The sequence below is a fragment of the Amycolatopsis heterodermiae genome (assembly GCF_034929455.1).
GTDB lineage: Bacteria > Actinomycetota > Actinomycetes > Mycobacteriales > Pseudonocardiaceae > Amycolatopsis > Amycolatopsis heterodermiae.
The window spans coordinates 225,395-283,065 of the sequence record NZ_JAYFSI010000009.1; the positions used below are offsets into that span (position 1 = coordinate 225,395).

Annotated in this window: 52 protein-coding genes, 1 tRNA gene and 1 pseudogene (2 of these 54 running past the window's edge); 29 read left to right on the forward strand and 25 right to left on the reverse strand. The window is 69.1% G+C overall.

Going from position 1 to position 57,671, the window contains the following annotated elements; translation table 11 throughout:
• Positions 1-410: the beginning of a cytochrome P450 gene (locus VA596_RS33305; protein WP_323332241.1), read on the reverse strand. It extends 817 nt beyond the left edge of the window; only the first 410 of its 1,227 coding nucleotides appear in the window; it begins with the start codon at positions 408-410; its stop codon lies off the left edge, out of view.
• Positions 411-491: 81 nt separating this feature from the next.
• The gene (locus VA596_RS33310; RefSeq protein WP_323332242.1) at positions 492-1,928 is read right to left on the reverse strand and encodes an MFS transporter; all 1,437 of its coding nucleotides are present in this window, start codon (positions 1,926-1,928) and stop codon (positions 492-494) included.
• Positions 1,929-1,977: 49 nt separating this feature from the next.
• Between VA596_RS33310 and VA596_RS33315 the strand changes: the two genes are divergently transcribed.
• Entirely contained in the window at positions 1,978-2,601 is a 624-nt protein-coding gene (locus tag VA596_RS33315; protein ID WP_323332244.1) for a TetR/AcrR family transcriptional regulator, read from the forward strand.
• Between the two features lie 21 nt (positions 2,602-2,622).
• Here the strand turns inward: VA596_RS33315 and VA596_RS33320 are convergent, their stop codons facing one another.
• The 6 genes from VA596_RS33320 to VA596_RS33345 all read right to left on the reverse strand — a co-directional run bounded on the left by VA596_RS33320 (position 2,623) and on the right by VA596_RS33345 (position 8,326).
• Positions 2,623-3,516, reverse strand: coding sequence for a TIGR03619 family F420-dependent LLM class oxidoreductase (locus VA596_RS33320; protein ID WP_323332245.1), 894 nt, complete (start codon positions 3,514-3,516; stop codon positions 2,623-2,625).
• Positions 3,517-3,660: 144 nt separating this feature from the next.
• On the reverse strand, positions 3,661-4,347 hold the full coding sequence (locus VA596_RS33325) for an SDR family NAD(P)-dependent oxidoreductase (RefSeq protein ID WP_323332247.1): 687 nt from the start codon (positions 4,345-4,347) through the stop codon (positions 3,661-3,663).
• Positions 4,344-4,748 carry an ester cyclase gene (locus tag VA596_RS33330; RefSeq protein WP_323332249.1) on the reverse strand — a complete coding sequence of 135 codons (405 nt, stop codon included), beginning with the start codon at positions 4,746-4,748 and terminating at the stop codon, positions 4,344-4,346. The genes VA596_RS33325 and VA596_RS33330 overlap by 4 nt, the downstream gene beginning before the upstream one ends.
• Before the next feature lie 72 nt (positions 4,749-4,820).
• Positions 4,821-5,432 (reverse strand): TetR/AcrR family transcriptional regulator, encoded by a 612-nt coding sequence (locus VA596_RS33335; RefSeq protein ID WP_323332251.1) that lies wholly within the window; start codon positions 5,430-5,432, stop codon positions 4,821-4,823.
• A gap of 59 nt (positions 5,433-5,491) precedes the next feature.
• Positions 5,492-7,150 carry a methyltransferase gene (locus VA596_RS33340; protein WP_323332252.1) on the reverse strand — a complete coding sequence of 553 codons (1,659 nt, stop codon included), beginning with the start codon at positions 7,148-7,150 and terminating at the stop codon, positions 5,492-5,494.
• Between the two features lie 15 nt (positions 7,151-7,165).
• Complete coding sequence (locus tag VA596_RS33345) at positions 7,166-8,326, reverse strand: 4-hydroxybenzoate 3-monooxygenase (protein WP_323332254.1); 1,161 nt, start codon at positions 8,324-8,326, stop codon at positions 7,166-7,168.
• Positions 8,327-8,561: 235 nt separating this feature from the next.
• Here VA596_RS33345 and VA596_RS33350 point away from each other — a divergent pair, with 235 nt between their 5' ends.
• Entirely contained in the window at positions 8,562-9,482 is a 921-nt protein-coding gene (locus VA596_RS33350; RefSeq protein WP_323332256.1) for a hypothetical protein, read from the forward strand.
• A 766-nt stretch (positions 9,483-10,248) separates the two neighbouring features.
• On the opposite strand, the gene VA596_RS33355 is transcribed toward VA596_RS33350, so the two are convergent.
• The gene (locus VA596_RS33355) at positions 10,249-11,466 is read right to left on the reverse strand and encodes an RNA polymerase sigma factor (protein WP_323332258.1); all 1,218 of its coding nucleotides are present in this window, start codon (positions 11,464-11,466) and stop codon (positions 10,249-10,251) included.
• Positions 11,466-11,831 carry a YciI family protein gene (locus VA596_RS33360; protein WP_323332260.1) on the reverse strand — a complete coding sequence of 122 codons (366 nt, stop codon included), beginning with the start codon at positions 11,829-11,831 and terminating at the stop codon, positions 11,466-11,468. The genes VA596_RS33355 and VA596_RS33360 overlap by 1 nt, the downstream gene beginning before the upstream one ends.
• Before the next feature lie 175 nt (positions 11,832-12,006).
• Here VA596_RS33360 and VA596_RS33365 point away from each other — a divergent pair, with 175 nt between their 5' ends.
• Complete coding sequence (locus VA596_RS33365; protein ID WP_323332262.1) at positions 12,007-12,855, forward strand: SCO6745 family protein; 849 nt, start codon at positions 12,007-12,009, stop codon at positions 12,853-12,855.
• Positions 12,856-12,995: 140 nt separating this feature from the next.
• Positions 12,996-14,501 carry an alpha/beta fold hydrolase gene (locus VA596_RS33370; protein WP_323332504.1) on the forward strand — a complete coding sequence of 502 codons (1,506 nt, stop codon included), beginning with the start codon at positions 12,996-12,998 and terminating at the stop codon, positions 14,499-14,501.
• A gap of 21 nt (positions 14,502-14,522) precedes the next feature.
• Here the strand turns inward: VA596_RS33370 and VA596_RS33375 are convergent, their stop codons facing one another.
• Positions 14,523-15,155: a TetR/AcrR family transcriptional regulator C-terminal domain-containing protein gene (locus VA596_RS33375; protein ID WP_323332264.1), complete on the reverse strand. Its 633-nt coding sequence runs from the start codon at positions 15,153-15,155 to the stop codon at positions 14,523-14,525.
• Between the two features lie 72 nt (positions 15,156-15,227).
• On the opposite strand from VA596_RS33375, the gene VA596_RS33380 reads away from it, so the two are divergent.
• Positions 15,228-15,425, forward strand: coding sequence for a hypothetical protein (locus VA596_RS33380; RefSeq protein WP_323332266.1), 198 nt, complete (start codon positions 15,228-15,230; stop codon positions 15,423-15,425).
• Positions 15,422-16,381, forward strand: a complete 960-nt coding sequence (locus tag VA596_RS33385; protein ID WP_323332268.1) for a quinone oxidoreductase family protein — start codon at positions 15,422-15,424, stop codon at positions 16,379-16,381. Before VA596_RS33380 ends, VA596_RS33385 begins: the two co-directional genes overlap by 4 nt.
• A 5-nt stretch (positions 16,382-16,386) precedes the next feature.
• On the opposite strand, the gene VA596_RS33390 is transcribed toward VA596_RS33385, so the two are convergent.
• The 3 genes from VA596_RS33390 to VA596_RS33400 are packed head-to-tail and all read right to left on the reverse strand — an operon-like array spanning position 16,387 to position 19,083.
• Complete coding sequence (locus VA596_RS33390; protein WP_323332269.1) at positions 16,387-17,418, reverse strand: hypothetical protein; 1,032 nt, start codon at positions 17,416-17,418, stop codon at positions 16,387-16,389.
• Positions 17,419-17,474: 56 nt separating this feature from the next.
• Entirely contained in the window at positions 17,475-17,621 is a 147-nt protein-coding gene (locus VA596_RS33395) for a hypothetical protein (protein WP_323332270.1), read from the reverse strand.
• Positions 17,622-17,661: 40 nt separating this feature from the next.
• Positions 17,662-19,083: a M1 family metallopeptidase gene (locus tag VA596_RS33400; protein ID WP_323332272.1), complete on the reverse strand. Its 1,422-nt coding sequence runs from the start codon at positions 19,081-19,083 to the stop codon at positions 17,662-17,664.
• Positions 19,084-19,256: 173 nt separating this feature from the next.
• Between VA596_RS33400 and VA596_RS33405 the strand changes: the two genes are divergently transcribed.
• The 4 genes from VA596_RS33405 to VA596_RS33420 all read left to right on the forward strand — a co-directional run bounded on the left by VA596_RS33405 (position 19,257) and on the right by VA596_RS33420 (position 22,749).
• A complete protein-coding gene (locus VA596_RS33405; RefSeq protein WP_323332274.1) occupies positions 19,257-20,294 on the forward strand; it encodes an EcsC family protein in 1,038 nt (345 codons plus the stop codon).
• A 25-nt stretch (positions 20,295-20,319) separates the two neighbouring features.
• Positions 20,320-21,033 (forward strand): VOC family protein, encoded by a 714-nt coding sequence (locus VA596_RS33410; RefSeq protein ID WP_323332276.1) that lies wholly within the window; start codon positions 20,320-20,322, stop codon positions 21,031-21,033.
• 103 nt (positions 21,034-21,136) lie between these two features.
• Positions 21,137-21,691: an RNA polymerase sigma factor gene (locus VA596_RS33415; protein ID WP_323332278.1), complete on the forward strand. Its 555-nt coding sequence runs from the start codon at positions 21,137-21,139 to the stop codon at positions 21,689-21,691.
• Between the two features lie 29 nt (positions 21,692-21,720).
• Positions 21,721-22,749: a hypothetical protein gene (locus tag VA596_RS33420; protein WP_323332280.1), complete on the forward strand. Its 1,029-nt coding sequence runs from the start codon at positions 21,721-21,723 to the stop codon at positions 22,747-22,749.
• A gap of 106 nt (positions 22,750-22,855) precedes the next feature.
• Here the strand turns inward: VA596_RS33420 and VA596_RS33425 are convergent, their stop codons facing one another.
• Positions 22,856-23,308 (reverse strand): YybH family protein, encoded by a 453-nt coding sequence (locus VA596_RS33425; RefSeq protein WP_323332281.1) that lies wholly within the window; start codon positions 23,306-23,308, stop codon positions 22,856-22,858.
• 110 nt (positions 23,309-23,418) lie between these two features.
• Between VA596_RS33425 and VA596_RS33430 the strand changes: the two genes are divergently transcribed.
• On the forward strand, positions 23,419-24,078 hold the full coding sequence (locus tag VA596_RS33430) for a TetR/AcrR family transcriptional regulator (protein ID WP_323332283.1): 660 nt from the start codon (positions 23,419-23,421) through the stop codon (positions 24,076-24,078).
• A gap of 759 nt (positions 24,079-24,837) precedes the next feature.
• Here the strand turns inward: VA596_RS33430 and VA596_RS33435 are convergent.
• The 6 genes from VA596_RS33435 to VA596_RS33460 all read right to left on the reverse strand — a co-directional run bounded on the left by VA596_RS33435 (position 24,838) and on the right by VA596_RS33460 (position 33,099).
• Positions 24,838-25,296, reverse strand: a complete 459-nt coding sequence (locus VA596_RS33435; protein WP_323332286.1) for a pentapeptide repeat-containing protein — start codon at positions 25,294-25,296, stop codon at positions 24,838-24,840.
• A gap of 1,047 nt (positions 25,297-26,343) precedes the next feature.
• Complete coding sequence (locus VA596_RS33440) at positions 26,344-27,675, reverse strand: hypothetical protein (RefSeq protein ID WP_323332288.1); 1,332 nt, start codon at positions 27,673-27,675, stop codon at positions 26,344-26,346.
• 8 nt (positions 27,676-27,683) lie between these two features.
• Entirely contained in the window at positions 27,684-28,913 is a 1,230-nt protein-coding gene (locus VA596_RS33445) for an OmpA family protein (RefSeq protein WP_323332289.1), read from the reverse strand.
• Entirely contained in the window at positions 28,914-29,660 is a 747-nt protein-coding gene (locus tag VA596_RS33450) for a hypothetical protein (protein WP_323332290.1), read from the reverse strand.
• Between the two features lie 104 nt (positions 29,661-29,764).
• Positions 29,765-32,059, reverse strand: a complete 2,295-nt coding sequence (locus VA596_RS33455) for a hypothetical protein (protein WP_323332291.1) — start codon at positions 32,057-32,059, stop codon at positions 29,765-29,767.
• A 17-nt stretch (positions 32,060-32,076) separates the two neighbouring features.
• On the reverse strand, positions 32,077-33,099 hold the full coding sequence (locus VA596_RS33460; protein WP_323332293.1) for an AfsR/SARP family transcriptional regulator: 1,023 nt from the start codon (positions 33,097-33,099) through the stop codon (positions 32,077-32,079).
• 151 nt (positions 33,100-33,250) lie between these two features.
• On the opposite strand from VA596_RS33460, the gene VA596_RS33465 reads away from it, so the two are divergent.
• A complete protein-coding gene (locus VA596_RS33465) occupies positions 33,251-33,475 on the forward strand; it encodes a DUF397 domain-containing protein (RefSeq protein WP_323332295.1) in 225 nt (74 codons plus the stop codon).
• Positions 33,476-33,594: 119 nt separating this feature from the next.
• On the opposite strand, the gene VA596_RS33470 is transcribed toward VA596_RS33465, so the two are convergent.
• Both VA596_RS33470 and VA596_RS33475 read right to left on the reverse strand, forming a co-directional pair.
• Positions 33,595-34,443 (reverse strand): helix-turn-helix domain-containing protein, encoded by an 849-nt coding sequence (locus VA596_RS33470; protein WP_323332297.1) that lies wholly within the window; start codon positions 34,441-34,443, stop codon positions 33,595-33,597.
• Between the two features lie 205 nt (positions 34,444-34,648).
• On the reverse strand, positions 34,649-37,396 hold the full coding sequence (locus VA596_RS33475; protein WP_323332299.1) for an ATP-binding protein: 2,748 nt from the start codon (positions 37,394-37,396) through the stop codon (positions 34,649-34,651).
• 207 nt (positions 37,397-37,603) lie between these two features.
• On the opposite strand from VA596_RS33475, the gene VA596_RS33480 reads away from it, so the two are divergent.
• The 5 genes and pseudogenes from VA596_RS33480 (at position 37,604) to VA596_RS33495 (ending at position 41,114) form a co-directional block, all read left to right on the forward strand.
• Positions 37,604-37,726, forward strand: a complete 123-nt coding sequence (locus tag VA596_RS33480; RefSeq protein ID WP_323332300.1) for a hypothetical protein — start codon at positions 37,604-37,606, stop codon at positions 37,724-37,726.
• Between the two features lie 189 nt (positions 37,727-37,915).
• Positions 37,916-38,089 (forward strand): annotated as a pseudogene (locus VA596_RS33485) (mini-circle protein); the annotation flags it as partial.
• 427 nt (positions 38,090-38,516) lie between these two features.
• Complete coding sequence (locus VA596_RS33490; protein WP_323332301.1) at positions 38,517-39,320, forward strand: IS110 family transposase; 804 nt, start codon at positions 38,517-38,519, stop codon at positions 39,318-39,320.
• Entirely contained in the window at positions 39,238-39,648 is a 411-nt protein-coding gene (locus VA596_RS50735; protein ID WP_410171947.1) for a transposase, read from the forward strand. The genes VA596_RS33490 and VA596_RS50735 overlap by 83 nt, the downstream gene beginning before the upstream one ends.
• 335 nt (positions 39,649-39,983) lie before the next feature.
• Entirely contained in the window at positions 39,984-41,114 is a 1,131-nt protein-coding gene (locus tag VA596_RS33495; protein WP_323332303.1) for a tyrosine-type recombinase/integrase, read from the forward strand.
• 128 nt (positions 41,115-41,242) lie between these two features.
• On the opposite strand, the gene VA596_RS33500 is transcribed toward VA596_RS33495, so the two are convergent.
• Positions 41,243-41,315: transfer RNA gene (locus tag VA596_RS33500), tRNA-Ala, on the reverse strand.
• A 287-nt stretch (positions 41,316-41,602) separates the two neighbouring features.
• On the opposite strand from VA596_RS33500, the gene VA596_RS33505 reads away from it, so the two are divergent.
• From VA596_RS33505 to VA596_RS33540, 8 genes are all read left to right on the forward strand, one after another.
• On the forward strand, positions 41,603-43,804 hold the full coding sequence (locus tag VA596_RS33505) for an RICIN domain-containing protein (protein ID WP_323332305.1): 2,202 nt from the start codon (positions 41,603-41,605) through the stop codon (positions 43,802-43,804).
• Positions 43,805-44,031: 227 nt separating this feature from the next.
• Complete coding sequence (locus tag VA596_RS33510) at positions 44,032-45,165, forward strand: ABC transporter substrate-binding protein (RefSeq protein WP_323332307.1); 1,134 nt, start codon at positions 44,032-44,034, stop codon at positions 45,163-45,165.
• Between the two features lies 1 nt (position 45,166).
• Complete coding sequence (locus VA596_RS33515) at positions 45,167-46,096, forward strand: ABC transporter permease (protein ID WP_323332308.1); 930 nt, start codon at positions 45,167-45,169, stop codon at positions 46,094-46,096.
• Entirely contained in the window at positions 46,093-46,863 is a 771-nt protein-coding gene (locus VA596_RS33520; RefSeq protein WP_323332310.1) for an ABC transporter permease, read from the forward strand. The genes VA596_RS33515 and VA596_RS33520 overlap by 4 nt, the downstream gene beginning before the upstream one ends.
• Positions 46,863-47,921, forward strand: a complete 1,059-nt coding sequence (locus VA596_RS33525) for an ABC transporter ATP-binding protein (RefSeq protein WP_323332312.1) — start codon at positions 46,863-46,865, stop codon at positions 47,919-47,921. The genes VA596_RS33520 and VA596_RS33525 overlap by 1 nt, the downstream gene beginning before the upstream one ends.
• Positions 47,922-48,024: 103 nt before the next feature.
• Positions 48,025-48,588, forward strand: coding sequence for an HdeD family acid-resistance protein (locus tag VA596_RS33530; protein WP_323332313.1), 564 nt, complete (start codon positions 48,025-48,027; stop codon positions 48,586-48,588).
• 15 nt (positions 48,589-48,603) lie between these two features.
• Positions 48,604-49,530 carry a ribonuclease Z gene (locus VA596_RS33535; protein ID WP_323332315.1) on the forward strand — a complete coding sequence of 309 codons (927 nt, stop codon included), beginning with the start codon at positions 48,604-48,606 and terminating at the stop codon, positions 49,528-49,530.
• A gap of 10 nt (positions 49,531-49,540) precedes the next feature.
• Entirely contained in the window at positions 49,541-51,193 is a 1,653-nt protein-coding gene (locus VA596_RS33540; RefSeq protein ID WP_323332316.1) for an FAD-dependent oxidoreductase, read from the forward strand.
• 14 nt (positions 51,194-51,207) lie between these two features.
• Here VA596_RS33540 and VA596_RS33545 read toward each other — a convergent pair whose 3' ends face one another.
• Positions 51,208-52,425 (reverse strand): RNA-guided endonuclease InsQ/TnpB family protein, encoded by a 1,218-nt coding sequence (locus VA596_RS33545; RefSeq protein ID WP_323332317.1) that lies wholly within the window; start codon positions 52,423-52,425, stop codon positions 51,208-51,210.
• 44 nt (positions 52,426-52,469) lie between these two features.
• On the opposite strand from VA596_RS33545, the gene VA596_RS33550 reads away from it, so the two are divergent.
• The 4 genes from VA596_RS33550 to VA596_RS33565 form a co-directional block, all read left to right on the forward strand.
• The gene (locus tag VA596_RS33550) at positions 52,470-53,891 is read left to right on the forward strand and encodes an ATP-binding protein (protein WP_323332318.1); all 1,422 of its coding nucleotides are present in this window, start codon (positions 52,470-52,472) and stop codon (positions 53,889-53,891) included.
• A complete protein-coding gene (locus tag VA596_RS33555) occupies positions 53,891-55,384 on the forward strand; it encodes a carboxylesterase/lipase family protein (RefSeq protein ID WP_323332319.1) in 1,494 nt (497 codons plus the stop codon). Before VA596_RS33550 ends, VA596_RS33555 begins: the two co-directional genes overlap by 1 nt.
• 93 nt (positions 55,385-55,477) lie before the next feature.
• The gene (locus tag VA596_RS33560) at positions 55,478-56,557 is read left to right on the forward strand and encodes a hypothetical protein (RefSeq protein ID WP_323332321.1); all 1,080 of its coding nucleotides are present in this window, start codon (positions 55,478-55,480) and stop codon (positions 56,555-56,557) included.
• A gap of 1 nt (position 56,558) precedes the next feature.
• Positions 56,559-57,671: the 5' portion of a toxic anion resistance protein gene (locus VA596_RS33565; RefSeq protein WP_323332323.1), read on the forward strand. Its footprint extends 21 nt past the window's final position; 1,113 of the gene's 1,134 nt are visible here — the first part of the coding sequence; it begins with the start codon at positions 56,559-56,561; its stop codon lies beyond the right edge, outside the window.

A 57,671-nucleotide genomic window follows, 5' to 3' on the forward strand; every position in this document is an offset into this window, starting at 1 on the left:
GCGTCCAGCTGCCGCTCGACGACGTCGACGATGTGCGCCTCGAGCTGCTTCATCCGCTTGACGGTGAAGGCGCCGGTGAGGCGCTTGCGCAGCCGGCCGTGGTCCGGCGGGTCCATGGCGATGAACAGGCCCGGCAGCTGCGGGGACGGCTCGGTGGCGGCGGGCATGCCGGGCGTCTCGTACGGCACGTGCAGCACGCCGATGTCCTGGCGGGAGCTGAACCGGGTGTCGGCCATGAGCTGCCGGACGGCGTCGTAGCCGGTGACGAGCCAGCCCTCGTGCCCGTCGGGGAAGACCATCGGGCTGACCGGGCGGGCTTCGCGCAGCCGGGTGATCTCACGGGGCGGGTCGAACGGGCCGGCGTCGCGGTCCATCGGCAGGCCCTGCGGAACGGGAACGGTCTGGGTCATCGGAGGTCCTTTCGCGGTGGCTGTCACCACGATCGGGGGCCGACCTGACACGCACCTGACACGGCCCTGACACGCCGGACCTCACGCGGCGCGTCGGGTCCGGACGATCCCGAAGGCGACGAGAGCCGCGGCCACGACGGTGAGCGTGACGCCCGCGATCGTGACGGCGTCCCGGAACTGCGCGGTCTGCGCGGCGGTCCAGTTCGCCGTCGCGATGCTGCCGGTGAACAGGGCGGCGAGGATGGTGCCGGCGGCGGCGATGCCGGCCCCGGAGGTCATCTCGGACGCGGTGTCGACGAGCGCCGCGCCGATCGTCGTGCGGTTCTCCGGCAGGCCGCGGAGCACGTTGACCCCGGCGACGACGCCGACCACGCGCAGCCCGGCGGCCACGAGCGCCAGGGCGAGCGCGACCCAGACGTAGCCGAGCCGGCCCAGCACGGCGTAGACGGCGAGCCCGGACACGACGGCCGCGGAGCTGAGCCACGCGGCCCGGTCGAGGCCGACCCGGCGGACGAACGGGCTGACGAGCGAACCGCCCGCGACGAGGACGACGACCTGCGGCAGCATCCCGACGGCGGCGAGCGCGGGCGGCCAGCCCCAGTCGAGCTGCAGCTGCAGCGTCACCAGGTAACCGAGGCCGGCGGTCGCCAGCCCGGCCGCGGCCTTGTAGGCGAGACCGCTGGAGACGAGCGGACGGGCGAGGAGCTTGAGGTCGAGCAGCGGGTAGGTGGCCGAGCGCTCGCGCAGGACGAAGGCGATCGCCGCCACGACGGCCGCGGCGGTGGCCGCCCAGGGCGTCCAGGAGCCGGTGCCTTCGTGCACGAACAGCGTCGGCGCGACGAGGGCGAGCACGATCGTCGCCGTGCCGAGCACCGCGCCGAGGACGTCGACGGGGTCGCGGTGCAGGTCGGCCGGGTCGTCGGCGGCGATGCCGGCCCGCACCCCGGCGAAGGCGAGCGCGGCGATCGGCACGTTCACCAGCAGCAGGATCTGCCACGGCGCGACCGCGAGCACCAACCCGCCGGCGGTCGGGCCGACCGCGAGCCCGACCAGGCCGACCGTCGAGATGAGTGTCGTCGCCCGGACGCGCAGGCCGTCGTCGTCGAAGAGCCGGAAGGCCAGGGCCATCGAGCCGGGGGTGGTCATCGCGGCCGCGACGCCCATCGCGACCCGGACGGCGATGAGCTCGGTCGCGGTGCCGACGAAGGCGGTGGCCAGGCTCGCGGCGCCGAGCAGGACCAGCCCCACGAGCATGACGCGCCGGCGGCCGAACCGGTCGGCGATGGCGCCGAACGCCAGCATCAGGCCGCCGAACACGACGGCGTACGCGCCGGTGACCCACTGCAGGGCGGTCGTCGAGGCGTGGAGTTCGCGGCCGATCGTGGGCAGCGCGACGTTGAGGATCGAGTTGTCGAGCATCTCGAAGAGGAACACGGCGGACAGGCCGGCGAGGGCGACCCACGCCTCCCGCAGCGATCGGGGAGACCGGACAATGGGGCTGGTCTGAGTGAGGGGCATGGGACTAGATTAACTGACTAAGTTTAGTTAGACAAGGAAGTGAGGGTGGATGCCCAGGACGAGTGAGCGCGGCGGGCCGCAGACGCGGGCGCGGATCGCCGAGGTCGCGGGCGGGCTGTTCCTCGAGCGCGGGTTCGAGAACGTCACGGTCGCCGAGATCGCGCGGGAGGCGGGGGTCTCGAGCGTGACGGTCTTCAAGCACTTCCCGCGCAAGGAGGACCTCTTCCTGGACCGCGCGGACGACGCCGCCGAGCTGCTGCGCTCGTCGGTGCGTGATCGCGCCGCCGGTGTCCACGTGCTGACGTCGCTGAGGGAGGCGATGTGCGGTCTCGTCGAGGTCCGGCACCCGCTCTCCGGCGTCGAAGACCGGTCGGTCCCGTTCTTCCGGACCGTCGCCGGCTCACCCGCGCTGATCGCGCGCGCCCGGGAGATCGCTTCGGAGCTGCAGGGTGTGCTCGTCGAAGAGCTGGACCGCGACCCGGCCTTCGAGGGGGACGCGACGTTGCTGGCCGCGTTCTTCATCGCGGGTTATACGACGGTGCTGGTGGAGACCGCGCGCCGGCTCATCGCCGAAGATGCGCGTGATGGTGTGGTGGCGGACCACAGCGCGCGGCTTGAGCGGCTGTTCGACGCCTTGCGCGGCGGCGTGGGGAAACCGGGCGCCCGGCCGTGAGGCCAGGCGCCCGGGTGAGGCTCAGCCCTTGGCGGTCAGCTCGAGCACCTGGCCGGTGAGGTCGAGGAGCTCGTCCACGCTGTCGGCGAGGTAACTGAGGTCCACGAACGTGTGGTCCGGCTCCAGCGTCGCGACGATCTTCACGACCGACTCCGCCACGACGTCCACCTTGGTGCCCGGGTTCGCGTTCACCCGCAGGGCCACGCCCAGCGCCTGCGGGTCGCGGCCGGCCTTCTCGGCGTCGGCGCGGATCTTGGCGAGGGTCGTGGTGAGGACGTCCGCCGGGAACGCCTCGGGGACCGACCAGGCCGGCAGCCAGCCGTCGGCGCGCTCGGCCACCCGGCGCTGGGACTTCTCGCCGAAGCCGGCCAGGTACACCGGCGGCCGGCGGACCGGCTTGAGCTCGACGTGGGACTCCGCGATCGTGTAGCCGACGCCCTCGTGCGCCACGATGTCCTTGCCCCACCAGGTGTCCAGCAGGTCGAGCAGGTCGTCGAGGCGCTTGCCGCGCTCGGACATCGGGATGCCGACCGCCGCGTACTCCTCCGGCGACCAGCCGATGCCGAAGCCCGGCAGCAGCCGGCCGTTGCTCGCGACGTCGATGCTGGTCAGCAGCCGGGCGAGGTTGGCGGGCTGGTACTGGGACGCGTTGATGGTGCTGGAGCCGAGGACCGCGGTCTCGGTCACCGCGGCGGCGATGGCCAGCGCGGCGAACGGGTCGTGGACGGTCCAGAACTCCTCGGGCATGGTTTCGTAACCCGGGTAGGGCACGACGGGGGCGATCGGCGAGAGCAGCCGGTCGCCGACCCACAGACCGGCTGCCCCGGCCCGTTCGGCCTCGCGCGCGAACCGCGCGATCCCGCCTGGTGTGGCCGCCGCCTTGCCGAACACCGGAAGGCTGAAACCAAGACGCATGAAGTACTCCCCTGAGAGTGGACGGACCGTGCCGGTCCTGTCACCACTAGTACCCGCATCTGGTTGTGCGTTCAAGCAACTCGGGAAAGCGCTGTCGGCTCGTCGTCCGCGGGCGCCGCGCCTCGGCTACGGCGATCGCCGCGGTCACCAGGGCAGTTCGCCGGTTTCGTCGCGGAAGGTGCCGGTCGGGCCGTCCGCGCCGAGGGTGGCCAGCTCCACCACGGTCCGCGCGCTCTCCTCCGGTGAGCGCCCGATCCCGAAGGCCGCCGTCATGTCGGTGGCGGTCGTGCCAGGCTCGACGGCGTTGAACTTGATGCCCGGCTGGGCCTTGGCGTACTGGACCGTCAGCATGGTGGCCGCGGCCTTGGACGCGGAGTAGAGCGCGAGCGGCAGCTGGAACTCCGGCCGGTCGGGGTTGGTCACCGCCCAGAACGAGCCGGCGCTGCTGGACACCGTGACGACAGTGGGGTTCGAAGACTTGTGCAGCAACGGAAGCGCCGCCTCCGTGACGCGCACGATTCCCACCGCGTTGGTGTCGAAGACCCGCAGGGCCGTCGGCCCGTCGAGCGCTTCGCTGCCGAGGACGCCCGCGTTGTGCACCAGTACGTCGAGCCGTCCTTCGGCCGAATCGATCGTGGCCAGCGCGTCGCGCACCGAGGCGTCGTCGGTCACGTCGAGCCGCACGAACCGCGCGCCGAGGTCCGCGGCGGCCTTCTCGCCCCGCTCGACGTCACGCGCTCCGATGTAGACGGTGTGCCCCTGCGCGAGGAGTTGTTTCGCGGTCTCGAATCCGATGCCCTTGTTGGCGCCGGTGACGAGGGTGACGGTCATGAGTTTCCCTTCGAAGTCAGCTGCCGGAGCAGTTCCCCGGCGTCGTGCAGCGCGGTCATGTGGACAAACCGTCCATTGTGGACCTGGTAGATGGCGAACTCGACGATCTCGAACGACGCGCCGGTCGGCGCCACGCCGAGCCACTCCTTCGCCGGGGTGCCGGTGTTGACCAGGCGCGCGGCCAGGCGGTCACCGTCGAAGAGCAGTTCCTTGAGCTCCCAGTGCAGATCGGGCACCGCGTCGACGTCGGCCTTCTGGACGGCGAGGAGGTCGTCCCGGGTGGCCGGCTCCCCGTTCAGGGTGGTCCGGTCGTGGATGAACTCGTCCATCCGGTCGAACCGGTGGGCGTTGAGCTCCTCGAGGTAGCGCCGGTAGAACTCGCGCAGATCCCTGTCGGACACCGGATCCCCTTTCTGAAGTGATCGATGCAGAATTCGACTGTAGCACGTTCTGCATCGATCACTTCAGAAGTGTCAGACGGGCGGCCAGGCGCGCAGGGCGGCGTCGGCCATGTCCTGCAGCTCGTCGCGCCCGACACCGCTGGCGGCCTGCACGGCGATGCCGTAGCCCAGGGCGGTGACGTACCGGGCGACGAGCGTCGGGTCGGCGTCCGGGGGCAGGTCGCCCTCGTCGACGGCCCGCTCGAACCGGGCCCGGATGGTGGTGTAACCGTCGTCGCGCCACGCGACGAGCAGGTCGCGGGCTTCCGAGCTGGCATCGCCGGTGGCCAGGGCGCCTTGGACGCCCAGGCACCCGTTCGGGCCCGTCGGGCGGGTGGTGGTCCGGATGGTGCCGGCCAGGATCGCGGTGGCGACGCCGAGGGCGGTCGGCTCGTCCAGGGCGCGGGCCAGGTACGCGCTCGGGCCCTCGGTGTAGCGCTCGAGGGCCTTGCGGAACAGTGCTTCCTTGTTGCCGAAGGTGGCGTACATGCTGGCCGTGGAGATGCCCATCGCGCCGGTCAGGGTGGCCAGGCTGGCGCCTTCGTAACCCTGCTCCCAGAACACCAGCAGGGCGCGCTCGAGCGCCTCGTCGACGTCGAACCCCCGCGGCCGCCCGGCCGGACGGCGCTGCTGCTCGGTCTTCATCTGCGCACTGTACCTCTTCTGCATCGATCGATGCAGAAACCCGCTCGGCTGGAGCCGGGTCAGCGCTGCCCGGTCCGGACCGCCCTCAGCACGAAGGCGTCCAGCGCCAGCGGGCGCACGTCGGTCAGCTCGAACCCCGCGCCGGCCAGTAGCGCGCGGTAGTGGGACTCGGTGCGTTCGCGGCCGCCGACGTTGCACAGCATGTGGATGTCCCACGGCACGGCCAGCGACGCGGTCCCGCTCTCCTCGGGCAGCAGGCGCTCGATGATCAGGAGCTCCGCGCCGCCGGGCATGCCGGACGCACAGGTCGTGAGAATGGTGTGGCACCGCGCGTCGTCCCAGTCGTGCAGGACGCGGGACAGCAGGTAGACGTCGCCGTCGCCGGGAACGGCGTCCGTGAAGTCACCGGGCACGAGGGTGCAGCGCGCCGCGTGCTTCGCCAGCGCCGGCCCGGCGACCGCCAGGGCTTCCGGGCGATCCATCAGCACCCCGGTGACCGCCGGGTGCGCGTCGAGCACGCGCGACAGCAGCGCGCCGTTGCCGCCGGCGACGTCGACGACGACCCGGGCGCCCGAGAGGTCCGTGACGCGGGTGAGCTCGGCGAACATCGCGTTGCTGGCCGCCATCGAGCGGTGGAACAGGTCCGCCAGCTCGGGATTCGCGGCCAGGTGGGCGAAGTGGTGCGCGCCGAAGACCTTGGCGAACGACTCCTCGCCCGTTCGGACGGCCTCGGTGAGCGCGGAAAACGAGCGGTAGAACGGGCCGCCGTACATCAGGGCGAGCGCGCCCATGGCGCCTTCGACGTCCGAGCGCAGCAGTGCACCCACCTCGGTGAGCACGTGCCCCGCGGCCGTCGCGCGGACGACGCCGAGGGTGTCCAGGTAGCGCAGGAGCCGGCCCAGGCTCTCGCGGTCGGTGCCGGTCGCCGCGGCCAGCGCGCCGAGGTCGGCGGTCGTGGCCAGGTGGTCCGGCAGCCGCAGCTTGACGGCCGTGGCGACGGCCTGCGTGGCCCACGCGCCGGTCAGCAGCCCGAGCAGCTCCGTGCCGGGCTCGGACGCGCGCTGGTGCGCGGCGAGCACCGTGGGGAACTCGCCCGCGCAGAGCAGTTCCAGCCGTCGGTAGGCCGGGGCGGCGTGCGCGTCGCGGAAGTACAGCACGGTGGCGTTTTCGTGGTTGTTGTAGCCGCCGCCGTCCGGGCGCAGCCGCCCGGCGACCGCCCCGCGCAGTCCATTGAGGACGATCGGGTCGGCCCGGGGCACCGCGAGCGCGAAGTGGTCCTCCCGGCCGTGCTCGCGTTCGTCGGCGGCGATGTGGGCCAGCTCCGGCGGGGTGAGGAGGACGAAGATCTCCAGCGCGCACGGACGCCCGGCGCGGTCGGTCACCGGGGCGCGCAGGATGCCGGCCGTCAGGTCCTCGGCGGGCACGCCGTACCGGCGGGCGAGCCGCCCCCGGACGACCACGCTGGTGCTCATCAGCCCGGTTTCGAGGCCGTGGCGGGAAAGTTCCTCGGCGAGCCCCTCGAGGGTGCTCGGGAAGATGAGCAGAGCGAAGTGCGCGAACGGCGCGTGCGCCGCCAGCGCCGCGCGTTCGGCGGCGGGCAGTGACGGCAGGGCCGCCGCGAGCACCGACGCGGTGTCGTTGCTGCGGACGAGATCCCTCGCCGTGGTGAGACGGTCGAGATCCTCCGGCGCGAGCGCGGGGGCGATCGTCGCGGTCATGAGCACTCCAGCTGATCAGATGCCGACGTAGTTTTCGGCGAAGAAGTCTTGGTGCGCGCGGGATTCGCGCAGGTTGCCGAGCCGGGTGCGCCGCAGCGCGGAACCGAACGGCTCGGCGCCGCCCTGGTCGTGGAGCAGGCCGATCATCCAGTGGGAGAACTCCTGCGCCCGCCAGATGCGGGGCAGGCAGGTGCGGGAGTACGCGGCGAGACCGCGCTCGTCGTCCCGCTTGAGCGCGTCGACGAGCGCCGCGGCCAGCACCTCGGCCGCCATGATCGCCAGGTTGGCCCCCTTGGCGGCCGACGGGCTGATCAGGCTGGCGGCGTCACCGACCAGGAACAACCGCCCGTGCCGCAGGGTATCGACGACGTCCGAGCGCAGGCGCACGATCCGGCGTTCGGTGACCGGACCCTGGCGCAGCGCACCGAACTCCCCGGTGCGCATCCGGACGGCCAGCTCCGTCCAGATCCGCTCGTCGGACCAGGACTTGGCCTCGTCGCCGGGCGGGACCTGGAGGTAGTAGCGGGTCACCTGCGGACTGCGCGCCATGTGGCCGGCGAACCCGCGCTCGTGCAGGGCGTAGGTGACCGCAGGCATGCTCGGCGGCGCCTCGGCGAGCACGGCCAGCCAGGAGATGCCGTGGTCGCGGGCGCAGCGGGCCGGCGCGGGGACGGCCTGGCGGGTGACGCCGTTGCTGCCGTCGCACCCCGCGAGGAACCGGGCGTCCACCTGGCCGGTGCGGCCCTGGTCCTCGCGGTAGCGGACGGACGCCGTGTCGGCGTCGACGTCCGTGATCGTCACCCCGAACCGCAGTTCCCCGCCGCGGGCCAAGTATTCGGCGACGAGATCGCTTACGAGCCGCTGCTGCGGGTAGACGGTGTGCTGCTCACCGCGGCCCAGGCGGTCGTAGCGCAGGGTGAATTCGCCGTCCTCGTCGCGGAAGGCGCAGGTGCCGTGGGTGCTGCCGTCACGCAGCATCCCGGCGCCGAGGCCGTACTCGGTCAGCACCCGCGCGCTGTTCGCGCCGAGGAACCCCGCCCGCGCGCGGGCCTGCACCTGTTCCCGGGTGCCGCGTTCAAGGATGAGTGTCTCGATCCCGGCGGCGCGCAGCAGGTTGCCCAGCACCAGCCCCGCGGGCCCCGCGCCGGCGATGAGCACCGATGTCCGATCGGCCATGAGTTTCGCGGCCCGTTCCCTTCCCGGCGAAGGGCGGCCCACCCGGGCCGCCCAAGGGCCAGACCTAACCAGTCGCGGGTCCGCGCGGCCCGCATGTCGGCGTCGTGGCGCGACGGGATCACCCATACGGGGATCGGCCGTCCGAAGTGGACCGCCGGTCGTCGCTGTCGCTGGATTGTCGACGGCCCGTGCCACGGTGAGCCTCCTGTCCCGGCAGCTGGTGAGGAGCACGAGAATGGGAACTGCACGGATGAGCGGGTTCGGCTCGCGGAGCCTGCGGGTGGTCATGAGCGTGGCGGTGGCCGCCGGAGCGTGTGTGGGACTGCAGGTCGCGACGGCGGCGCCCGCGGCGGCGGTGGGCACGGTCCAGGTGGTCGTCGGGCCGCTGTCGGTGAGCAACTCGCAGTCGCCGAAGTTCGCGCCGTCGGCGGTGTGCCCGGCCGGCACCAAGGTGCTCGGCGGCGGTGGCTGGGCCCAGGTCCAGGCGAGAACCCCGGAGTCGGAACGGGTGGTGCTGTCCGAGCTGCGGCCGGCCCCCTCGACGACCGGTGGCCGCGACAGCTACGAGGCGGGCGCGTTCGAGCTGTCACCGGGAACGACCGCCGACTGGTCGGTGCAGGCGTTCGCGATCTGCGCGCCGCCGATCCCGGGCATGCACCTCGTTTCGGGACACTCGATTTCGTCGAACTCGACGCAGATAGCCCGAGCCGACTGCGGGTCGGACAACGAGGCGGTGCTCGGCCTCGGCGCCCAGATCCTGGGCGCCGACGGGCAGGCCACGCTCGTCTACGAGTTCGCCGAGACCTTCCGGGTGGCCCAGGTGAAGGCTCTGGAGGACGCGGACGGGTTCAACGGAACCTGGGAGCTCGACGCGTTCGCGGTCTGCGCGCCCTTCCCGAGGAACTACGGGACCAGCTTCGGGCTCTCGTCACCCACGACCCCGAACTCGGACGCGGTCCAGGTAGCGTTTTCCCGCTGCGGCAACGGAGCCGGCAGCAAGACGCTGGGCGTGGGTGCGGCGATCAACAGCCCCCTCCCCGGCACGGGCTTGCAGGTGGTCTTCCCGGGCAGCCAACTGGAGTCGGCAGCGGTCGAGGCAACGCCGACCAACGCCACCTGGGGCCCGACCGCGGTGCAGGGTATTTGTGGTGACTGAGGCCGGCGGGCCGGCGTCCCTGCGACGCCAGCCCGCTCCGGTTTGCTCGGCTGAGTCAGGTCAGCGCGGTCGCTTGCTTCGGTTTGCTTGGCGGGGTCGCCTCGGCGCGGCCGCTCCGGTTTGTTCGGTCGGGGTCACCCCGGCGCGCCCGCCCGCTCTGGTCTGCTCGGCTGAGTCACCCGGCGTGGTCGCCTGCTCCGGTTTGCTGGCTGGGTCGCCCCGACCTGGTCGCGGGCTTCGGTTTGCTTGTTTGGTCGCCTCGGTGCGGTGGCCCGTTCCGGTTGTTCGGTCGGGTCACCCGGCGCGACCGCCTGCTCCAGGTTTGCTCGGGTGAGTCACCCGGCGCGACCGCCTGCTCCAGGTTTGCTCGGCCGGGCCATTTCGGCGCGGTCGCCCCGGCGTGGTCGCCTCGGCGCGGTTGCCCGCTCCGGTTTGTTCGGCCGGTCGCTCGGCGTGGTTGCCCGCTCCGGTTTGTTCGGCCGGTCGCCCCGGCGTGGTCGCCTGCTCCGGCTTGCTCAGCCGGTCCACTTCAGCGGTCGCCCGCTCCAGGCCAGGCGCGCGTTCCACCCGTGCCAAGCCAGTGGACTCAGCCCAGCGCGGGCCGCTTTGCGCGGCAGGATCGAGCGTTTGTGCTGGTTCGCGCACAGCGGGCGGCCGGCTCCACCCGCGCCGAGCCTGCGGCATCACCCAGCGCGGCCGCCTTGCGTAGCAGCACCGAGCGTTCGCGCACAGCGGGCAAAAAGCCACCCGCACCGAGCCTGCGGCATCACCCCAGCGCGGCCGCCTTCCGCAACAGCACCGAGCGTTCGCGCTGGTTGGTGCACAGCCGGGCGGCCAGCTCCAGCTCGGCGCGCGCCTCCGGGTGCCTTCCGAGGCGGGCCAACAGCTCTCCGCGCACGGTGGGGATCAGGTGCGAACCGGGCAGCCGGTCCGTCGCGACCAGTTCGTCCACCATCGCCAGGGCCCGCTCCGGACCGGAGGCCATGGCCACCGCGACCGCCCGGTTGAGCTCGACCACCGGTGACGGCGCGACCCGGCCCAAAGCCTCGTACAGCACCACGATCCGGTCCCAGTCGGTCTCCTCCACCGAGGCGGCCGCCGCGTGGGTGGCGGCGATCGCGGCCTGCAGGCCGTAGGGGCCGAGGCCGCGGGCCGACGCCGACGCCAGCGCGTCCAGCCCGCGGCGGATCGCCGAGACGTCCCAGCGGCGACGGTCCTGGTCCTCGAGCAGGATCGGCTCGCCGTCCGGGCCGGTGCGGGCCGGGAAGCGCGCGGCCGTCAGCTCGCACAACGCGAGCAGGCCGTGCACCTCCGGCTCGTCCGGCAGCAGCGCGGCTAGCGTGCGGGCCAGCCGGATCGCCTCGTACGCGACGTCGGGGCGCACCAGCCGGTCGCCCGACGTCGCCGTCGACCCCTCGGTGAAGATCACGTAGAGGACGCTGAGCACCCCGCCGAGCCGCTCCCGCCGCTCGGCGGCCGGCGGCAGCTCGAACGGCACCCCGGCCGCCGCGATCGTCTTCTTGCCCCGGGTGATGCGGGCCTGCACGGTCGGCACGGACACGAGGAACGCGCGGGCGATCTCCTCGCTGGTCAGCCCGCCGACGACACGCAGGGTCAGCGCCACCCGGGACTCACGCGAGAGCACCGGGTGGCAGCTGACGAACATCAGCGCGAGCACGTCGTCGTCGATCCGGTCGGGATCGACGTCTTCGGGGACGGCTTCCTCGTCGGCCGCCATCAGGGCGTACCGGTCCTTGAGGGCCGCGCGGCGGCGGATCGCGTCGATCGCCCGCCGCCGCGCCGTGGTCATCAGCCAGCCGGCCGGATCGGCCGGCGGGGTGACCGCCCACGAGACCAGCGCCTCGGCCACCGCCTCCTGGGCGGCGTCCTCGGCCAGCCCGAAGTCGCCGGTGAACCGGGTCAGCGCGGCCACGATCCGCGCCGACTCGATCCGCCAGACGGCCTCGACGTCGGCCGCACCCATCAGTTGCCCGCCGGAACTTCGTCCTCGCCGGGCACGCGCCGGACCTCGACCTTGGCCCCGGGCGCCGCCGGGACCCGCTTGGCCCACTCGACCGCCTCTTCCTTCGAGGCGACGTCGACCAGGAAGAAGCCGCCGAAGAGCTCCTTGGTCTCCCCGTACGGCCCGTCGGTGACCACCGGTGCCTCACCGCTGAAGTCGACGACGACGCCGGTGCTCGGGTCGTCCAGCCCTTCGGCCGCGACGTAGACGCCGGCCTTGAACAGGTCCTCGATGAACTTGCGGCTGGTGACCATCATCTCGTCGATGTTGGCCATCATGGCGGCGTTCGACTCGTCGGTGCCCCGCATGATCAGCATGTACTTCATGGTGTTCTCCTCGTCCGCTGAAGCCGTCCTTCGGCCTGTTGCGCCCTCAGGTCGAACGGCCGGCCCGCGGATCGACACGGCCTCGAAGAAATTTTCCCCGACCCCTCCGACGGCCGTATCGTCGCACGTCACGAAGAAGGCCCACGCCGTACCGACCGGGTGGTATGTTGCCCCGGTGATCGAAGAGGCGCACCGGACCTGGCGATTTCTCGAGCCGTACCACGGAATGATCTACTTCGCCCCGGAGGCCGCCGCCGCGTACGCGGAGCTCGGTCTCACCGGCCGCGCCGGCTACTTCGCGTCGAGGTCGGCCGCGTTCGGCGCGGTCCCGGCACCGGTCGTGGTCGCGACCTTCTACAACTTCAACCCGGTGCTCGTCCGGGAGTCGGTCACCACCGCCTGGTCCACGACCGAGCCGGCCGCGGTCCTCACCGCCCGCTACGCCGCGGCCGACCGGGCCCTGCGCGGCATCCTGGGCGACGCGGTCGGCTCGGCCGAGATGCGCCGGGCCGCCGACCTCCTCCGCGCGGCCGCCGAGACGGTCACCGACGACGTCACCGGCCGCCCGCTCTTCGCCGCGCACGCGGCCTTGCCGTGGCCCGCCGAGCCCCACCTGGTGTTGTGGCACGCGCAGACCCTGCTGCGCGAGTACCGCGGCGACGCCCACGTGGCCGCCCTGCTGACGGCCGGCCTCAGCGGCATCGAAGCCCTCGTCACCCACGCCGCTTCCGGCGCCGTCCCCGCCGAAACCCTGCGTACGTCCCGAGCCTGGCCCGAGGACGACTGGACCGCGGCCGTCACCGGCCTCCGCGAGCGGGACTGGCTCACCGACGACGACGCCCCGACGTTCACCCCCGCCGGCGCGGCCCGCCGAGCGGAGATCGAGAAGGCGACCGACGAGAACAGCGTCACCCCGTACGCCCACATCGGCGATGCCGCCTGCACCGAGCTGCAGACCCTGGTGCGCCCGTACAGCCGGGCGCTCGCCGAGAAGCTGATGCCGTGGGCGCTCGCGAGGCAGTAGCCCCGCGGTTCGCCCGGCACGGGACCTTTCGTCCGGGGGTGAAAGGTCCGGGTTTGCCCCCACTCGATCAACCTTGCGCCCGCTGATTCGTCTTGACGGGTGTGAAAAACCACGTGCGTTCTGTTCTCCATCGCGGTTTCCTGCGCGGCCTGGTCCTCGCGCTCGGGGTCTCGGCGGCCGTCGCGGCGGCACCGGCGGTGGCTTCGGCCTCCGTCGACAGCGTTCCCACGCCGAACCTGAGCTGGACCGACTGCGCCGACGGGTTCCAGTGCTCCACGGCGTCGGTGCCGCTGGACTACGACCGGCCCGCCGGAGCGAAGATCGACCTCGCCCTCATCAAGGAGCCCGCCACCGATCCGGCGCACAAGATCGGCACGCTGTTCGTCAACTTCGGCGGCCCGGGCGCCTCCGGCCTGCAACGCCTGCGGGAGCGCGGGAAGTGGCCGTGGCTGTTCTCCGGCCAGCTGCGCGCCCGGTTCGACGTCGTGTCGTGGGACCCGCGCGGGATCGGGAACAGCACCGCCGTCCGGTGCTTCGGTTCGCTGGCGGAGCAGGAGTCGTTCTTCGGCTCGTTCCCGGAGATGCCCGGAGACGCGAGCGGAAACGCGGCCTTCTACGCCAAGTCCCAGGAGCTCGCGGACCGCTGCTCGGCGCACGCCGGCCCGATCCTCGAGCACGTCTCGACGGCGAACACCGCACGGGACCTGGAGCTGCTGCGCCGCGCGGTCGGCGACCCGAAACTGACCTACCACGGCATTTCCTACGGGACCCAGCTCGGCGCCACCTACGCCAACCTGTTCCCCAACCGCATCCGCGCCATGGTGTTCGACGGCACGATGGACTTCGCCGGCAACGCGACCGGTCACGACGGCAGCGGCAAGAGCGTTCCGCTGGACACCCGGCAGGACGTCCCCACCGGCATCTCGCAGACGTTCGACCAGTTCCTGCGCCTGTGCACCGAAGCCGGTCCGAAGTGCGCGTTCTCTTCGGGTGACCCGAAGGCGAAGTGGGCCGCGCTGACGGCCCGCGCCAAACAGGCGCCGATCACCGTGGACGGCGAAACGTGGACGTACTCCGGGATCGTCAACGCGGCGGCCGACCTCTCGGATTCCCGCGGCTGGCCCGACATCGCGTCGCTGCTGCAGCGCCTGTACGACGCTCCCGCCACCGTTTCCGCGTTCAAGGCGGGCGAGCCGTACACGTCCAACCGGACCGAGGCCTTCAACGCGATCCAGTGCAGCGACAGTGATGTCCCGACTGACCCGGCGATCTACAGCCGGTACGCGGAGTCGGAGGACCGGCGCGTCCCGTACTTCGGCCGGATCGCCGTGCTGGACATGATGAGCTGCGCGTTCTGGAAGGCGAAGGACACCGATCGCTACACGGGCCCGTGGAACCGCCCGACGTCGGCGGAGATCCTGGTGCTGAACAACCACTACGACCCGTCGACACCGCTGGCCGGCGCTCGTGACGGCGCCGCGGAACTGGCGCGCGCCCGGGTGTTCGTGACCGAGGGGTACGGGCACTCGTCGATGTACGTGCCGAGCACGTGCACCGAGCAGGTGAAGCGGGACTACCTGATCTCCGGGGCGTTCCCGGCCGCGGGCAAGACCTGCACGATCGACGCGAGCCCGTTCGCGGGCTGACCACAGCGACGGCCGGCCCGGTCAGGACGACGGGCCGGCCGTCACCTTGGCGCCCTCGATGACCACTTCCAGGCACTCGCGGAACAGGTCGTCGACGGTGCGGCCGGGCACGAAGTACTCGGTCACGGCGGCCACCACGGTCGGGTGCTGCTCGGTGAACGTGGCCATGTCGAAGTCCTTGAGCGCGTCCCCCGCCGGGCGCGGGACCTGCTCTTCGAGGACGTGGCCGACCGTGAAGCGCTCCACCGTCAAGACGATCACCCGCGCGTGCCGCAGCGAGACGCCGCGCGCCACCAGGCTGCTCATCCCCAGTTCGGAGATCGCCGCCATCTTCCGGGACAGCTGGGCGGTCGAGACGATCCGGGCGCCGTCCGGGTGGGCGAGCAGCGCGCGGCGCAGCCGTTCGGCGAGGCCGATCAGCCAGTCCTGCCAGCGTTCGTCCGGCCCGGGCGGCGACATCTCGCCGAACTCCTCACCCAGGATCGCCTCGGCGATCGCGGTGACCAGGGCCGCCTTGTTGGGCAGGTGCCAGTAGAGCGTCGGCGACTGCACGCCCAGCCGTGCGGCCAGTTTGCGCGTGGTCACGCCGTCGAGGCCTTCGGCGTCCAGCAGCGCGACGGCCTCGGCGACGATCCGTTCCCGGTCCAAGGGCAATTTTGGTACCTCCCGCCTCACTCTATCAGTGCTAGAGTCTCCCTATCAGTGATAGAGACACGGAGGGTGACCATGACCGGAGAGCGCTCGTTCCACGGCCTGCTGCATCGCATTCCCGGGGTTCCGGCCCACGTCGAGCAGCCGGCCGGGCACCAGGGCACGACCCATCACGGCCGCCGGTCGCGGGGTCACTCGGCCGCCCGGCCGCCGCGCGTGCTGGTGGCCTGGCAGCGCAAGATCGCCGCCTTCTTCGGCCAGGAACTGCCGTGAAGGCGGCGGTGCTGCACGAGGTCGGCGGCGTCCCGCGCTTCGAGGACTTCCCGGATCCGGTGCCCGGCCCGGACGAGGTGCTCATCGACGTCAAGGCGGTCGCCGTCGAGAACGTCGACAAGCTGATCGCGGCCGGCACGCACTACGCGAGCAAGAAGTACCTCGCGCAGTTGCCGGCGATCCCCGCCTTCGACGGCATCGGCACCCTGCCGGACGGCACCGTCGTCGGGTTCGGCAACCCCCGCCCGCCCTACGGCGCGCTCGCCGAGAAGACCGTGGTGGCGAAGGGCGCGTACGCCCCGATCGCCGACGGCATCGATCCGGCCGTCGCGACCGTGCTGGGCACGGCGATCACCGGCATGTCCCTCACGACCGCCGCGGGTTTCGTGCCCGGCGAGACGGTGCTGATCCAGGGCGCCACCGGGGTCGCCGGGCGGCTCGCGGTCAAGGTGGCCCGGCTGCTGGGTGCCGGCCGGATCGTCGCGACCGGCCGGGACGAGGGCCAACTGCGCGAGGTGCAGGCCCTCGGCGCCGACACGGTGATCACCACCGCCGTGCCGGACGCCGAACTTGCCCAGGCGTTCACCGACGCCAAGGGCGACGGTTACGACGTCGTCCTGGACTACCTCTGGGGCCGCCCCACCGAGATCCTGTTGCGCTCACTGGTCCCGGAATCGTTCGCGTTCCCGAAGCCGACCCGCCTGATCCAGGTCGGCGAGTCGGCGGGCGGCACCCTCACCGTCGCCGCGGAGAGCCTGCGCACGTCCGGCGTCGAGATCTACGGCGCGGCCAAGGGACTCGGCCCGGACACGATGGGCCAGGTCTACGGCCAGGTCGTCACGTGGGCGCAGTCCGGCGAGCTCACCTTCGACGTGACGAGAGTCCCGCTGAGCGACATCGAAACCGCTTGGCAGCGCACCGATCTACGAGGTACCCGGCTGGTCGTGGTGCTGTGACGGCGTCAGCCGACGCAGGTCCAGGTGGCCGGCACCAGCGTCTGGCCGTCCGCCGACCGGCGCTGTCCCGCGAGTTCGCCGCTCTCCGTCACGACCCGGACCGACGGTTCGGTGGTGATGTTGCCGGTGAACTCGGTGTCGCGCCACACACCCAGTTCCCGGGCCGTGCCACCGACGGGCGTGTAGGAGGCCACCATCAGGCCGTGGGAATTGATGCCCCGCGGGGAGGGGCGGTCCTGCGCCTCGTACCGGTACACCAGGTTTCCGGCGGCGTCCCACTTGTGCAGGCTGGTGTAGTCACCGAAGGCCTGGCCGAGGGCGTAACCGCCCTGGAACACCTGGACCTGGAGGTCGGGGGAGCCGGCGAGCCGGTGGGTGGTGCCGTCCGGCGACCACACCGATCCCTTCTCGGTCACCACGTTGCCCGCGTTGTCGATGCCGACCGCCACGTCGTCGGCGACGACGCGGTAGGTGCCCGGCTGGTTCCGGTTCCACACGATGCTGTGGTAGGGACCGGGGAAAACGTAGGAGGTGCCGACGATGTCGCCGGAATCGTTGATGCTCTTGGCGGACACGCTGCTCCCGGCGGGGCCGGAAAGCGTCTGGAACGTGCCGTCGCGGTACACGAAGGCCGAATCCGAGCGCCCGTCGTAGCCCACGATCTCGCCGCTGCCGTTGACCCCGGAAACGATGATGGACGTGCTGGCCGGCGCGTTCACGTCGACGAGCGCGCCGTGGTGCCAGAGCAGCAGCCGCCCGTCAGGCGCCTGCCCGGCCAGGTAATCGTCCGAGCCCGCGGCCCACACCGCTCCCCGCGTCACGCCCGCCGGCAACGGCAGGTACGACGGTGTCCAGGTGCACGAATCCTGCGTTCGGGCCTGAGCGGGAACGGCCCCCGCGAAAAGTGTCACCAGCACAGCACAAACAACCATTACGCGACGCATTTGTCCCCCCGGAGTCGCTGAACTGTTTCGACCGTACCAGGAAGATCGCGTCCAGTTCCAGAACGCGGCGTTTTCGATGCCCTCGACGGGCACGCGCGCAGCGTGGGGCGCCGGTCGCCGGCGGGCAGAACGGCGATGGCGGAGTTCGGTCAGGTGGACGCCTTGTTCGTGAACGCCGGTGTGACCCGGTCGATGCCGTTCGAGCCGCTGCTGCGGGAGGGCAGCGGCGTCGTGGTCACCACCTCGGTCGCGAACGTCAAGGGACTGCCGATGATCAGCGCGTACGCGGCCGGCAAAGCGGCGCTGCGCTCGATGACCCGCAGTCTTGGCTGCCGGTCAGAGAGCCGGCTTGCCCGGCTGGTAGAGCCAGGTGCGGAAGAACGAGCCGAGGTCGCGGTGGGTCAGCCGCTCGACGAACTGGATGAACTGCCGCGTCGAGACGTTGTCGTACCGGTGAGCCGTCGGCCACTGCGTGAGCACCTCGAAGAAGGCGCGGTCGCCGATCTTCGTGCGCAGCGCCTGCAGGGCCATCGCGCCGCGGTTGTAGACCAGGTCGTCGAAGATGTGGTCACGCCCGGGGTCGGCGACCTTGCCGCTCCAGTCCTTCTCGTCGGCGTAGGTCTTCGCGAACGTTTGCTGCACCGGGATGTGGTTGAACTTCTCCTGGTAGAGCCACTCCGAGTAGGTCGCGAAGCCTTCGTTGAGCCAGATGTCCGACCAGTGCACCGGAGTCAGGCTGTCGCCGAACCACTGGTGGCCGAGTTCGTGGGCGAGCAGGTCGCCGTCGACGTCGCTGGTGCTCTGGTCGTAGACCGGCCGGCTCTGCGTCTCGAGGGCGTAGTCGACGCCGACGTCGGCGAGGATGCCGCCGGTCGAGTCGAACGGGTACGGCCCGTACATCGAGGATTCCCACTGGATGATCTGCGCCGTGGTCTGGTTGAACACCTTGCCCTGACCGGGTTTGGTGTCGATCGACTGGCCGATCGCGGTGATGTTCGGCAGGCCGCCGGCCGCCACGCCGCGGGTGACGTCGTAGTGGCCGATCGCGAGCATGCTCAGCTCGCTGGACATCGGCCGGTTCATGCTCCAGCGGAAGGTGGTCTGGTGATCGCGGGTGGTGGTGGGCCCGGGTTCGCCGTTGGCCAGCACGGTGAGCCCGGCCGGCACGGTGATGGTCTGGGTGTAGGTCGCCTTGTCGTCGGTGGTGTCGTTCACCGGGTAGTAGGTCGCCGCGCCGATCGGCTGGTTGAGCGCGACCGCGCCGTCCTTGGTGGCGACCCAGCCGGAGAGGCCCAGCGCCGGGTCGTCGATCTGCTGCGGGACGCCGGCGTAGGTCACCGAGACGACGAACGGGCTGCCCTTCCGCAGCCCGTACGGCGGGGTGATCACCAGCTCCTGGGCCCCGCTGCGGGTGAAGGCGGCGTTCAGGCCGTTCACCGAGAGCCTGCTGATCTTCAGCGGTCCCTGGAAATCCAGGTCGAAGCGGGAAAGGTCCTGGGTGGCCGTGGCCAGGATCGTCGTGGTCGCGCTGATCGCCTGGGTTCCGGGGTCGAACGCCAGCCGGATGTCGTAGTGGCCGACGTCGTAGCCGCCGTTGCCCATGTCGGGGAAGTACGGGTCCCCGGCGCCCGGCGCACCGGGGGAGTACCGCGGCGCTTGCGCCGGTGCCGCCTCCGCCGCCGGGCTCGCCGCGGCCAGCAGCCCGGCGGTCAGTGCACAGGAGATGATCACCCAGTGACCACGGTTGACGCCTCGCATGGGTCCTCCTCGGCAATCATCGGACGCCGAAGCGTAGGACCGAACCAAACGCGGATCAAGCCTGGTGAGACGGCCTGAACGTCCGGTTCGGGCGGTTACCGCCCCAACGACGACCTCGTGAGCGCCTACCATGCCCCTGGGATCGGACCGGTCTTCGCGTCGAGGGGGTGGCCGTGGGTGTCGAGCAGATGAACCCGTACGAGCGTGCGGCGTGGCAGGACATCGAGCGCTGGCGCAGCGAGCGGCTGGCCGTCAGCGAGCGCCGTCTGGTGCCGCAGGGCGTTCGTGATCGCGTGGTCAAGGGTGGTCAGATCGCCAAGGGACGGCTGGAGCAGGTGCCGGGCGCGGAACAGCTGACCGCGATCGTCGGCCACTCGGTCGAAGGGTTGCTGCGGTTGGTGAACAAGACCAGCGAAGCGACGCTACGGCGCAAGGCGGTCGTCGCGGCCTACGCCAAGCGCGGGCACGCGGTCAACGAGCTGAGCGATATCCAGCAGCTGGATCTGGCCGACATCGACAAGGCCAAGCCCCGGCTGGGGCTGCGCTACACGGCCTTCAGCGCGGTCGAGGGCGCGGGCGCCGGCCTGGCGGTCTCCGGCGGTGAACTGCTCACGACGGCCGGCGGCGTCTTGGGTGCGGGCGCCGGTGCGGCCCCCGGCGCGGGCACGGTCGCCGCGGCGATCGCGGCCGACGCCGTGCTGGTCCTGGGGGCGATGACGAGGGCGATCGCCCACACCGCCGCGTACTACGGCTACGCCACCGAGCTGCCCCAGGAGCGGGTCTTCGCGCTCGGCGTCCTCAGCTTCGGGATGGCGCAGCAGACCAGCAAGAGCGTCGCGTACGTCCAGTTGAACAAGCTCGTGAACGACCTGGCCCGCCGGGCGACGTGGGAGCAGCTGAACCGGAACGGCGTCACGCGGATCGTCAAGGCGTTCTACGAGCGGTTCGCCGTGCGGCTGACGAGGCAGAAGCTCGGCCAGGCCGTGCCGGTCCTCGGCATCGCGATCGGCGCCGGGCTCAACGCGCGGCTGCTGCACAACCTCACCGAGGACGCCGAGCACCTTTACCGCGAGCGGTTCCTGCGCGACAAGCACCACCTGGAGACGGTCGACGTCACCGTGGAGCGTGCCGACCTGGACCCGGACGACGACACTGTCCACATCGCGGAAATCGTCGAGGAAGCGTCTTCCGACGAGCCGGCCGACAGCTGACCTGGACGGACGGGGAGCGGGGTCCATGCGTTCGCGACTGCTGGCGGTGACGTTCGAGGCGGCCAACCCGGCCGAACCGGCCGGCTTCTGGGCCGGCCTGCTCGGCCGGGAGGTCGTCGAGGACGACGGCGGTGTGCTGCTCCCGGGCGGAGACACCCAGCTCGGCCTGCGTTTCGTCCGGGGTCGCGCCGGCCGGCTCGGCGCGAACCGGATGCACCTGCACCTGACCAGCACCGACCAGCAGCACACGGTGGCCACAGCGGTCAGGCTCGGTGCCCGCCACGTCGACGTCGGCCAGCGCCCCGAGGAGTCGCACGTGGTCCTGGCCGACCCGGCTGACCACGAGTTCTGCGTGATCGAGCCCGGCAACGACTACCTCGCCGGCTGCGGCCCGCTGGGCGAACTCACCTGCGCCGGCACCCGGCAGGCCGGCCTGTTCTGGAGCAAGGCGCTGGGCTGGCCCCTGGTGTGGGACCAGGGCGAGCAGACCGCGATCCAGTCACCACACGGCGGCACGAAAATCGCCTGGGACACCTGGGAAAGCACGCCCGCAGCGCCGAACCGGCAGCACTTCGAGCTGCTCCCGACGGACGGCAACCAGCAAGCGGCGATCGACGAGCTGGTCTCCCTGGGCGCCACCCGACTCGACGCCCGCACCGGCGTACTGGCCGATCCGGACGGCAACGAGTTCCGCGTGCGGCCGACCGCTCGCCACCCCGCCGGGCCGGAGTGCCGCTGAGAGCGGCTCACCGGGACGCACGCTCTGCGGCTCCTGATCTGAACGCTTTCGGCGGGCATTGGCAAAGACGGGGTGTCAAGGCGAAGCGAACCCGAGGAGCTTCATGTCGTCAGACGCGGAACTGATCGGTAGGTCGCTGCGCGGAGACACCGATGCCTTCGTGGAAGTGATCAGCCGGCACGAGACCGCACTCGGGAACTACCTGGCGCGCAGAGTGGGGCGGCAGGCCGCCGAGGACGTGCTCGGCGACGTGTGGGTGGCGGCTTACGATTCCCGTGCCAACTACGACCTTTCGTATCCCGAAGCCCGGCCGTGGTTGTACGGCGTCGCGCTGAACAGGCTGCGCCGGCACTGGCGGTCCGCACCGGCCGAGGACCCGGCGCCGGACCTGACCGGCGTGGCGGGTGACTGGGATCCGTGGCCGGCGGTGGATGTCCGCGTGGACACGCAGGCCCTGCTGAGCAGGGCACTGGCTCGGCTCAAACCGGAAGAGCGGGAAGTGCTGGGCCTGGTCGCCTGGGAGGACCTGACCGCCGCCGAGGCCGGGCGGGTGCTCGACATTCCGGCCGGTACGGCCCGCCGCCTGTTGCACCAGGCGCGCAAGGCGTTGCGTGAAGCCCCAGAAGTGGTCGCGCTGCTGCAAGTCCCGACGACGTGAAAGACAGTCCCATGGATGAAATGGATCTCATGAAGAATCTGCGTGACGTGCCGTCTCCCGGTCCCGAGGCCTACGACCGTGCCCGCACGGCACTGCAGGCGGCGATGGAGGAACCCGTGGCCACGGTCGTCCGGCCGAAGCGCTGGCTCTCCTGGCCCAAGGTCGGCGTCGCCGCTGTGGGCGCGGCAGCCGTCGCGGCGGCGGTGGTGCTGGGTACGTCCGGCGGCAGCGTCCCGGCCGGGCCGTCCGGCCCCGCCCCGCAGGCGGTCGAGGCCCAGCCGGCGGTCGAGGCACCGCTGGTGAAGCTGGCCTCCGCGGTCAAGGCAGCCGGCACGCAGCCAGGAGACGCGTCGCTGATCGTCAACACGAAGTTTGGGCTGGACGGCAAACCGGACCTCGCCTACACCATTTACACCGACCAGGGCCAGCAGTTCACGGGCGATTCGATGAAGACCCTGGCGCACGCGGTCGCCAAGGGCGACGCCGAGCCTGCTCAGCCGTACGACAAGAACGTGATGGCGGCGGCCCGTCTCGCCGCGAACGGCGACGTCGACAAGGGCAGGATCGCGATGATCACCGCGTCCGGCAATGCTCTGGGCCTCGGCCTGAGCCCCGCCGAGGCCGACAAGGCCTGGGCGGCTGCCCAAGCGGAGACCGCGGAGTTGTTCCGCAAGATCGGCAAGCCGGTTCCCGCCCCCAAACCGCGTCCGACGGGCAAGGACCTGGAAAACCTCATCAACAACCACTTGTGGAGCAACACCGAACACGCGCTGTTCGCCAACGCCGCCGACGCGGAGGTCCGCGCGGGCGTGCTGAAGCTGTACGCGACCATCCCGGACATGATCGTCGGCCAGACCACCGTCGACGGCCAGGCCGCGCTGTCCCTCACCGTGCCCCCCGCCATCCTGGGCGGCAGCAAGGACGTCCTCGTCATCAACGCCGGCAACGGCCTGCCGATCCGTGAGGAGATCACCTCGGCGGAACCGTCCAAGCACTACGTGGTGAACTACAAGTCCTCCCGCGTGACCCTCGCCGACGTGGCCGCGGGCAAGATCTGATCCTGGTGCCGAACTGCCTTGGGAGGGCCGAGATCCTTTCGGCCCTCCCAAGACGGCGTCCCCCATCGCCTGGCGAAGCTCGTGTAGAGAACGCTCGTCGGCGCGGTCAGCGTGCCCGTTCCCAGAGCGGCAGGCGGAAGGTCGCGTAGGTGAACTTGCCGGTGATCTTCCCGGCGGAGTCGAAGTGGAAGACGTCCAGGCCGTGCCACTGCATGCGGCCGCCGTAGCGGAGCCGGGCGAACCACCGCAGCGGCGGGATCGCGCGCCGGCCGTGCGCGCCCGTGAAGTCCAGCCGGCACGCCCACCGGATCGTCGCCCGGCCGCGGGACTCGTCGATCACCTGGTCGTAGACGTCGAAGGTCATCGCGCCGAAGCGGCCGGCGAACTGCGGCGCGAACGACGCCCGGATCGCCGGGAGGCCGCGCAGCTCGGGGCCGCGGCCGGGCAGGTAGCGGGCGTCCGCGGCGAAGAACGACATGACCCGGTCGAGGTCGGGGTCGTTGAAGGAGGCCACGAAGGCGTCGATGGTCCGGCTGAGATCGGTGCCGCTGGCGGTCATGTGCGTGCCGTTTCGGGTGGGGAGCGGGTCGGGGGCGAGGTTATAAGAACAGCGTCTCTTTAACAAGAGAACGGTGTTCTGCTAGGCGCCGGGTTAGGGTGGCGGCTGCCATGGAAGCGTCGTTTCAGCGGGCCCGTCGCCCGGAACAGAAGAACCAGCGGCGCGAGACGATCCTCGCTGCCGCCACCGACCTCGCCCAGGCCTCGGGCGTGGCCCGCGTCAGCCTGGGCGACATCGCCGCGGCGGTCGGGCTGGCCAAGTCGAACGTCCTGCGCTACTTCGGCACGCGCGAGGAGATCTACCTGCAGCTGACGATGCGGGAGGGCGCGGACTGGGCCGCCGCCGCAGGCGCCGCACTGCACGAGGCGAGCGGCTTCTCCGCGGTGGCGGACGCCCTAGCCGGCGCCTACGCCGACCGGCCGTTGTACTGCGACCTCACCACCCACGCCGAGACGATGCTGGAGCACAACGTGTCGGTCGAGGCCTTGCGGGTCTACAAGCGTTGGGCCATCGACACCTACTTCACGGTCGGCCGGCAGCTCACCACGGCCTGCCCCGAGCTGAGCGGCGCCGACGGTGCTTCCCTGGTCATGGCAGCCAGCGCGTTCGTCGCGAAACTGTTCCCGCTCACCCGCCCCTCGCCCGAGCTACGGGAGCTGTACGACCGCGAGCCGGAGATCGCCCGAGTGTTCCCCCCGTTCCGGCCGACACTGCAGCACATGATCGCCGCAACCGCGGCCGGGCTGCCATCCACCCATCGAGGCATCTGACACCCAGCAGCGCAGCCGTCGCCGTCCCACACCCCGGAAACGGACGGCGCCGAACCGGCGAATTCGCGGTCCGCTGCCACCAGCAGGTTGGCACGCAGAGTGCTGAATCCCTGCGTGACCGCACGCAGTCCGGATTCGGTGCTAGAGGCCACAAGTCGACCGGCGAAGATCAAAGCCGGAACGCAGAAAACCCTCCGACCAGACACAAAGGCTGAAACGAAGGGGTTCCGTACGATGTGGAGCTAAGGGGACTCGAACCCCTGACCCCCTCACTGCCAGTGAGGGTCGATCATGGTCCTGACCTGCGGCGATAGAGAATCGCCTAGTTAGATGATGCGCTTGATCGCCGTTGCTTGCAACCGTGTTGTTCAGTGCAGTTGTAACAGTGGGTTTGCCCCAGCTGTGCCCCAGTGAAATTGGTGAGAGGACACGCCAGCGTTCGTTGCGAACAAACATGCGGTCATCGTCGCGCTCGGCGGTTGGTGGATCGGAGGCTGTCGCGGCGACGTGTGGCCTGGCCTAGTCTCGCCGGAGAGGAACTCGATCGTGCCGTGCCAGACGCTGACATCGACGTGGCCATGGGGTTCACACGGCCTTGGCGCCGCAGGGTGAGAGCAAGTCTTTGTGAGTGCCGCGTCGTGCGCGGAGACTTACGAAGCGACATCCGCACCCGCATTTTGATGTGTCCCTTCGACCAACGGCGGTCATGTGACGGCTCCGGCGGCATGAGCGGATGGCAGTCGAGTGAGGACTTTGGTATCATATCGCTGGTGCCGGTGGTTCATCTGGACGTGCCGATCCGTCAGCGATCACGATCACGATCACGCCGAGCTTGAACTTGGGCGGCCAGACAGTGTTCACGTCAGCCAATGCGCCAGTCAGCATCGCCTCGTGGAGGTCGCGCGCCTGCATATCGGCGCCACGGAGTTCCGCTCCCCGAAGATCGGCTCCACGCAAGTTTGCGCCGCCGAGGTGAGCTTCACGCAGGTTGGCGTTCACGAAGCTGGCCCGAACCGCTCTTGCCTGTCTCAAGTCGGTCCTCTGCAGTTCAGCCCGATCGAATCGGGCATCGGCCAGCCACGCGCGGGCAAGATTGGAGTGGCGGATGGCCGCGTCCGTCAGGCAGGCGCCGTTTAAGTTCGCGCTCCGGAGGTCGACTCGCGACAGATAGAGGCGCAGCGCCTCCGGTGCGGGTGGTCGACGGCAGAGCACATTCATGGCTGCTTGTATGTCGGGTGCCCTGACATACAACCACGGGAGGGTTTCGTCAAGCCCAGGTGTGGATGATCCGGACCGTCCTTGAGCGCTCCTTGCCACGGCGAATGACCCCGAATAAACGCGCCTAGGAGGTATTGAACCTGCGGTCGATCTGGGACGGATTTCCTGGCTACCCGTTCTAGTGCCTAGATCCCACCGATACGCACGTCAGTATTTTCGCTTCCTATTTAGTAAACCACAAGCGTGAAGCGCTCGGTAACTTGGCCGTCGCGGTTGACCTGAACCTGACGCCATGTCGCAACCGCTCTAGCGATCACCAGCAAGCCGGCCATCGATTGGAGGAGAGAGGATCGCGCACCGTTCTGTAGTTGGGACTGTGCCTGTTGCAGTTGGATGCACATCTCAGCGCTGCTCACCGCCTGCAGTTCGCTGTCAGAAAGAGGCGGATACAGCGCCTGGGGAATCAGTGTGAGACTCGCAAGTACAAATAGCAACAGGCACGTCAGACTCGCCACAAGCAGCCAATGGGCTCGGCGCATCACGATTGCCCATGATCCTACGCCTCTGCGTCTCGACGGAAGCCGCCATGGGAGTCTGTTAGCCGTCATGAGGGGCTGAGCGTGCGCGCCTACGGACGTTACTTCCGCCGCGTGGCGACGTCTTGACAGGGCCGCTACCTGCTCAGACTTGGCGAACCAGCAGGGCTGGGCATAGGCCGCGCCGACCCTACAGCCGGTCACATCCCCTCGTCTCGAGCCATGTGGTGAGTGCTGAAGCGGTGTCCGGATAGCCGGACGGCCCGGCGTGCGCGAGGGCGAGGGTTCCGTTGTCGTTCCGTGCAGTCAGTGTCCACGTGCTGTTTGCGCAGCAGCAGACCACCTGGGCGGTGGCCCTTTCACCGCTGAGGACAGCATGGTGGCAGTAAAAGTCAGGTCGTGTTCCAACTTGGGGGAGATTCAGCGGACTACACGATGCACCTCGACAACGTCTCCCCGGGTGCAGCACGCTGACTGAAGCTGCCCCTGGCAGAAGTCGTACCGATCTCCGTTACTCGAGCTCCTGATGGGGCCGTCGGATGCTGTCGCACTGCTTGCGCAGGTCATCGAGCAACGTCGCGAGGTCCAGTTCTGCCTTCGCCACCTCCGCGTTGCGCAGGTGTTGGCGGGCGGAGTCCAGCGGTGCCAGCGATATCCACGGCTCCACGAGGTCGTGAAATAACCGATGCCGACCGTTACACCGTTGCCTGTTGGCATCGGTGTCCTCTTCCGCGAATTCCGCGAACGGCGGTGCGACGGTGCCTGCAAGCCCATGCAGGTCACGGCGTTCGAGGATGCGCGTCCAGGCGGCGTCCAGGTGCAGGTCGGTTGCCGCGGCCTTGTCGTCGAGCAGGCTTTGCAGCGCGCGGTTCGCGGTGCCGAAGCGGCCCACGGCGCTTTCCGCCCCGGTCACCAGGTTGTCATGCCGCTCCCCGGTCTCCTTCGACCGGCTCTCGGCGTCCTTCTCCGCGTCCGCGAAGGGGTTGTGGCTGATCACCTTGACCGCGATGGCGGTCAGCGTGAACATCAGCAGCAGCAATGCGAACGCGACATTGAGTATCTCGTTGACCTTGTCCTGGGCCTGCACCGCGCGGATGTAGGCCCAGATGCCCATGGTGCCAACCACCAACAGGGTGAACAGCAGCGCGACCGGCCAGCGTGGCCACGGTAAGTCGTCCGCCGAGCGCTGCCGCGATCCCTTGGTGAGCTGAATGAACGCCAACAGCCGGGGAATCAGCCGGTCCCGTGTCGCGTCGCGCTCACTGTGCGCCCGAGCTCTCGCCCATGCTTCGCCGAGCAGGTGCCCGACCACCAAGACTGCGGTGACGATGAGAAGCCCAGGAAGCAGAGCGGCCCACGACACCGGGTTCAGGCTTATGTCCATGTTGACGAGGTTGGCGAATATCCTTGCGAGAAAGGCGGTTTCGAAGGCGCCGGCGGCAATCACGGCGGGTACCAGCACCCAACGTAGCCAACGCGGGCGTCGTCGCCGGTCCTCCGGACCGTCGTTCTCGTGGCGCCGCCAGATTCGCCGCACTCCGGCATGCCGGTCGGCGAGTTCGCCACTGTGAGTGAACCTGCCAAGCGCATGCAGGGCAAGCTTCGACTCGCCCTCCACTCGCCGTAGCTCGGCGACGGCGTGGTCGAGTTGCGGGCGAGCTTCGCTCAGTTCCTGCTGGACGGCTATTTTCGCCTTGACCAGTTCGGCCGTCTCGGCATTGCTGAGTTGCGTGGCCTCGTATGTTTCCTGGGCCTGGTCCGCGCACGGGGCTTTTGGTGGACACCGGACGGGGGACAACAGGCTAGGGGGGTGGCCGTCGGAGTGGGATCCGTTCTCGGGCATGGCTCATCTCATCCAGCTGTAGTGGCGACAATGTCGACGCGTCGCCTGCACTGTCGGGTTTTCTCGTCGTCCTCTTGGGTTCGCCGCGCCTGACCACACTGCGGCGCGGTTCCCTCGTGGGCCACGGTGGTCACGCCGGTCACTCCTTCCCGGACGAGGATCGCTCGGACGGCGTCGGCCCGCCACTGGGCGAGCTGTCGGTTCTCGGACGGAGTGGCTTCTGCCTCCGTATAACCGTGGACGAGGACGCGATCCATACCGCTTGTCTTAATCTGGGAGGCGATCTGGGATATTTGTTGTTGGCCGGCACTGCTGACCTGGAACGAGTTCGGGTCTTTAAACAACGTTCCCAACTCGAGTTTGTAGGTCTCCGTCGTCTCCTTCCGGAACCGCACCGGTGGGTCGGTAATCTTGGGATCGGCGGCAGGTCCGCTGTCCGAACGCCTGATCGACATCAGTGGCACCGTGCAGTTGTCCGGACCGGCGAGGTCGGCGCACAGGCGCTCCCACAGCCCGGCGAGCGAGTAGAGCTGGCTGGACGAGGGCACCTGGCCCTCAGCGGCGAGACCGACGCCGAGAAGAACGACGTTGGTCTTCGACAGGTCTGCGTGTGGATCGTGCTTGCACCGCTGGCTGATGCGCTCGACGACGTCCGCGTCGCCGATGTCCACTCCGGTCAGGCTGGCGCAGCCGACCGTGGCATACCCGTCGGTGGCCAGCACGATGCGTCCGTGGTGATCCGCGCCCGTCACTTTCTCGCCGGCGATGTCGAGCGCCCCGAGAATGTCGGAGCCGGGTGTCCTCGGCGGAGTCGCCATAGCCTTGTCGACCACCTTTCCCAGGCATTCTTCCGACGTTTTTTTGTCCGTGTTCTTGTTGTCCGGGGTGGCAGCGCCGCGATTGGTGATCAAACCGTTTTCGATCCACTGGAAGGTGGCCGCCGAGCCGTCGAAGACACCGATGGAGACGGTGTCGCCCGCCTCGGCCGCGTCGCTGATCTCGTCCTTGAGCGCTTCTCGGTAGTTCAGGCTACCCTTGCCGTCCTTTCCCCTTGTCGAGTTCGACACGTCGATGAGGATCGCCGTCTGGCCGGCTTCCGGTACGTCGCTCTCCGGCTTTTCATAAAGCCAGCCGCATTGATCGGTGTCGCCGAGGATTTCCTTGGCGCATCCGGAGATCATGCTGGCACCGAAGACCATGACCGCGGCCAACACCACCGTTGCCCTGTGGATCTCCATCTATTCACCGTCCTTCGACAAGCCGATACTGACCTTGCCCGGTTCGAGACCGGCTTCCTGTTCGAATTTGCGGACCGCCAGGTCGTAGGACTTGGCGAACTCGAACAACCCAACCTTGGCGTGCGCCGCGCCGACCCGTTCCAGCACGTTGATCAGATCGGTGCCCATAGCGAGCTCCATCCTCGCCAGGTCCCGCAAGACACTGGACACTTCCTTATCGGTGAGCATGGCCGCCTGAATCACGGCTGGTGCCGTGCCGAACTTCTTGAACAAGTCGAGCCATGCGGTGAGCAGTTCGGTGACGTACTCGATGCGGTGCCGTTCGGCATGGCGAGCGGCGTCCAGGGCGACCAGACGTTCCCAGGCCGGTCGCTGCTTGGCGAGGAGGGCGTCGTCCGAGGTGACCCGCGCGACCGCGGTGCAGTGGACGACGTCACCGTTTTCGTTGAAGCACCATTCCCTCTTGAGTGCCTCATTCATCGCGCTTTCCGCTTCCGCCGGGTGATACGGTGCGAACTCCCGCCCGATCGGCCAGATCTTGTTCAGCATCACCGGTACGGAACTCTTCTGACAGGTGTCGGCTTTGCTCGACAGTTCTTCCCGGGAAATCCCGTCCGCGGAGAAGTTGATGTCGTATCGGACGACGAAGCTGAAAACGCCTCCCTGTGCGGGAACGGTGAGCGTCTCGCCGGTCCTTGTTTCGCTCACGGTGACCGGCGCCTGAATCGGTGGCGGATCCAGTCGCACAGGCGATTCCTCGACGCGAGGTTGCCGGAACCAATCGGCGACCCGGCGCCAGAATCCTTTCCGCTTTCGTGGATTGTTCCTTTGGTCGGAGTTCGACATATGATTTATCCCCTTAGAATTGCTGTATAGACGGTGCTGAAGATAGCCGTGTCTGGATCCGCGCGCTGCCAGATATCGAGATAGAAGACGGCGCGACTTCGTATCGGTTGCTCGCGCAGGATACCGATGGCGAACTTCCCGGCTACGTGCTCGAGCTCACCCTTGCCGTCGGCCTGTTGCAGCCAGGTGCGCAAAACGTCCCATGCGCGGTAGGAGATGACGCGCTCGGTCAGGGCGATCTGCCAGAGCTTGGCGAGTTGGTCCCACGCTTCCTCCTCCTGGTTCGCCGTGTGCAGCAGGCCGGGCCACAGTTCGTACGGCTCGGGCGCGGTCTCGTGTGCCGTGAACAGCAGCGCGCGGGCGGCCTGCACCCGAACCCAGGCGGCCCCGTCCTCGTCCCGCACCCAGCGCGTCAGCTCACCGAGCACGAACCGGACGGAGCCCGGCTGGTCAGGTTGGCAGAACCGCGCCACCGCCTGAGCGACGGCGCTACTGTTGACCTGGGTCTCCCGGATGGCGATGAACCACAGGTAGAGCCACAGCTCGTCGATCAGCCCGTAGCCGTGTGACGTTGCCATGGTCAGCGCGGCGGTGTCGTTTAGGCGCGGATTCGGACTGAGCACCCAGTCCTGGACCTGGCGACGGGCCCGGCCAGCCATCTTAGGGTCGAGCAGCACACGTTCGATCGCCCATGCTGCTGCCTGGCGGTGTGTGGCTTTCGCGGAGTCGGCCCAGGGGCGCAGCAGCGAGCGGTAGACATATCCGAAGTCGTAGATGGCGAGTTGGCCCGCGAGTTGGCCCGCGCGCATGCGCACCTGCTCGCGGGGGTCACCGCCGAGCCGGTACAGGACGGTGACCAACGGTTCCTGCAGGTCGTAGACGTGCCAGGACACGTCCAGCACGGCACCGGCGAACGCTGGATCGTCGGGGGGCTTGGCACGTCCACTGGTGACCTGGTTCGGATCGCCGTTCCGCGTCGATTGGCCGCCCACATCACTAACCACCCGCGCATGGTGCTGCTGCTTCGGGGTTCGATCCCGTGGCGGGACCAGGATGTCGAACAGCATCGCCGTCACGTCGCGGACCACGCCGGGTGGGCTGCCGGTATAGATGGCGTGTGTGATGACCGCGCTCATCCTGCGCAGACTGGTGAAGTCGTCGTCGCCGGTCTTGGGCCGAAGGCGGTCGCGGGCTTCGTCGCGTAGCGCGTCGGGTAGCAGCGACACCGCGTCTGCCGGAGTCCCGCCCTGGTCGCGGACCGCGTTCAGCCGCTTGGCGAGTTGCGCTACCTCACCGGGCCGGGGCCGTAGCGCCAGATACTCGACGATCTTGTCGTCGGTAAGGCACGAGTTCAGGTAGTTCGGCTCGGCGAGGTGGCCGGGTGCGCTTCCGGCCGGAATCGCCAGTTCGTGGGCCAGGTGGCGGCGTAGCACAGCGGTCGAATCCGGTGGCTTGTGCGTCAACTCGTAGTGCCGTAGCGGACTCGGGGAGTCCAGTGGCGGGCCGATGATCACCATGTACGCGTCTTCGGACGCCAGTCTGCTGCTCAACGTGGTCAAGGTGCTCTGGCGGATCCCGACCTGCGGCATGTCAAGTTCGACGACGTGGCCGCAGCCTCTGCGTAGCACATCCTTGTCGTCGAGGATCGCGGTGAATGCCGCTTTCTCATCGAGATCGATGTTGCGGATCTTGTCTCGGCCGCAAAGTTGCGCCTGTGCGGCATAAGCGGCGAGTCTACGGCCCGTGCCGTCCGCGCCGCTGGAGAAGATCAGGCGATTGTCTGACAGGTGGGTGATCTGCTCCGCAAGCTGCCCGTTGTCGACGTACCGGTCGAGAAGGTTGTCGACCATGGTGACAGGCAGGTTGTCGCCGCGAGCCGAGGGACGACCCGCGGCGGCGCCATACAGGTTCAAATTCTCAGCCGACACGCCTCCCGCGAAAGCCACCTTGCGTCCGGTTCGTTGAGCGAACTCGGGGTGGGCACCGAGGGAGCGAAGGAAGCTCTCCTTCTGCGCGCGAAGCTGCTCATCGTGGCGTTTCCAGTCCGCGTCCGACGTCTCGGCTTCGCCGAGCTCTTCCTGTGTCTCGTCGGCAGCCGATTCGGGCGCGGCCTCGGAGGTGCCGGTACCACTTACGTCGTTTCGCTGTTCGAGCTGCTCCGGGGGCTTGCCCGGAGCAGGGGCCCGCTCCGCGGACTCCGGCATGTCATGCGCCGGCGGCGTCGGGTTACCGGCCTCTGCTGCATCGTGGTCGGCCGGTTCATGCGCCCCGCCTTCGGTCCCCGCCTCGTTGCCGTCCATGACTCACTCTCAGTGTTCTATTTCCGATAGTCGATTACGTTTTCGATAGTGATTCCACCGTCGCGGGAAACCTTTGGCCCAGTCGTTTTCGTGTTCTGGACAGCTGATGGGTCTGGTGGCTGATAGACGAGATTTTCAAGTGCCAGCGAGCCGGGTCCGGCGGCAAATTTGATGCCCGTCGTCGTTCGGGATGTGTCCTGCTCATCGTATGCATTGTGTGCGGACGACGCTGTTTCTTCTCGAGTGTGGTACTCATTCTCGCACGCTGGCGGGATTTCGCTCCGCACGAGTCCCTGGGTTATCTGGTCGCGTAGCGCGCCAAGCTCGCTGGAGATCGGACGCCGCTTCTTTCGCATTTCCAATGCGAACTCGTTGTACACGTCGAGAGCATTGTCCACTTCGCCGAGCTTGGCGAGTGCGAACATGTACTGATAGGAAACCGGTTCATTGGTCGGGTCATTGTGATGCATCTCGGCCAGATCGACGAGCGCGTTGGCGTAATTCTTGTTCTTCATCTCGATTTCGACCAGTTCCTTCTTGGCTATGCCGTACTCCCCTGTCCATCGTGCGCGAAGAGAATCGATGGTGCGGCCTTTCACGCCGGCGAACGGCTCGCCAGCGAACAGGCCGAGCGCCGAGCGATAGTCCTCCGCGCTACGGGTCGCCTTTGCCTTCTTGAGTTGTTCATCGAATCGGTGCAGGTCCACCGAAGTGGGCTTGACAAGGAGTTGGCACACGCCATCCCTGGGGCGCGGCAACACCGCGGGCAGACCGAAATCCTTCAGATGCCCGCGTAGCAGGCGCATCAGATGGGACAGGTCGTCATCAGAGTGCTCGGGGTCGTCCCAGATCACGTCCCGCAGACGCTCTCTCGAGACCTTCTGACCCTTGACTATCGCCAGTCCCACCAGCAGTTTTGTTTCTTTTTCGCCGTTGAAGATGTAGACCTCGCCGTCAACGTGAAGCTCGCATGCGCCGAACAACCGGATATCGACGTTGGGCTCTTGGTCGTTGACGGAGACCGCTTTACTTGCTGCCACTGATCATGCTCTCCATTCGGTTGACACCACGGCGTTCAGTGCCGTTCCCAGTTACAACAACAGCGGGAACCCTGCTGCCTTCCCAGGTCAGGGGCGGAAGTTGGTCGTGGTTGGCGAAAAGCGCCGACCACGACCGACGAAGGAGACAATCATGGGTGGAACGAACGGGACCTGGACGCCGCCGGACGCGCTGAACGGCCTCGTCTGGCGAAAGGCCACGGCTTCGGGTCCGAATGGCAACTGTGTCGAGGTTGCGACGGTTGGCGCCGACTTCCTGGTCCGGGATTCCAAGAACCCATCGGACGGGCAGATCTCGGTGAGCAGCGCGGGCTGGGCCGCCTTGATGGTCGCCATCAAGGCGAACGCCGCGTCGTAGCTGACGAAAGGCCCACCCGTTCTGGTGCGCAGCCCCCGAGCTGTCGCGGCGCACCAGAACGGACCCCCTGAACCTCGCCACGCGCGTGGCGATGCGGTCGTGGTATTGGGAACTGGGCATTAGTCCCTCCTCGTCCGGAATTCCATAAGTAGTGAATTGAGGAGCTGTCTCGCGTCGTCGGCGAATACCGCCGCCTGGGTGAGCAGCGACCAGCGGTGGCGGTAGTGGGCCACCTCGTTTGGATCTCGGATGATCACGTTGTCGTGGACCATTTCGATCTCGACGAACGCGCCAGGATCGCCTTCCTCCTGCTCGTAGCAGATGAACACGTGATCCATCGGCGTTCGGGCCTCCTGGCCGACCGGGATGATGCCGATGGAGACGTTCTCGAGCGTGCTGAGCGAGAGAATCCGGTCGAGCTGGGCGACCATGAGGCTCGGCGGTCCCGGCCGCCAGCGCAGCGCCGCCTCGGTGATCAGGAACTCGAAGCCGCGGTCGACCTCGAAGAGCAGTAGTTGCCGCTGAATCCTGGCCGCCAGGGCGGAGGAAAGCCCGTCGACGCTGAACGGGACGTGCGACATACCGAACATGCGGCGGGCGTACTCCGGGGTCTGCAACAGTCCGGGTACTGCGGCGGGTTGATAACAGTGCACGAGCCGAGCGCTGGTCTCCAACTCCTCGACGTCGTCCTGATGATGTTGGCGGGCGCGCAGGACCGCCCGCCAGCTGTTCACTTCCTTGAACACCGAGTCGGTCAGCTCGAGCACCCTGACGCGCTGGCGCTCTGGTACGTCGGTGGCCGCGAGCCACGCGGCGACCTCATCTCTCGACGGAACCGTCTGGGCGGACTCGATGCGCGACACCTTGGCCTGACTGATACCGACCTCCTTGGCCAGTGCACGTCCCGACTTGCCGGCTAGCTCACGCGAGCTGCGCAGTTCGGCGGCCAACTGCTGCCGCTTCGACATCGGCTGCCGGGTGGCGCCAGCCGATGGCATCTGAACCTCGGAGCCCTCTCTCTCATAGTGATTCATGATTATTCGAATCAATCACGATCATGAAGTGCCGTCAAGCGTACGATACGAGTCAGATGACTCTGCGCTGGGGTCCTAGGGGTGAAACATGGTTTGATTCGTGATTTTTCGACTCAGTGGTACCAAGCACTGTGGGTGGCTACCCGAGCGCCTCGTAACACTGCCGGTGCCATGCGGCCTGGCCGAACTGCCCGGCTGCCCGCAGCGCCGCGACAAGGCCACGGTGTGCGCGCACCTGCTCGTGCCGGTCCCGGATCTCATCGCTGATCCGCAGGGCACGGTAGTGGTGCTGGCTCGCGCGTACCGGCATACCCAGCGCCAGGACCGCTTCCCCGAGCCCGTTGCACACCTCGGCTTCCAGCGAACGGTCACCGGTACGGACGGCGAGGACGCGTGCCTGGTAATAGCGCGCGACGGCCACCGAGGGACGGCCACCGCGTCCGGCCACCACGGCCAGCGTGCAGAGCGCGTTCGCCGCCCCGCCCCGGTCACCGATCTCCCTGGCCAGAGTGAGCGCTCTGGTGCCGTGCTCGACCGCCCAGTCGACGTCGCCCAGCCGCTGCCTGGCCACCGCCAGACTGACCAACGCGTTGATCTCGCCCGTCCGGTCACCGATTTCCGTGGCCACGGCCAGTGCCCGGAGACCGTGCTCGATCGCCCGATCGGGGTAGCCGAGGCGTTGCCAGAGGCCGGCCAGGCTGGCCAGTACGGCGACCTCACCGGCCCGGTCACCCGCGACGCCGGCCAGCATGAGCGCGCGGTCGTGGTGACGAATCGCCCCGAAATAGTCGGCCCGGCGCTGGCACAGTACGCCGAGATTGCCCTGCGCCCGGCCGGCCAGCACAGGGTCGCCCTGCTGCCCGGCGATGGTGGCCGCCCGCGTGAAACACGCCTGCGCCACGGCATATCGACCGCGATGGCCGTTTATCGTGCCAAGCGCGTTGAGCGAGCGACCTTCGCCGAGTCGGTCACCGGCGGCTCCTGCGACGATGAACGCGTCGTGATACGCCAGCGCTGCCTGGTGATGGTCGCCCCGCTGCCAGAGCGCCACCCCGAGATTGATCAGGCCCCGGCCTTCGCCGACGCGGTCGCCGTTGTTCTCGGCGATTGTCAGCGCCAGCCGGAAGCTATCCGCGGCCTCGTCCAGTCTGCCCAGACGCAGCCGCACCAGCCCGAGACCGGTGACGACGGTGCCGCGCCACGCGCCAGTCGAATCCGCCAACGCCCTGGTGAGCAGCGCCTCTACGTCGTGGTAGTACCCGGCATTGTGCAGGTGCCGGTGCAGGACCAGCGCGAGCGAGCCGATGTCGGCCTCCGGCCAGCTCTCGTCCGCGGCGTGGACCCCGAGCGCTACGAGGTTGGCGCGTTCGGCGTCCAGCCAGGCCCTCGCCGCCGCGGCGTCGGCGAAGTCCTGCTCGGGTGGCTCAGCCATGGCGATGACGGGACGAAGATGCCGTTCGTGCGGCGCTGACCGGTCCATAGCGCGCGCCGCGGTGTGCAGGTAGTGCACGAACAGCCGGGTGCGGGCCAGGCCGCGCTCCGTGTGCGGGTCCTCGTCGCGACCCCGCGCCAGCACGTAGGTGCGGACCAGGTCGTGCAGCTGATATCTGTGCGCCCCCCGCTGCCGGAGCAAATAGCGCGCGGTCAGCCGGGTCAGTTCCGGTTCGGCGACCTGGCGGGACGTGCCCGCGACGGCCGCCGCGGCGTGCACCGAGAGGTCCTCGCCGGGGTGCAACGCCAGCCTTCGGAGCATCGTCGCGCTCCGCGCGGGCAGCAGGTCGTAGGACAGACCGATGGACGTCTCCACCGCGTCGTCGATCCGCAGGCTCGCCCGCTGGCTGGTGAGTCGGGCGAGATGGTCGACGAGTGTCCAGTCGGGCTGGGCGCTGATCCGACTCGACGTAAGCGCCAGTGCGTGCGGGTGGTTGCCGCACGCACTGGCGATGGACGCGGCGATGCCGGGTTCGGCGTCAATCCGCCCGGCTCCGGCGACGGCCCGCAACAGGTCCAACGACTCGGACTCGGTGAAGCCGTCCAACGGCAGTCGCCTGGCACCGAGCAGGTCGGTGAGCGGGTGCCTGCTGGTGACCAACGTCAGGCAGTTGGGCGCGTCGGCCACCAGCGGGCGTACCTGGTCAACATCGGCCGCGTTATCCAGCACGACAAGAACGCGACGGTCGCGCAGCAGTTCTCGGTACCGTCTGGCGCGGCCGGCGAGATCGTGCGGAACGTCACGGCCCGGTAGCCCGAGCACCCGCAGAAACGTGTCGAGCACCGCCGTCGCCGCGACCGGCGGTTGCCACGGGTCGTCGTGGAAGCCCCGCAGGTTCGCGAACAACACCTCGGTGAAGGCCGGCCCCCGGAGAAGCAGGTGGCCGACGTGGACGGCCAGCTGTGTCTTGCCGATGCCGGGCATGCCTTCGATGACCCAGCACGGCACGGCGCCCGGCGACCGTTCCATGATGCTGGCGAGTTCCGGGGCCCGGCCGATGAACGGCGTGCTGTCGTCCGGCAGAGTGGCATGCGCCCGCACGAACATCGCCGCCGCCGCCTCGCCGCGGACGATGCGCAGCGCCTGGCGCCACTGGGCGACATACCCGGGGTCCGGGTTCAGCACCTCGACGATCGCCAGCAGAAGATCATCCTTGGGCTGCCGGCGTCCGACTACGAAGCAAGCCGCCACGGTGTTCTTGTAGGTGGTCCACTCCCGGGGAGGCAGTCCCGCCGCGCGCCACAACTCGTTGACCCGCCAGGTGATCGTCTCGTAGGAAGGGTCGGCAGCCCACACCTTGAGTAGGCGAAGGAGCTCGATCAGGTCGGCCAGCGTCCGTGCCCGGCCGGGGTCGGGTGCCGCGGAGAACACCGCCCGGTCCTGCTTGTTCGACATCGTCGGAACTCCTGTGTCCTGGGTCGTTCGACCGCCGACTTCCGCCGTCAGCCCCGTTCTCGTGCGGTGGTGCTGGGCCATTACCGGCGAACGGGACCGCGACGGCGCCGCCGGCATTTCCGGCAGGGGGAGCGGACGGGTTCGCGTCGCTGGCAGCTCATCAGCGAGGCACACGCCAGGTAAGTCTCCGCCGCCATCGTGAGTGACATGTCGCCGGACGCCGCCGTCATCAGCAGGGCAACCGAGATGATCAGCAAGATGATGCGTCGTCGTTTGCTCTTGAGGGACCAGATGGATGCCATCGCAATCACGTTCCTGTTCGTAAGCTGATCGGATCGGGATATCCGAGCCATTCGAAGGCCAGCTTCAGGCAGTACGGGCCATGGTGGATCGGACCAGGACGAATCGGGATGCCGAGCGCGAAGATCATCTTCGCCGGAACCGCAACTTTTCATGCCAGATCGGGCGGGCCTCGCGAGACTAACAGCGCCGACCCATCCACGAAGGGAAGCGACCACCGTGGCTCAGACCGCCCGCCGCCGCGACACTCCGCCGCCCCGGACCGGGAGCAGTGAAGTCGGGGTCCTGCGAGGATTCCTCGATTACCTCCGGACCTCGATCGCCGCAAAGGTCGACGGCGCACCCGAACCGGAGTTACACACGTTCGCGGTGCCGTCGGGCACGAACCTGCTCAATGATGACGCCAGCTTTGCGACCCGCCACCTGGGATTGCCTGCACCAGCACATCCACTTCGCCGAACCGCACCAACGCGATCTGACTCGCCCATCGCCTGCTCCTCCTTGGAAAACTCAAAGTGGTTGCCTGCCACATCAGGTCTGTTACACAGTGCGCGATCAGCCCAATCTGCACACGCAGACTAGGTACTCACATCGGCTACTTGTTGAATGGCGGTACGACCGATGCCGGGCCAGGCTTGGTCGAGGTGTTCGACGGGTAGCTCTCTCATCGGCTGCCCACCACGCTGTCGGTGTGGCTCACTCATGGCGTGCCGCCCGTCGAACACCGTGGCGGGATGTGGCTCAAGAGGGGGCTGCTCAGCTCGAAGTAGCGCTGCCCACCTCGCCTGATACCCAGCCCAGGTACAGCGAGGAGAACGACGTGACACCAGTGATCATCGGCATGGATCCACACAAGCGGTCCGCCACCATCGAGATCATCGACGAACACGAGCACGTGCTGCACACCGGGCGGTTCGGCACCGATCAGAACGGCTACCACCGCATGCTGGCCACCGGTCGCCGGCATACGCAACGGCTGTGGGCGGTCCAGGGCATCGGCCGCCACCTCGCGCAGCGCCTGGTCGCCGACGGCGAGACCGTGGTCGACGTACCGGCGAAACTCTCGGCGCGGGTACGGGTGTTCGCCACCGGTCAGGGCCGCAAGACCGACCCGGTCGACGCGCATTCGGTCGCCGTAGTCGCGTTACGCACCAAGGGTTTGCGGCTCGTTCAGGTCGATGACGCGACGGCGGCGCTGCGGTTGCTGGTGGATCATCGTGACGAACTGGGCCACGCTCGCACCCAGGTCGTCAACCGGTTGCATCGCCTGCTGTTGGAGCTGCTTGCAGGCGGGGCGAAGAAGTTCCTGTCCGCCACCCAAGCCCGCGCGCTGCTGGCCTCGGTGCGGCCGCGTGATGTCGTGGGCAGGACTCGACGGCGGCTGGCAGCGGACCTGATCACCGAGCTGGACCGCATCGACAAGCGGATCAAGACCGCCAACACCGAACTGGGTGAGCTGGTCGCCTCCACCGGCAGCACACTGCTGGAACTGTTCGGGATCGGCCCATCCAGCGCCGCCCGGCTGCTCGGCGACATCGGTGATGTCGCCGAGCAGCCGGGCCGCCGACAAGGGACGGTTCGCGTCCTGGAACGGCACCGCACGGTTGGAGGCGTCGTCTGGTGATCGTCGTCGGCACCGGCTGTCGCGGGCGGGAAACCGCAGGATCAATCGGGTGCTGCACGTGATGGCCATCGTCCAGGTCCGTCACGACACACCCGGCCGCGCCTACTGCCAGCGCCGACTGGCGGACGGCAAGACGAGTATGGAAGCGATGCGGTGTCTGAAACGCCGTCTGTCCGATGTCGTCTACCGTCGGATGGTCGCCGACGCAGTGCGCACAGCGGCAGGCCCGGGAGGGCATTCGGGGGCGGCTTCTGACTCAAGCGCGGCTGACCTGAACCCCATGGTCAGCACTTCGGAACAGTCACTTCCCGAGCCTGCCCGACTATAAGGATAGGGCAGCGGCTTCCTAAGAGGGGAGCCATGAGAGTGCGTACGGACCGGTCACCTCGGTCTGCGCATTTGGATGCCGGCTGGCGGCTGCATCGTCGTTGAGGGCGGATGCTGGAGATGTCTGCGTCGGGGAACTCCACTGCTGGGCCAGCGTCTCGTTGGTCTCAGCCAGGTGTGGAGGTCGTTGTGGCGTGGGTGGAGCGGTGTGGCAGCAGGTCGTGGCGGGTGAGGTATCGGCGGCAAGGTTTCGGTGTTCGGTCGGTGTCCGGATTTGGCTCGCGGCGTGATGCTGTCGCCTATGCCGCTGGGTTGGAGGTGGATCGGCGTCGGCGGGTGTGGATCGATCCGGCCGACAGCGCGGTCACGGTCGCCGACTGGGTGGTGCGGTGGTTCCGGTCACTGGATCTGGATCCGCGGACGATCGAGAGTTATCGGAGCAGGTTGCGGTGTCAAATCCTGCCGAAGTTCGGCGATCTGTCGCTGGGTGCGATCACGGCGCTGGGCGTGACCGAGTGGGCCCGACAACTGGAGCGGGACGGATACGTCCCGTCGACGGTGAGCTCGCAGCTGAACCTGCTGTCGATGTTGCTGACTGATGCGGCCGACGAGCGGTTGATTCCGTTCAATCCGGTGCGTCGGCGGAGGCGTCGTGGCCGGCGGTCGCGGCGGGCGGTGGGGGAGCGGGTCTGGGCGACGCCGGAGCAGGTGGTGCGGATCGCCGAGCAGGCCGGCCTCCTTGGCGGCCCGATCGCGCGGCTGTTGGTAATCGCCGCGGCGTGGACCGGCTGCAGATGGGGTGAACTGGCCGGCCTGCACCGGGATAACGTCGATCTCCGACGTGGCGTGATCGTGATTGATCCGCTGGTGGGTGCGTTGCACGAGTCGGGGTCGATGCGGTGGCTGGGGCCGCCGAAGACCCGGGCCTCGGCGCGGACGATTGCGCTGCCGCCGTTTCTGACTGCGTTGCTGCGAGAGCATCTCGCCCGGCACCGGTACGAATTCGTGTTCACTACGCCGAGCGGAACCTGGTTGTGGCGCTCAACGTTCCTCCGCCGCGTCTTCCGCCCCGCGGTCGACGGCAGCGAGGCGTCCGAGGCGAAGGCGGGCTGCGCGGCGGTTCGGCCTGGGTTGACCTTCCATGGGCTGCGGCACAGCCACAAGACCTGGCTGATCGCCGGCGGCGCACCGGAGATCGCGCAGGCTCGGAGGCTTGGTCATCATCTGGACAACCGGGTCATCGAGACCTACTCCCACGTCGCGCCGGAGGTCGAACAGCGGCTGCTGGAAGGCCTCGAGCGGCGTTGGCACACTGCGGCCCCGCCACCGCCAACGCCGTCACCGAGTGTGGCCGACAGTCGGCGGGTGGCACGGGTTGTCCCCCTCTTCGCCACGGTGGGGGTCACTCGCCGACGAACCGACAAGCAGCGGGAACACCGCACGGACGTCGCGCCGGGGCTGGGGTAGTGCTCCAGTTTTGTCCCACCAGGAGCACAAGATCACTCCGGAAAGGCGATCATCGAAGATCGAACCCGGAACGCAGAAAACCCCTCCGACCAGCCACAACGGCTGAAACGAAGGGGTTCCGTATGATGTGGAGCTAAGGGGACTCGAACCCCTGACCCCCTCACTGCCAGTGAGGTGCGCTACCAGCTGCGCCATAGCCCCGAGGCGAAGGTGAACTCCGCATCTCGTATGGCCATACAGTACACGCCGCTCCGACGCCCTCAACGCGGGGGTGCCTGCAAGGTCACTAAGTAGGGCCCAGCCTTGTGACCTGCAGTTTTAGGACTTATTTTTAGGCGTGTATTGACTCCCGGTGTGTCCGCCGTTACATTTTCGGCGGTTGTGACGCCGAGGTCCCCGCCCGTTACGCCGCGTCTACCCCTAGACCGGGCACGCCTCTGCCGTTTCCTGCTCGAAGGATGCCGCGTGTGCGGCGGAGGAGGTTTCGCATGAAGACGAGACGGCGGGTGATGACGCTGCTTTCCGCGGCGTTCGTCCTGGTCGGGAGCGCGATCGCCGTGGCGGCGCCGGTGGCTCAGGCCGCGGTCACCCCGGACGGGTGGTACACGGTCGCCGCGGTGAACAGTGGGAAGTGTGTCGACGCGCGGGCCGCAGCCAGTGCCAACGGCACCGTTGTGCAGCAGTACACCTGCAACTCGTCCGCTTCCCAGGAGTGGCAGTTCCAGTCGACCGGTGACGGCTACTTCCGGGTGAACACCCGCAACAACCCGGCCGCGGCCTGGGACGTCACCAACGTCTCCACCGCCGACGGCGGGCTCGTGCAGCTCTGGACCTATTCGAGCGGCCTCAACCAGCAGTGGCAGGCCGTCGACGAAGGGAGCGGGCGGTACCACTTCGTGAACCGCAACAGCGGGAAGTGCCTCGACGTCCCGAGCGCCTCCACCGCGGACTCCGTCCAGCTTCAGCAGTACTCGTGTAACGGCACCACCGCGCAGTCGTTCACACTTACCCCCGTGGGTGGCACGACTCCTCCGACCTCCGGGCAGCCGGACCTCGGCCCGAACGTGGTGATCTTCGACCCGTCGATGTCGAGCTCCAGCATCCAGAGCCGGCTCAACAGCATCTTCAGCCAGCAGGAACGCAACCAGTTCGGCAGCCAGCGCTACGCCGTGATGTTCAAGCCGGGCACGTACTCCAACGACGTGAACGTCGGCTTCTACACGCAGGTCCTCGGCCTCGGGCTCAGCCCGGACGCCGTGACGATCAACGGCGCCGTGCACGTCGAGGCCGACTGGTTCCCGCCGCAGAACGCGACGCAGAACTTCTGGCGCGGCGCCGAGAACCTCTCGGTCAACCCGACCGGCGGCGCCGACCGCTGGGCCGTGAGCCAGGCCGCGCCGTACCGCCGCATGCACGTCCGCGGCGACCTGCAGCTCGACGACGGTGGGTGGGCCAGCGGCGGCTGGATCTCCGACTCGAAGATCGACGGCCAGGTCCGCTCCGGCTCGCAGCAGCAGTGGATCTCGCGCAACTCGCAGTTCGGTAGCTGGAACGGCTCGAACTGGAACATGGTCTTCGCCGGCGTCCAGGGCGCTCCGCAGAACACGTTCCCGTCGCCGCCGTACACCACGGTCGGCACCACGCCGGTGACGCGCGAGAAGCCGTTCCTCTACATCGACAACGCCGGGAACTACCAGGTGTTCGTCCCGGGTGTGAAGACCAACGCGTCCGGCACGAGCTGGGCGAACGGCGCCGCGCCCGGCAGCTCGATCCCGATCGACCAGTTCTACATCGCCAAGCCCGGCGCGTCCGCCGCGGACATGAACGCCGCGCTGGCCGCCGGGAAGAACCTGCTGGTCACGCCGGGTGTCTACCACCTCAACCAGGCGCTGCACGTGACCCGGCCCGACACCGTCGTGCTCGGCCTCGGCATCGCCACCATGGTGCCGGACAACGGCGTCACCGCGATGAACGTCGACGACGTCAACGGCGTGAAGGTGGCCGGCCTGCTGATCGACGCGGGCACGACCAACTCGAACACGCTCATGCAGGTCGGCGCGGCCGGCTCGACCGCCGACCACTCGGCGGACCCGACGTCGCTGCACGACGTGTTCTTCCGGATCGGCGGCCCGGCCGTCGGGAAGGCGACCAACAGCCTGGTGGTGAACAGCAACAACGTGATCGGCGACCACATGTGGATCTGGCGCGCCGACCACGCCGACAACGGCAACAACGTCGGCTGGACCACCAACACCGCCGACACCGGGCTCACGGTCAACGGCAACAACGTGACGATGTACGGCCTGTTCGTCGAGCACTACCAGAAGACGCAGGTCGTCTGGAACGGCAACGGCGGCCGGACGTACTTCTTCCAGAACGAGATGCCGTACGACGTGCCGAACCAGGCGGGCTGGATGAACGGGTCCACGAAGGGCTACTCCGCCTACAAGGTGGGCCCGAACGTGACCAGTCACGAGGCGTGGGGGCTGGGCAGCTACTGCTTCTTCAGCACCAACCCCTCGGTCGCCAGCGCGCATGCCTTCGAGGCGCCGAACACGCCTGGTGTCAGGTTCCACGACATGGTGACCGTCTCCCTCAACTACCAGGGGACGATCACCCACGTGATCAACACCACCGGTGACACCACCCCGCAGGGGACGAAGCCGGTCAACCTGGTCAGTTACCCCTGATCAACCGGCGTGCGCCGTGGTGGCGGCCGCGGCGCACGCCGGTCCTCACGCTTCGTGAATTACTCCGCAAGAACCCGCTGGTCAGGGTAGGCGGCAACCGCCAAAAGTGTGATTACGGAACGTGCATGCGTACGGATGTACGTATTCACGCGCTGGACCAAGATCGTTCACCTCGTTCGTGAACCGTTCGCTCCGGACACCCACCCGGGCAACGGAGGACGTAGCAAGTGAACAGACGTTTCGCGGCTCTCACCGCGGCGGTCGCCGCGGCCGCCCTCGTATCGACCGCCTGCGGCGGCGCTTCCGGTGACACCAAGGACGCCGCGAGCGGGGCCGCCACGGCGAAGTCCGCCGCCGACCTCGGCGGCCTGGACAAGCTCGTCGAGGCCGCCAAGAAGGAGGGCACGCTCAACGTCATCGCCCTCCCGCACGACTGGGCGAACTACGGCGAGCTCCTCGACGCCTTCAAGAAGAAGTACGGCCTCAAGGTCACCGAGGCGAACCCCGAGGGGTCGAGCCAGGACGAGGTCAACGCCGTCAAGCAGCTCAAGGGCCAGGACCGCGCCCCCGACGTGCTCGACCTCGGCGGCGCCTTCGCGCTGACCGCGGCCCAGGACGGCCTGCTCGCGCCCTACAAGGTCGCGACGTTCGGCGACATCCCGGACGCGCAGAAGGACGCCGACGGCCAGTGGGTCAACGACTACGGCGGCTACATCTCGATCGGTTACGACGCCAAGAAGGTGCCGAACCCGCCGAAGTCCTTCGCGGACCTCAAGAAGCCGGAGTACGCGGGCAAGATCGCGCTCAACGGCGACCCGACGAAGGCGGGCGCGGCGTTCGCCGGCGTCTACGCCGCGGCGCTGGGCAACGGCGGTTCGTTCGCCGACATCAAGCCCGGCATCACCTACTTCGGTGACCTCAAGAAGTCCGGCAACTTCATCCCGGTGCAGGCCAGCGCGGCCACCGTGGAGAGCGGCCAGACCCCGATCACGCTGGACTGGGACTACCTGCAGGCCGGCTACGCGAAGAAGCTCGAGGGCAAGGTCGACTGGAAGGTCGCGGTCCCGGCCGACGGCGTCTACTCGAACTTCTACTGCCAGGCGATCAGCAAGACCGCCCCGCACCCGGCCGCCGCGCGGCTGTGGCAGGAGTTCCTGTTCTCCGACGAGGGCCAGAACCTCTTCCTGAAGGGCCTTTCGCGCCCGGCGCGGCTGCCGAAGATGGAGACGGCGGGCACCGCGGACAAGGCGTCGCTCGCGGCCCTGCCGCAGGTCCCGGGCGACACGAAGTTCCCGACCAACGACCAGATCGACGCGGCCAAGAAGGTCGTCGCGGACGAGTGGGCGAAGGCCGTCGGCTGACGTGACGGCCGAAACGCTGACCACGGCGGCAGGCGCGACCACGCCTGCCGCCGTGCCCGTGCGCCCCGGGTTCGCGCGGCGCTCGCTCAAGTGGGTGACCGGCCACCTCGGCCTGGTCCCCTTCCTGGCCTACACCGGCGTCTTCCTCGGCGCGCCGGTGGTGATGGTCGCGGTCGGTGCGTTCCAGGACAACGACGGCGCGTTCACCACCGCCAACCTCGGCGCGGCCTTCAAGGACCAGTTCGGCCGCTCGTTCGTGACGTCGATCGAGCTGTCCGCGCTGACCGCCCTCCTGGGCGCCGTGCTCGGCGCGCTGCTCGCGCACGCCGTGCTGGGGTCCAAGCCGGACGGCCTGCTGCGCAAGGTGGTCTCCAGCGCGGCCGGCGTGCTGGCAAACTTCGGCGGGGTGCCGCTGGCGTTCGCGTTCATCGCGACGCTCGGCAGCATCGGCATCGTCACGAAGGCGCTGACCGGCCTGGGTCTCGACCTCTACGCGTCCGGGTTCAGCCTGTTCAGCTTCAGCGGCATCGCCATCGTCTACGTCTACTTCCAGATCCCGCTGATGGTCATCGTGTTCACCCCGGCGCTGGAGGGCATGCGCGCGCAGTGGCGCGAGGCGGCGGAAAACCTCGGTGCGACGCGCGCGCAGTACTTCCGGCTCATCGCCGTCCCGGTGCTGCTGCCGCCGTTCCTGGCTTCGACGCTTCTGTTGTTCGCCAACGCGTTCAGCGCCTACGCCACCGCGTACGCGCTGACGACCGGCATCATCCCGCTGGTGCCGATCCAGATCGGCTCGCTGGTCTCCGGCAACGTCGTCGCCGACCAGCAGAACCTCGGGAAGGCGCTCGGCCTCGGCATGATCGTCGTGGTCGCGGTCGTGATGGCGTTCTACTCGTGGATGCAGCGGCGCGCGTCGAGGTGGCTCGGATGACGAACAAGTGGGGCCGCTGGACGATTCTCACCCTGTTCGGGCTGTACTTCCTGGTGCCGATGGCGGCGTCGGTCGAGTTCAGCCTCCGCGACGTCAACGACACGCACAGCTTCGCCTCCTGGGGCAAGCTGCTCGACGAGCCGGGCCTGTTCGAGACGCTCGGGACGTCGTTGTGGGTCGCCGCCGGCACCGTCGCGCTGACGCTGCTGATCATGGTCCCGACGGTCAGCTGGGTGCACCTGCGCAAGCCGAAGCTGCGCCGGCTGATGGAGGGGATCAGCCTGCTGCCGCTGGTCATCCCGCCGATCGTGCTGGTCAACGGCGTCCTCGTGGTGTTCGCCGACGCACCCGAGGTGATCAACGGGACGCCGGTGATCCTCGTGCTGGAGTACGTCGTCCTGGCGCTGCCGTTCACCTACCGCACGCTCGACGCGGGCCTGCAGGCGATCGCGCTGCCCACGCTGGTCGAGGCCGCGCGCAGCCTCGGGGCCGGCTGGGGCACCGTGCTCCTGCGGGTGATCGTCCCCAACATCCGCAGCGCGGTGTTCGGCGCCGCGTTCCTCAACCTGGCCCTGGTGCTCGGCGAATACACGCTGGCCAGCATCCTGCTGATGGACACCTTTCCCGTGTGGACGGTCCAAACCGGACAGTCCGAGGCCGGGGTGTCGGTCGCGGTGTCGCTGTTCAGCCTGTTCGTCGCCTTCCTGTTGCTGTTCGTCCTGTCCGTGGTGGCGGGTCGCCGCCGGCTCGAGCGAGGAATCGCCTGATGATCGAAACCAAGACCGGCGCCTCCGTCGAGTTCCGCGGCCTGCGCCGCGAGTTCGGCGACGTCAAGGCCCTCGACGGCCTGAACCTGCTGATCGAGCCCGGCGAGCTGGTCGCCCTGCTCGGCCCGTCCGGCTGCGGCAAGACGACGGCGTTGCGCGTGCTCGCCGGGCTGGAGCAGGCCGACGCGGGCGAGGTGCTCGTCGACGGCTCCGACGTCGTCGGCGTGCCGGCCAACAAGCGCGACATGGGCATGGTGTTCCAGGCCTACAGCCTCTTCCCGAACCTGACCGTGCTCGACAACGTCGGATTCGGCCTGCGGCTGCGCGGCCAGGGCACGGCCACCCGGCAGAAGCGCGCGCAGGAACTGCTGGAGCTGGTCGGCTTGGACACGCACGCCAAGCGCTACCCGCACCAGCTCTCCGGCGGCCAGCAGCAGCGGGTCGCGCTCGCCAGGGCGCTGGCCATCGAGCCGCGCGTGCTGCTGCTCGACGAGCCGCTGTCCGCGCTCGACGCCCAGGTCCGCACCCAGCTGCGCGACGAGATCCGGCGGCTGCAGCTGCGGGTCGGCATCACCACGCTGTTCGTCACGCACGACCAGGAGGAAGCGCTGTCCATCGCCGACCGCGTCGGCGTGATGAAATCCGGACGGCTGGAGCAGTGCGACACCCCGGCCGCGTTGTACGCGCGCCCGGCGACGGCGTTCGTCGCGGAGTTCGTCGGCACGATGAACCACCTCGCGGGCACGGTCACCGGTAGCGGCGCCGAGGTCGACGTCGCCGGGCAGCGGCTGAAGCTGGCCGAGCCGGGGGAGCGGCCGGACGGCGCCGCCGTGCGCGTGCTGGTTCGGCCCGAATCGGTGACGCTCGAAACCGGCGGGACGGCCCGGATCACCGACCACAGCTTCCGCGGTGCGGTCACCCGTCTCACCGCGGTGCTGCCGGACGGCACGACGGTTCTCGCGGACCTGCCCAGCGTGACGGCCGCGGAGCTGCTGCCGGGCACGACGGCGGACGTCGGCTTCGGCAGCCGTCCGGTCCTGCTCGCCTCGGACGCGTGAGCCGACCGGCCACTGTGGACCCGTGGCCCGAACGGGTGGTGAACCGCGCCAGGCTCCCGAACTGCCGCGATACTGGGCGTCCCGGAGTGCAAAGGAGCGGGACATGACCGCCTTCGGAATCGTCGTCGAACCTCGCCAGGCCTGGCCGCTCACCGCCGTGCGCGGGGTGTTCGCCGTGCTGTTCGGGATCTTCGCGCTCGTCTGGCCGGGCGCGACCGTGCTGGTGCTCGCGATCCTCTACGGCGTCTACGCGATCGTGGACGGCATCGGCGGGCTGATGCAGGCGTTCCGGCCGGGCGACGGCGCGCACCGCGCCGCGTACGGCGTGCTGGGGGTGCTCGGCATCCTCGCCGGGATCCTGGTGCTGGTGTGGCCGGGGATCACGGTGCTGCTGCTGGCGCTGCTGGTCGGCCTGTGGGCGATCGTCACCGGCGTCGCCGAGATCGCCGCGGCCATCCGCCTGCGCAAGCAGATCCAGGGTGAGGCGTTCCTGATCCTGGCCGGCGCGATCTCCGTGCTCGCGGGCATCCTGATCGTGATCAACCCGATCGCGGGCGCGTACGGCATCGCGCTGCTCGTCGGGATCTACGCGCTGATCTACGGGATCGTGCTGCTCGTGCTGGCCTTCCGGCTGCGCAAGATCGCGAACACGCCCGCCGCGGCCTGAGTACCGTGCGGGGGTGTGACCCGCGAACTGGTGGTGCTGGGCACCGCGAGCCAGGTGCCCACGCGCCACCGCAACCAGAACGGCTACCTCCTCCGCTGGGACGGCGAGGGTCTCCTCTTCGACCCCGGTGAGGGCACCCAGCGGCAGATGGTGCACGCCGGCGTCGCGGTCACGGACGTCACGCGGATCTGCGTCACGCACTTCCACGGCGACCACAGCCTCGGCCTGTCCGGCGTGATCCAACGGCTGTCGCTCGACAAGGTGCAGCACCCCGTGCACGCCCACTTCCCGGCGTCCGGCGCGCACTACTTCGAGCGGCTGCGGCACGCGACGTCGTTCTACGAGACCGCCGACCTGCGGGAGCAGCCGATCTCCGCGAGCGGGCAGATCGCTTCGGGCAAGTTCGGCGTCCTGGAGGCGCAGTTGCTGAGTCACCCGGTCGAGGCGTTCGGTTATCGCCTGATCGAGCCGGACGGCCGCACGATGCTGCCGGAGCGGCTGCGTTCGTTCGGCATCCAAGGCCCGGACGTCGGCAGGCTGCAGCGCGAGGGCGTCGTCGACGGAGTGAGCCTCGACGACGTCAGCGTGCCCCGGCGCGGCCAGCGGTTCGCGTTCGTCATGGACACTCGCCTGTGCGACGGCGTCTACGCCCTCGCCGAGGACGCGGACATGCTCGTGATCGAGTCGACGTTCCTCGCGGAGGACACCCGGCTGGCCCGTGACTTCGGCCACCTGACGGCGCAGCAGGCGGCGCGGGTGGCCGCCGAGTCCGGCGTCCGGCAGCTCGTGCTGACCCACTTTTCCCAGCGCTACACCGAGCCGCAGCGGTTCTTCGACGAAGCACGGGCCGAGTTCGGCGGCGAGATCGTGGTGGCCGCGGACCTGGAGCGGGTCCAGGTGCCGAAACGCCGGTCCTCCCCAGCGGAGCGCCTCGCGCCGTAGGCTGCAAGGCGTGAGCCAGCCGATCCTGATGACCGTCGACGACGATCCCGCCGTGTCCCGCTCGGTCGCCCGCGACCTGCGGCGGCGCTACGGCAAGGACTACCGCGTCATCCGCGCCGACTCGGGCGCCGACGCCCTCGAGGCGCTGCGCGAGATCAAGCTGCGCGGCGACGCCGTCGCGGCGATCCTCGCCGACTACCGGATGCCGCAGATGGACGGCATCGCCTTCCTCGAGAAGGCGATGGACCTGTTCCCGCACGCCCGCCGTGCCCTGCTGACCGCCTACGCCGACACCGACGCCGCGATCCAGGCGATCAACGTCGTCGACGTCGACCACTACCTGCTCAAGCCGTGGGACCCGCCGGAGGAGAAGCTCTACCCGGTGATCGACGCGCTGGTCGAGACCTGGAAGGCCGTCGGCGACAAGCCGGTCGACGAGGTCAAGCTCCTCGGCCACCGGTACTCGTCGCCGTCGTTCCACATGCGCGACTTCCTCGCGCGCAACGCCGTGCCCTACCGCTGGTTCTCGGTCGAGGAGGACGAGGGCAAGCGCTTGCTCAAGGCCGCCGACGCCACCGAGGCCGACATCCCGGTGATCGTCACCCCCGAGGGCACCGTGCTCAAGCGCCCCTCCACCAGCGAGATCGCGGACGCGGTCGGTTTGTCGACCCGGCCGGCGCAGGAGTTCTACGACCTCGTCGTGATCGGCGGCGGCCCGGCCGGGCTCGGCGCCGCGGTGTACGGCGCGTCCGAGGGCCTGCGGACCGTGCTCGTCGAGAAGAAGGCCACCGGCGGCCAGGCCGGCACCAGCTCGCGCATCGAGAACTACCTCGGGTTCCCCGACGGCGTCTCCGGCGCGCAGCTGACCGACCGGGCGCGGCGCCAGGCGCAGAAGTTCGGCGCCGAGGTGCTGACCGCCCGTGACGTCGTTGGCCTGGAAGCCCGCGGCTCATCCCGGGTCATCACCTTCGGCGACGGCAGCGAGATCGCCGCGCACTCGGTGATCCTCGCCAGCGGCGTCACCTACCGCGCGCTGGACGCCGAGGGCATCGACGAGCTCAGCGGCCGCGGCGTCTACTACGGCTCGGCCGCCACCGAGGCGCCCGAGTGCAAGGGCGAGCACGTCTACATCGTCGGCGGCGCGAACTCCGCCGGGCAGGCCGCGGTGTTCTTCTCCCGGCACGCCAGCGACGTCAGCATCCTGGTGCGCGGCGAGTCGCTCGAGTCGTCGATGTCGCACTACCTGATCGAGCAGATCGCCGGCATCGGGAACATCCACGTCCGCACCCGCACGACGGTGAAGCAGGCCCACGGCGACGAGCACCTCGAGCGGCTCACGCTCTGCGAGAACGGCGTCACGGAGGAGGTCGACACCGGCCACCTGTTCATCTTCATCGGCGCGGCCCCGCGCACGGAGTGGCTGGGCGACGACCTCCACCGCGACGACCACGGCTTCGTCTGCACCGGCCCGGACCTCCTGGCCGGCGGCCAGCGCCCCCGCGGCTGGACGCTGGACCGTGACCCGCATTACCTCGAGTCGTCGATCCCAGGCGTCTTCGTAGCGGGCGACGTGCGGTCCCAGTCGGTCAAGCGAGTGGCGTCGGCGGTCGGCGAAGGCGCGATGGCCGTGACGCTGGTACACCGGTACCTGGAGGAACATTGACGTCCTCCCCGCAGTCATCCGACCGGGGGATTCCGGCGTCGCGAGCCCGGCGAAGCCGGGCTGGTTCGCCGAGGTTCGCGGTTCACCGGCCGGACCACCGTCCCGCCTCCCCGCGCGGTCACCGCCCGTCCGGCGGCGATGTTCCTGGCCGCGTTCACGTCCGCGTTGCCGCCGTACCCACAGGCGACGCACCGGAACACCGCTTGGCTCTCGCGGGATTCGGACGCCACGTGCCCGCAGGCGGAACAACGTTGCGAAGTGAAGGCAGCGGGGACCTTTTCGACCCGGCCCGGGGCCTTGTGCTCCAGACGCGAGACGACCAGACCCCACCCCTGGGCGAGGATCGCCCGGTTCAGGCCCGATTTCTGCCGCACCCGCCGCCCCGGCGACGCGGCCGTGCCCTTCGCCGAACGGGTCATCTGCCCGATGCGCAGGTCTTCGACCCGGATCACGTCGAACTCACGGGCGAGCCGGGTCGTCAGCTTTTCCGCCCAGTCCCTCCGGCGAGCGGACTCCTTGGCGGTCAGCCGCGCAATCGCGCGGCGCAGCCGGGCGCGCCGGTTCGATCCGCAGGCGGCCCGGGCGAGCCGTCGTCGCAGCCGCACCGCTCTCGCCCGCTCGGCGCGGGACAGCCCGGGGCAGTGCAGGAGTTCTCCGGTCGACAGCGCAGCCGACACGGCCACGCCCCGATCGACGCCGACCGTGCTGCCGTCGCCCGGTGCGGGTACGGGCAAGGGGACAGCGGCGAACGCGAGGTGCCACCGCCCGATGCGGTCGCGGGTGACCCGGTAGGACTTGAGGTCGCCGGCCGGGCGTCGCGACCAGCGGAACCGGACCCAGCCCACCTTGGGCACCCACACGGCGCCGCGGCGCCGGTTGAGCCTTCGCACGTGCTCGGTTCGGACGGCGACCTGCCGGAACCCCTGGTGGACCGCCGCGCGGCGCCACGTCGGCTTGCCGTGGGTGCCCCCGAAGAAGCCGCGCAGGGCCTGGGCGAAGTCCCGCAGCGCCTGCTGTTGCACGGTGACCGAGCCCTCACGCAACCACGCGTGCTCGCCGCGGATCTCGGTCAGCTGCCGCGCCTGTTCGACGTAACCTGGAGGGAGCGGCCGCCCGGGCCGCCAATGGGAGTGCTGCTCCACGGCGAGGTTCCAGACGAACCGCGCGTGGGCGCAATGGACGAGCAGCCGAGCCTCCTGTTCGGCTGTGGGCGTCAAGCGAAAGCGGGACATGCGGGAAACGTAGCCCCGGCCACCGACAAAACAGGGGTGAAGGAATGAGCGCATTGCCGCGGGAAGAGCTTCGCGGCCTCTTCCTGTTCGAACACCTTTCCGAGGACCAGCTCGACTGGATCGCCGACAACGCCGTGCTCGAGGAGTACGAGGGCGACACCGTCGTCATCCGCGAAGGCGACGAAGCGACCTGCTTCTACGTGCTGCTGGGCGGCGCGATCCGGATGACGCGGATGGTCAGCGGCACCGAGGTGGAGACCAACCGGTCCGACCAGCGCGGCGCCTACTTCGGCGCGACGCAGTTCTTCGTGCACCAGGAGAGCGAGCACCGCTACAACGCGACGGTGCGCGCGCTGTCCGACGTCACGTTCCTGACGCTGCCGTCGCAGGAGTTCTCCTTCGAGTTCCGCCGGTGGTTCCCGATGGCGACCCACCTGCTCGAGGGCATGTACCTCGGCTGGCGCAACAGCGACACCGTGATCGGCTCGCGCCGCCGTCTGCTGGCGCTGGGCGAGCTGTCCGCCGGCCTGACGCACGAGCTGAACAACCCGGCCGCGGCCGCCGTGCGGGCGACGTCCGCGCTGCGCGAACGCGTCGCCGGGATGCGCCACAAGCTGGCCTACCTGGCGAAGAAGGACATCGACCCCGAGCTGCTCGACATGCTCATCGACGTCCAGGAACGCCTCGTCAAGCAGGTCGCGCAGGCCCCGAAGCTGACCGCGATGCAGCAGTCCGACCGCGAGGACGAGATCGGCGACTGGTTCGAGGACCACGGCGTCGACGGCGGCTGGGACTTGGCCGACATCTACGTCCGCGCCGGGCTGACCGCGCCGGACATGGACAACGTCCTCGAGTCGGTCGGCGACACCTTCCTCGACGGTGCCGTCCGCTGGCTCGCCTACGCGCTCGAGACCGAGATGCTGATGGGCGAGATCGAGGACTCGACCACGCGGATCTCGGCGCTGGTCGGCAAGGCCAAGCAGTACTCGCAGATGGACCGCTCGCCGCACCAGTGGGTCGATGTCCACGACGGCCTCGACTCCACGCTCGTGATGCTCGCCGGCAAGATCGGCGACGGCGTCCGCGTCGTCAAGGAGTACGACCGGAGCCTGCCGAAGATCCCGGCGTACGCGGCCGAGCTCAACCAGGTCTGGACGAACATCATCGACAACGCGCTGGGCGCGATGGGCGGCGAAGGCACGCTCACGCTGCGCACGTGGGGCGTCAACGACCAGGTGCGCGTCGAGATCGGCGACACCGGCCCGGGCATCCCGGAGGACATCAAGGGACGGATCTTCGAGCCGTTCTTCACGACCAAGGCGGTCGGCGAGGGCACCGGGCTGGGCCTGGACATCTCGTGGAAGATCGTCGTCGAGCGGCACCAGGGCGACCTGCGCGTCGAGTCGGAGCCAGGGAACACCCGGTTCGAGGTGTGCCTCCCGACCGAAGAGCAGGCCTCCCTCTGATGGCCACCGTCCCGACGGTCACGACCGAGCTCGGGGCGCTGGTGGGGCTGGCGGGTGACGGCGTCCGCAGGTGGCGCGGGATCCCGTACGCCCGGCCGCCGGTCGGCGAGCTGCGGTGGAAGGCGCCGCAGCCGCCTTCGCTCTCGGGTGGCGTGCACGTCGCGGCGGAGTACGGGCCGCACGCGATGCAGTCGCCCGACCCGATGAACCCGGGGGCGGTCTGCGACGAGGACTGCCTGTACCTCAACGTCTGCACGCCGGAAGAGCCCGCGCCCGAGGGTGGTTATCCGGTGCTGTTCTGGCTGCACGGCGGCGGCTACCGTGTCGGCCACGGTGAACAGCTCGGAGACGGCGAGGAGTTCGCGCGCGCCGGGATCGTCGTCGTCACGATCAACTACCGCCTCGGCTCGCTCGGGTTCCTGCACCTCGCCGGGATCTTCGGCGAGTCCGAGGCGGACGCCGGTGTCGGCGGCCTGCTCGACCAGATCGCCGCGCTGAAGTGGGTGCGCCGCAACATCTCCGCGTTCGGCGGCGACCCGTCGCGGATCACCGTCTACGGCGTCTCGGCGGGCGCGAAGAGCATCGGGAACCTGATGGGCAGCCCGCTCGGCGCGGGGCTGTTCGCGCAGGCGATCAGCAGCAGCGGCGGCGCGGACCACGTGGCGACGCCGGAAACCGGCACCGCGCTGGCCCGGCGGCTGCTCGACGAGGTCGGCTGTCACGACGCCGAATCGCTGCGGGCGTTGCCCGCCAAGGAGTTCGTCGAGGCGCAGGAACGGATCCTGACCGGTTTCCAGGCCCTGTGGCTGTGGCGCCCGACGCTGCACCCGCGCGTGCTGCCCGAGGTGCCGGTCGAGCCGATCCGCCGCGGCAGCGCGGCCGGCGTCCCGCTGCTGGTCGGCTGCAACAGCAACGAAGGCAGCACGTACGCGATGATGCTGGGTGACGACATCGCGACGGCGCCCGCGGAAGACGTCCTCACGCAAATCCTCGGGACAGAGGGAACTTCGCAGCTGCTGGAGACGTACCTCCGCCGCGTCCCCGACCTCAAGTCCGCGAAGATCGCCGCGATGGGCGACGAACGCTACGGCGTCCCGACGCAGCGGCTCGCCGACGCGCAGTCCGCGCACGCCCCCGTTTACCGCTACCGCATCGACATCGCGGCCCCCGGGGTGCCCGAACAGCTCGACGGCGGGCACGGCACCGAGACGACGATGGCGTGGAAGACCCCGCTGCCGCTGTTCACACAGGCGTCCGACGTGAACCCGGCCCGCGAGCGCGCGGCGTTGCTCATTCACCGGTGCTGGGTGCGGTTCGTGCACGACGGCGTCGCGTCCGCCGACGGCCCCGACTGGCCGCCCTACGGTCCGGAACTGCGCCCGGTGATGGTTTTCCGGGAAGACACGGACCTGGTGCTCGATCCACGTGCCGAGGAGCGAAAGGCTTGGGGCGACACCGAATGGGCGTCCGGGACGTGGTTCCCCGCGGTGTAACACTGTTCATCTTCCGTTCACTTCGAACTGGCTCGTCCGCGCGTCAAACGAGTCGAAGGCCCTGAAGGATCGGGCCGTCGAGGGGAGTGGCTCGTGAAACGCCGGGTATCGATCGGACTGGCCGTGGTGCTGCTGCTCGCGGTCGTGGCGGTGATCGTCTGGGGGCGCGGGGACGACAGCGCGCAGGGTGGTGACCTGACCACCGTGCGCGGCGTGATCGGCTCCGAGAAGCAGGCGTTCTTCACCGACCAGCGCGTGGTCGACGCCTTCGCCCGGCACGGCCTGAAGGTCGAGGTCGACACGGCCGGGTCGCGCCAGATCGCGACGACCGTCGACCTCGGGAAGTACGCGTTCGCGTTCCCGTCGTCCTCGCCCGCGGCGCAGAAGATCCAGCGTGACCGCAAGGTGACCACGGTCTACACGCCGTTCCAGTCGCCGATGGCGATCGCCACCTTCGAGCCGATCGTCGCGCTGCTGAAGGCGAACGGCGTGGTGCACAAGGGCGCCGGCGACTACGACGTCCTCGACGTCGCGAAGTACCTGGACGTCGCGAAGGCGGGCACGCGCTGGGACCAGCTGCCCGGCAACACCGCGTACCCGGCCCGCAAGAACGTCCTGGTCACGACCACCGACCCGCGTGAGTCGAACTCCGCGGCGATGTACCTGTCGATCGTCTCCTTCGTGGCCAACGGCAACACCGTCGTCAGCACGCCGGACCAGGAGGCGAAGGTGCTGCCGTCGGTGTCGAAGCTGTTCCTGGACCAGGGCTACACGCAGAACAGCACCGAGGGGCCGTTCGAGGACTACCTGTCCGCGGGCATGGGCAAGACGCCGCTCGCGCTGATCTACGAGTCGCAGTACGTCGACCGCGTCGTCCGCGGCGACGGTTCGATCCGGCCGGACATGCGGATGATCTACACGGCGCCGACGGTGTACTCGAAGCACACCCTGATCCCGTTCAGCGGTGACGGCGACAAGGTCGGGCAGCTGCTCGCGACCGACCCGGAGCTGGGCAAGCTGGCCGCGACGTTCGGGTTCCGCACCACCGACCCGAAGCTGTTCGCGGACGTCGCGGCCAAGGCACACGCACCCGCCGACCTGGTGGACGCCGTCGAGCCGCCGTCGTTCGAGACCCTGGAGCGTCTGCTCGACGCCGTCGGCAAGCAGTACTGACATGGACGAATTCACCCTGACCCCGCCGGAGCCGGTCACGGCGATCCCGGCCGAGCGGGCCGCCGGGCTCATCACGCTCAGCGAGGACACGCGGTCGGAAATCACCGTTCGCGCCGGGAAGTTCACCGAGCGGCTCGAAGCGCTGGACGTCAAGTCACCGGAGTTCACCGACCTCTTGGACGAACTGCTGGCCGTCGGCGAGGCCGACATGCGGGCCGCGGCCGGCGTCGCCGGGGCGATGCTGGACCGCACGAGCCGGGCGCTCACGGCGTCACCCCAGGAACACGTCACGACCAGCCTGACGAGCCTGCGCCGCACGGTCGCCGAGCTGGACCCGGCGAAGCTGCCGCTCACCGGCCGCAAGCTGCTCGGGATGTTCCCGGTCGCGGCGGGCGCGAAGCGCGCGCTGGACCGCTACCGCGCGGCGAACGAGCCGGTCAACGCGCTGGTCGTCGACCTCCGCGGCCGTCAGGACGTCCTGCGCCGCGACAACGCCGCGATCAAGGGCGAGCGCCAGCGGCTGTGGAAGGTGATGGGGAAGCTCGCCGAGGCGGCCGCCTTCGCCGAGGCCGTCGACGGCGCGATCGAGACCCAAGCCGGGGTCTTCGACTTCACCGATCCCGCGCGCGCCAACGCGTTGCGTGGCGACGTGCTGTACCCGATCCGGCAACGCCACCAGGACCTGCTCACCCAGCTCGCGGTCAGCGCGCAGGGCTACCTCGCGCTGGACCTGGTGCGCAAGAACAACGACGAGCTGATCCGCGGTGTCGAGCGGGCGGTGTCGACGACCGTGTCAGCGCTGCGCGTCGCGCTGCTGGTCAGCGGGGCGCTGGCGAGCCAGCGCGACGTCCTGGACGAGGTCGCGGCGCTCCAGGCGACGACCGACGGGCTCATCCGCGCCAACTCCGAGCTGCTGGAACTGCAGTCCGCCGAGATCCGCAAGGCGAGCAGCGACCCGGCGGTCGCGACCGAGACGATCCGCGCGTCCTTCGACCGGATCTACGCCTCGATCGACGCGATCGACGGGTTCCGCGCCGACGCCGTCCGCACCATGGCGACCACGGTCGAGTCCCTGTCCGGCGAGATCCGCCGGGCCGAGGACCACCTGCGCCGC

Coding starts and splice junctions, on each gene's coding strand:
- VA596_RS33310 (WP_323332242.1), bottom strand. CDS start 1,928: ATGCCCCTCACTCAGACCAGCCCCATTGTCCGGTCTCCCCGATCGCTG.
- VA596_RS33315 (WP_323332244.1), top strand. CDS start 1,978: ATGCCCAGGACGAGTGAGCGCGGCGGGCCGCAGACGCGGGCGCGGATC.
- VA596_RS33320 (WP_323332245.1), bottom strand. CDS start 3,516: ATGCGTCTTGGTTTCAGCCTTCCGGTGTTCGGCAAGGCGGCGGCCACA.
- VA596_RS33325 (WP_323332247.1), bottom strand. CDS start 4,347: ATGACCGTCACCCTCGTCACCGGCGCCAACAAGGGCATCGGATTCGAG.
- VA596_RS33335 (WP_323332251.1), bottom strand. CDS start 5,432: ATGAAGACCGAGCAGCAGCGCCGTCCGGCCGGGCGGCCGCGGGGGTTC.
- VA596_RS33340 (WP_323332252.1), bottom strand. CDS start 7,150: ATGACCGCGACGATCGCCCCCGCGCTCGCGCCGGAGGATCTCGACCGT.
- VA596_RS33345 (WP_323332254.1), bottom strand. CDS start 8,326: ATGGCCGATCGGACATCGGTGCTCATCGCCGGCGCGGGGCCCGCGGGG.
- VA596_RS33350 (WP_323332256.1), top strand. CDS start 8,562: ATGGGAACTGCACGGATGAGCGGGTTCGGCTCGCGGAGCCTGCGGGTG.
- VA596_RS33355 (WP_323332258.1), bottom strand. CDS start 11,466: ATGGGTGCGGCCGACGTCGAGGCCGTCTGGCGGATCGAGTCGGCGCGG.
- VA596_RS33360 (WP_323332260.1), bottom strand. CDS start 11,831: ATGAAGTACATGCTGATCATGCGGGGCACCGACGAGTCGAACGCCGCC.
- VA596_RS33380 (WP_323332266.1), top strand. CDS start 15,228: ATGACCGGAGAGCGCTCGTTCCACGGCCTGCTGCATCGCATTCCCGGG.
- VA596_RS33400 (WP_323332272.1), bottom strand. CDS start 19,083: ATGCGAGGCGTCAACCGTGGTCACTGGGTGATCATCTCCTGTGCACTG.
- VA596_RS33410 (WP_323332276.1), top strand. CDS start 20,320: ATGCGTTCGCGACTGCTGGCGGTGACGTTCGAGGCGGCCAACCCGGCC.
- VA596_RS33415 (WP_323332278.1), top strand. CDS start 21,137: ATGTCGTCAGACGCGGAACTGATCGGTAGGTCGCTGCGCGGAGACACC.
- VA596_RS33420 (WP_323332280.1), top strand. CDS start 21,721: ATGAAGAATCTGCGTGACGTGCCGTCTCCCGGTCCCGAGGCCTACGAC.
- VA596_RS33425 (WP_323332281.1), bottom strand. CDS start 23,308: ATGACCGCCAGCGGCACCGATCTCAGCCGGACCATCGACGCCTTCGTG.
- VA596_RS33430 (WP_323332283.1), top strand. CDS start 23,419: ATGGAAGCGTCGTTTCAGCGGGCCCGTCGCCCGGAACAGAAGAACCAG.
- VA596_RS33435 (WP_323332286.1), bottom strand. CDS start 25,296: ATGAATGTGCTCTGCCGTCGACCACCCGCACCGGAGGCGCTGCGCCTC.
- VA596_RS33440 (WP_323332288.1), bottom strand. CDS start 27,675: ATGCCCGAGAACGGATCCCACTCCGACGGCCACCCCCCTAGCCTGTTG.
- VA596_RS33445 (WP_323332289.1), bottom strand. CDS start 28,913: ATGGAGATCCACAGGGCAACGGTGGTGTTGGCCGCGGTCATGGTCTTC.
- VA596_RS33455 (WP_323332291.1), bottom strand. CDS start 32,059: ATGGACGGCAACGAGGCGGGGACCGAAGGCGGGGCGCATGAACCGGCC.
- VA596_RS33465 (WP_323332295.1), top strand. CDS start 33,251: ATGGGTGGAACGAACGGGACCTGGACGCCGCCGGACGCGCTGAACGGC.
- VA596_RS33470 (WP_323332297.1), bottom strand. CDS start 34,443: ATGTCGAAGCGGCAGCAGTTGGCCGCCGAACTGCGCAGCTCGCGTGAG.
- VA596_RS33475 (WP_323332299.1), bottom strand. CDS start 37,396: ATGTCGAACAAGCAGGACCGGGCGGTGTTCTCCGCGGCACCCGACCCC.
- VA596_RS33480 (WP_323332300.1), top strand. CDS start 37,604: ATGTCGCCGGACGCCGCCGTCATCAGCAGGGCAACCGAGATGATCAGC.
- VA596_RS50735 (WP_410171947.1), top strand. CDS start 39,238: ATGTCGCCGAGCAGCCGGGCCGCCGACAAGGGACGGTTCGCGTCCTGG.
- VA596_RS33505 (WP_323332305.1), top strand. CDS start 41,603: ATGAAGACGAGACGGCGGGTGATGACGCTGCTTTCCGCGGCGTTCGTC.
- VA596_RS33520 (WP_323332310.1), top strand. CDS start 46,093: ATGACGAACAAGTGGGGCCGCTGGACGATTCTCACCCTGTTCGGGCTG.
- VA596_RS33525 (WP_323332312.1), top strand. CDS start 46,863: ATGATCGAAACCAAGACCGGCGCCTCCGTCGAGTTCCGCGGCCTGCGC.
- VA596_RS33530 (WP_323332313.1), top strand. CDS start 48,025: ATGACCGCCTTCGGAATCGTCGTCGAACCTCGCCAGGCCTGGCCGCTC.
- VA596_RS33545 (WP_323332317.1), bottom strand. CDS start 52,425: ATGTCCCGCTTTCGCTTGACGCCCACAGCCGAACAGGAGGCTCGGCTG.
- VA596_RS33550 (WP_323332318.1), top strand. CDS start 52,470: ATGAGCGCATTGCCGCGGGAAGAGCTTCGCGGCCTCTTCCTGTTCGAA.
- VA596_RS33555 (WP_323332319.1), top strand. CDS start 53,891: ATGGCCACCGTCCCGACGGTCACGACCGAGCTCGGGGCGCTGGTGGGG.